Raw genomic sequence first — 43,004 nt, 5'->3', positions numbered from 1 at the left:
TCTCAACGCCCCAGCTCATCCCGCCAAATACCGAGAAGTACTCTATTGAGCGCTCTAAATCCTGTGGCTTGTTTTGAAAACAAAAAGAGCGAAACTGTTCTAGGAGTGAAGGGTATTTTGCCATAAAGAAGCCTTTGGTTGTTTTTTGGAATTATACTTGAATTAGTATCTGACCTTACGCACTTTTGTAAAAAAGTTCGTAAATACCTCTAATTTTCTCGAAAAGTACCCTTTTCGTAGCTTTTAGGTATGCTAACCAATGGCATACTCCATTATAAGGGGGTTGTAGGGATATTTGTCCCTGCCACTAGAACGGACGAGTTCGTTTTAGTGCGTAACATCAGTTATATAGTATAAAAAACGCATCGCATTTACCTATTGAGAGTTTTTAATGCTAAAATTTCACTCTTTCTTATCCCTCCTCATCGCTTAATTGGATAAAGCAGTCCCCTCCTAAGGGATAGCTCGAGGTTCGATTCCTCGTGGGGAGACCAATTTTTCAAAAAAATAACAAGAGATGTTACACTTTAAAAATCGAAATTTCTGAAGATTTAATGCAAGGATAAATAGATGAACCAAATAAAAAGAGCAGATATAAGAAGCGGAATGAGCGTAGCAATAGTCCTCAAAGAGGATCAGGCGAGTGGAAAACTTACCGATGGAATAGTCCGCGATATTTTGACAAAATCGCCTTTACATCCTCATGGGATTAAAGTTCGTCTAATGAGTCGAGAAGTCGGTAGAGTAAAGAAGATATACTAACGAATACAAGAGATTTTTCATATCTTCCGCATAACAAAGAAGTGTTTTATGAGGGAAGAGTATCAAGCTTTTTGTTTTTACTCGATAAATGATATACTTTAGCCATGATCAACACATCGCTAAATAAAGAGCTCAGCATCATTCTTCCAAACACTAACAGAGCGTTAGCGACTCTTCTAAAAGGTGCAACACCAAAAGAGATGGAGACAATCTTAAAAGATAAGGATTTGAAATCCGTTATGAACTCTCTGCTCAAAGAGAGCGGCGTAAGTTCAGACTCCGACAAGACTCTCTTAAATCTCGCAAAGAACAATCCCACGCTAAAAGATTTAGGCAATATTACAAGCACGGTAAAAGAGCTTCTTGGTACGCTGAAGAGTGAAAAAAATTCTCTGCCGATTGAGACAACTCTTAAAAAGTTTCTCCTAGATATCAAAGAGCTTAGCGAGCCTGTTTTAAAACAGAAGCTTGAAAATTCGGGTGTTTTTTTAGAATCCAGACTCAAAAATGTGCAAAACCCTCAAGTAGAGCTCAAAAATATATTGGTATCACTTGAAAAAAATATGCTAAAAAGCGAGATGTCAGGTGCGAAACTGCTTGCTCAAAACATAAAAGAGCTGCTTGCCTCACCGACGCTAAAAGAGGCGACAAACAGCGCCCTTTTACAGACCCCAAAAGATAGTAAGAGCGCCTTAGTGCAGTTGGCAAAAGGGGTAGAGAATATTGTTTCAAAACTCTCAGAGCAGTTAAAGAGTGCAGACATCATAACAACCAAAGGCTTTGAGAAACAGCTCTCAAAAGTAGAGCATTTGGTCTCTCAAAAGATGCTTAGTGCAGACAATTTCAAACCTATTTTGTTGCAAGAAGCTCTGCAGCAGCTAAATGCGCAGATGACGCAAAGCACAAAGCCAGAGGTCAAGGGTCTCTTTGATGCGCTTATAAAGATTGTAGAGTCGCTAAAGGTGGTTACGGCTGAAAATATGACGCCAAAAGCTGCACTCGATACTTTGCTGGAGAAAAAAATACCTCAGGAAATCCGCACCGTGGTTGATGTTTTAAAAGGTGCGGCTGAAAAGGTTGACCCTCTTTTTTCAAAAGAGAGCGCAGCTCTTGTTTCAAAACTGACTCAACTTACAACACCCCAAACATTGGCAACCGAGAATAATATTAAAGAGATTTTGTCACAAGATTTAAAGTCGGTTTTGCTAAAAGCGGGCGAGGAGATAGCAAAATCACCGCATCCAAATCAAACAGAGATTTTAAAGCATGTAGATAAACTGCTGCTGCAGATAGACTACTTTCAACTGCTCTCCCACCTCTCAAACTCATCGTCACTCTATCTTCCCTTCTCATGGGATAGCCTTGAAGAGGGAAATATTAACATTAAAAAAGATAAAAACAGCGTATTTTACTGCGATATTGATCTGAAGCTAAAAGAGTATGGAGAGCTCAAACTTAAACTTGCACTTTATGAGGAGAATCAGATAAATATTCACATCTATTCGGATAATTCTGAGTTTAAAGAGATTGTAAAAGAGAGTATCGCTTCTTTGCGTTCTGCTTTGATTGAATCACAAATTACGCCAAGAGAGATACGTATTTTTGATACCCCAAAAAAAAGCTCACCATACGAGACAGCGCCGCGAGAAATTGACATGGGGTTTGAGGTAAAAATATGAAAAAAGCAGCCGCTCTAAGGTACGACGCAACAAAAGAGAAAGCGCCGCGCGTATTTGCCAAGGGGCAAGGAAAGAGTGCCGAAAATATTATAAAAATAGCCGAACTTCACAATCTCCCCATCAAAAAAGATGAGGATCTCATCGAGCTGCTCTCAAAAGTGGAGCTTGACAAAGAGGTTCCAGAAGCTCTTTATAGAGCTGTTGCAGAGGTATTCAGTTTTATATACAGAGTGAGTAAAAAGAGTTAAAATTCTTTATACTCGGCAACTTGCGTCACATCTACGCCTTTTTCTTTGAGCTTGTTTCCAAGTTCTACAACCCTTTCGTTGTATTTCTCAGTCTCTAAAAATCCTTCATATGCGTCAAGCTTCCCCTCATACACTTTTGCAGCGATATCTTGAATTGACCCAAGGGCTTTTTTGAGCTCCTCATCCAAAAATTCAACAGTATCGCCTAAAATTTCCTCTTCTTTCATATTCTTCTCCTTTTTCATTTTTAAAGTGAATTATAACTTTTAATCTTCAATCTTGCCAGCTATATGTTCGGGCAGATTTTTGCTATTTGCCGCTCCGAGTTTTTGAAGCTTCTGAAACTGGCTTGTTATGCTCCCGCTTCCTGAGTGGAGTTTTGCAAAGGTCTCATCGTAGGTTTTTTGAACGGTAGTTATCTGATTTCCGAGTTTCTCGACACTCTCAATAAACCCAGCAAATTTGTCAAAAAGAAGCCCCGCACGTTTTGCTATCTCTTGTGCATTTCTCTGCTGTCTCTCATATTTCCAGCTGTTCTCTACTGCGCGCAGGGAGACCATAAGCGTCGTAGGACCTACTAAGATAACATTTCTTTTAAAAGCATGGTCAAATAGCGAGCCGTCATACTCCATCGCCATAAGCAGCGCACTCTCAATAGGCACGAACATAAAGATAAAATCGAGTGTTTTTATGCCCTTTAGATTTGTGTAATCCTTCTCGCTCAGCTCTTTGATATGCTTTTTCATGGAAAGCACATGCGCCATAACAAATTGCTCTTTTTGCTCCTCATCCTCAGCCGACGAATAGCGTTCGTAGGCAACCAGAGAGGTTTTGGCATCTATGATTATATCCCTGCTATCAGGAAGATGCACCACGACATCGGGGCGGTAACGGCTGCCGTCGCTCTCATGTGCTAAAGCGACCTCTCTCTCATACTCTTTTCCAAGCCTTAGACCGGAGTGTTCAAGCACGCTCTCTAGGACCATCTCGCCCCAAACTCCCTGTTTTTTGCTCTCGCCTTTGAGTGCTTTTGTGAGGTTTTTGGCATCTTTGCTCATCTGATGGTTTATCTCTTTGATGCTTCTTATCTCGGCTTGAAGCATGGAGCGGTCTTTTGCCTCTTTGATGTAGACATCATCAATCTGCTTTTTAAACTCTCTGAACTGCTCTCTCATGGGGTCTATCATCTTGGAGATATTTTCTTGATTTTGCAAAGAGAATTTTTGTGAGTTGTTTTCTAGAATTTTTTGAGCAAGTTCTTTAAACTCCAGTCTCATCTGCTCTCTGCTTTGCTCTAGCAGTTCAAACTTCTCTCTGTTTTTCTCATTTATGCCATCAATACGCTCCTCTAAGACAGCATTTTTGTTTAGCAGAATCGCCGATTTTTCACTCTCTTTAAGAAGGCTGTTTTTTAAACTGCTAACAATAGCAATCCAGACGCCAAGCGCGCCAAAGAGTACTCCTACTGCTACATAAAGGGCTTCAAACATTATGCATATTCTCCTAATTATTAGGGTATTGTAGCAAAAAGATAATATAATCTACTTTTGTAAAAAGTGAGGATTTTGTATGCAAAACTTATACTTCGCACACCAGCCGATTCTTAGTCGAGAGGCGAAGGTTGATTTTTATGAAGTGCTCTATACTCCGCAAAAATCGCAGGATGCGGAGAGTGGTTTTATATTTGAGAGTTCACTTGTTGATACTTTAGTCAAAATCGGTACCCAGTCGGTTTTAGGAAAGCGCAGAGCATTTATAAAAGTAGATGAAAGCCTGTTGCTTGGCAATAAAATCTATACGCTTCCACATGAGTTCTTTATTTTCTCATTAAGCGCAGATATAGAGCTAAGGGAAGAGGTTATAAAAAAAGTTTGCGATTTGAATGAAAAAGGGTATATTTTAGCGATTGACGACTTTGCGCCTAACGCCGCGTCAATGAGCAAATACTCAAAGATAATAGATGAGGTCTCATTTGTCAAAATAGACTTTAACAGAACCGTTTTAGTGAATGAAGATAGCAAAGAGATGGTTGCCAGAGTAAAAGAAAGGGGTGTGAGCGTTGTTGCGAGAAATGTATCCGACAAGCTTAGATATGAGTTTGCAAAGAGTCTGGGTTGCCTCTTTTTTCAAGGCTACTACTTCTCAAAAGCAAAGATGTTTGAAGAGGATCAGTGCAAGCCCTCAAGACTTAATATTTTAAAACTCTACTCTCTTCTTGCAAACAATGCAGATTTTGAAGTTATTGTGAGTGAGTTCAAAAAAAACAGCTCAATAACTGTTTTGCTCCTAAAGTATATAAATTCAGGCGCATTTCACTTTAAAAACAAGATCTCATCAATTCACCATATTTTGACATTGGTAGGAAGAGAACCTCTCTCAAAGTGGCTGATGATGTTGATTTATTCAATGGCAAATATTCCAAACCCAAAGACATCTCCGCTTATGTTGATGGTAAAAAACCGCACCGTCTTAATGGAGAGAATCCTCAAAGAGGCGGTGCCAGATGCCGGTAAAAGTATGTTAGATCAGGCATATTTTGTGGGAGTACTCTCTTTAATCGATGTTCTTTTTGAAGAGAAAATTGAGAAGATTTTAGATGAGATGAACGTGTATGATGTTGTACGAAATGCGCTGTTAAGCGATAGCGGTATTTTGGGCGAGATATATGCATTAGTTAGAGACATAGAGGAGTTTAACCAAAAAGCTATGATTGAATTTGAAAAGCAACACTCTCTTGAGAGTGGCACAATAGGAAAAATAACAATAGAATCGATGAAAGAGGTTGCGGTTTTTGAAGTCGCACTCTCCTCGATAGATGGGTAGAGAGATGGATAAAAAAGATTTCTCAAACCTTCCTCTTAGCAAAGAGATGCTTCATAACCTTGGTGAGATAGGCTATAAGGAGATGACGCCGATTCAGGAGCAGAGCCTGCCTTATATACTTGAGGGCAGAGACGTAATCGCCCAGGCAAAGACGGGAAGCGGTAAGACTGCCGCTTTTGGTATCGGGCTGCTTCACAAACTTCAAGTCAAAAAGTTTAGAGTCCAGTCTCTGGTGCTCTGTCCGACACGTGAGCTTGCAGATCAGGTGGCACGTGAGCTTAGAATGCTTGCGAGATTCGCTCACAATATAAAGATTCTGACGCTTTGCGGCGGCACTGCTTTTGGTCCACAGCTGGGCTCGCTTCGTCACGGCGCACACATCATCGTTGGAACTCCGGGGCGCATTTTAAAGCATCTCAAAAAAGAGACACTCTCTCTTGAAGATGTTGATATGTTGGTTTTGGATGAAGCGGACAGAATGCTCGATATGGGTTTTAGCGAGGAGATAAACGAGGTTTTAGAGTTTGTTTCAAAATCGAGCCAGACACTTCTCTTCTCTGCTACATATACTGATGAGATTATGGATATCAGCGCATTAATCCAAAATGATGCCATAAATATAAAGACTACCTCTACGGAAGTTGCCAACAAGATTACGGAGCGATTTTACGAGGTGCAAAACTCACAGAAGACAGAGGTGCTTATAAATATTTTGAGTAATTTCAAACCCGATAACGTTATTGTGTTTGCTAACACAAAGGCGGAGGTTCAGGAGATTGCCCAGACTTTGCAGAAAAACAGGATTGACGCGCTGGCTATTCACGGCGATTTGGAGCAGTATGAGAGAAATGACGTATTAGTGCAGTTTGCTAACAAAAGCTGTAGGGTGTTAGTGGCAACAGATGTCGCGGCACGCGGACTTGACATCAAAGAGCTCTCAATGGTTGTGAATTACGACTTGCCCCATAGCGAAGAGATATACACGCACCGCATAGGCAGAACGGCTCGCGCTGGAGAAGAGGGGCTGGCTTTTACCCTTTTTAGTGCTTATGAATCGGACAAGGCGGATGAGTATAGAAAGGAGAGCCGTCTTTTTGAATCTGCCGACACTTTAAAAGCAGTAAACGGCTTTGAGATGAAGCCGCAGAACATAACGCTTGTCATCGAGGGCGGCAAAAAAGATAAAGTACGCGCGGGAGATATTCTCGGTGCGCTTACGGGTGAAGCGGGACTTAGCGGTGTTTCTATAGGAAAGATAGATATCTACGATAGACAGAGTTATGTTGCCATAGAAGCTCTCAAGGTAGATGAAGCACACGAGAAGCTTAAAAATGGAAAAATCAAAGGGAAGAAATTTTCGGTTTGGATTCTTTAAAATATATAAACCACTACCCACAGACGACAAAAAAGCAGGTGTTGGAGCTTATAAAGCAAGAGAAGTTAGAGCAGCACCTTAAAAAAAAGTATCCAAGTGCGCACGCAATTAAAACTGACAAGGCACTTTTTGCCTATGTTAACGAGCTTAAAAATGCCAACATCAAAAATGCGCCGACACTAAGTAAGGTTATTTATGACGCCAAGATAAATGTTATTCACAATGCTCTTGGCACGCACCACTTTGTCTCAAGAGTTCAAGGTGCAAAACTAAAGAGCAAGAATGAGATTCGTATATCTTCCATCTTTAAGAGTGTTCCTTTGGAATTTTTACAGATGATAGTCGTGCATGAGCTTGCACACTTTAAAGCCAAAGAGCATAACAGGGCGTTTTACTCTTTGTGTGAGTACATGCAGCCATCTTACCATCAAGTGGAGTTTGATGTAAGGCTCTATCTTACGCAGGTGGAACTGTTTGGCAAGATAGATGAGTGGAATTAAAAAGATAAAAATTTAAAAACAGAGGTGAGCAACACATGAGAGAAGAGATAGGTTTAGCGATTATTCAGAGTATTATTGATTCGCAAAAAGATTTGATAGTAGTTTTTCAGGAGAGCACTCCGGTTCTTATAAACAAAGCATTTAAAAAGTTTTTTGCAGTTTCATCTTTAGATGATTACAAAGAGGAGTTCGGTCCGTTTGTAAATAATTTTGTTCCGCACCCATCCTATTTCCATGGGGAAAAAGTTGCAAAAGGGAGCAGTTGGGTTGATGCTATTTCAGAGCTTCCTGAGATGGATAGGATTGTCAGCATGATGACAGCCACATATGAGCCTCATGCTTTTTTAGTAAAGGTGCAGAATATAGAGGAGTATGTGATTGCAGTTTTTGAGGATATTACTCAGACGCTCATTAAACGTATTATGATCGAAAATAATGCAAGTATTGACAAGCAAAGCGGCGCTTACGCTAAAAACTACTTTTTGCAGATTGCGCAAAGTTATCAAGATGCAGCTACCTTCAATAAGAAAATAATCAGCGCCATACTTATAAAGAGTGAAGCAAAAGAGGCTTCTGAGCTGCCTGAGCTGGTGAAGCACTTTAAGAGCATTATACGACAGGACGATATGCTGATTCGCTGGGGAGAAGACTCTTTTTTGCTTATTTACCTTGTTGATAACTTGACAAATGCGCAAAAGATGATGGATAAAGTCTATACAAAAGGGTGCTTTTTTACTCTGATAACCCAAAAAGAGAAAGAGAGTATTAAAGAGTTTATAAAGAGAATTGAGATTTAATTCAATTCTCTTTGTTAAAGAAGCAGTATTTGTTTCTTCCGTTCTCTTTTGCCTTATACATCGCCGTATCTGCTTTTTTAAATAGCGTCTGCCGGTCAAGCCCGTCCTTAGGATAGATTGCAATGCCTATTGAGGCTGTTACATGCATTTCACTTCTGTTGAATTCACACGGTGTATCGCTTACTTTAAGAAGTTTTTCGGCTATATGTGAAGCGCCGGAAGGGGGCGTATTTGGCAGCAGAAATATAAACTCATCGCCGCCAACGCGTGAAACTGTGTCTACTTCGCGTAAAACAGCATTAAACCTTTTTGCAAGTTCAACTAGCAGAGCATCGCCGGCATCATGTCCGAGTGTATCATTTACCTCTTTGAAAAGATCAAGATCCAAAAAGAGAATGCTCAACTTCTCGCTGTTACGTTTTGCCATCCTTAAGGCGTAGTTGAGACGCTCCTCAAGCTGATATCTGTTTGGAAGCCCGGTAAGCGAGTCAAAGTTAGCAAGAAAGTGGATACGCTTTTCAGAGCGTTTTCTATCGGTAATATCCTCTTTTATTGCCATATAGTGAGAGATTGTTCCATCGGCTTTAAAAATAGGTGCCGCCTTTACCCCCTCAATGTACTCTATGCCGTTTTTGTTTTTGTTTACAAACTCCCCGTGCCATGTTTTCCCAAGTTTTATAGTCTTCCACATATCGTTATATGCATCGGCACCTGTTTTGCCGGATTGTAAAAAGCTGGGATTTTTTCCGATAGCCTCATCCTTTGTATAGCCTGTAATTTCTGTAAAAGCTCTGTTTATATACTCTATTTTTCCGTCAAGATTTGTAATTATGATGCTGCTTGGACTCTGCTCAACCGCTTGGTAGAGCTTTGTCAGCTCTTGGGCTTGGATTTTGAGCATATATCTGCTTTTAAAGAGCATTAAGATAATAAAAAGCAGCGAAAATTGGATTATTAATCCAGCAGTTGTCATCAAGAGAGGATAGATTACATCTGCAGAGTTGTCAAACTCCTTTGTGCTTGAGAAGCGTATGTGCCATGTTGCATTATTTAGCTCAACGATTTTTTCGGTATTGAATTTTGATCTGTATGAGTTTGGTTTGAATGACCTATAGAGCAGATGTTCTTCGGAGATATCCTCACCGTCATATATTTCAAAGTTTAAAATTGATGATTTTAAAACGATTTTTTCCATAAGGTCGTTCATACGAAAAGGGCTGTAAACAAATCCTATTATAGCTTTGCGTCGCTCTTCAACGCTCTGGATATTTACGCCTTTTTCATATAGCGGCAGATACATTAAAATACCGAGCTGCACATCTTCGTCAATCTCTTGCATAAGAGTGACTTTTCCAGAGATAGAAGCCTCTGCGCTCTCTATTGCTCTTTGCATTGCAGCTCTGCGCACCGGTTCTGAAAACATATCATAACCGATTGCTGCCATGTTTCTTTTGTCCATCGGCTCAAGATATAAGATAGAGCTGTATATCTTACGCTCTCCTGCGGGTTTAATGGAGAATGATTCAAATCCGTTATTTCTCATACTCTCTTCTATTTGCGCTACCTCTGAGGGGTTAATCATCTTTGAAAAACCGATGCCTTGAATGCCTGGGTAGTTCTCCTTAATATCGATAGCTTTTATGAAGTCATGCCACTCTTCGCGTTTTACATGTCCGCTTCCATGGAAAAAGCCTATTCCGCTTTGGAGGACATTTTCATACTTTTGCATACGCTGTTCAATCATATCTATGTTCTCGTGTACAGTGTCTTCAAACCTGTGAGAAGCAAGAGATTGGTAAAAGTTTTGAGCAGTAAACCAGATAGCTACACCAACAAGAACCGAAAAGAGAACTACAAGAAAAACCGTTGCTCTGTTATAGACAAAACCATTCCTTAATGGCATTGAGGAATGATTGCAGTTTGTCAAGCCATTAACCTTTTTGTTTAAAATATATCTTATATGTTTGCATAAATCAAAAAACTTTCTATTGCAATTGCTCAACTTCTGCTATTTTTTTATCATAGTCGTTTGTAATCTCATCAAATTCATTTTGTAAAATCTCTAAGAGTTCAAACATCTTCTCAACCTCTTTTTGCTCCAAAGAGACAAGTTTTGAAAACTCTATGATTTTAAAACTATCTCCTTTGCTTGAAGCATCAAGAAGCTTTTTTTGATGAGAAGCTAAAGTCTCTTCGCTCTTTATGATAGAGGCTTCAAGTTTGTCAATCTTTTTTCTCATCGGCGAGATTAGTTTATTTTTGTCTCTGATTAGGTCGGCTTTTGCTTTTTTGCTGTTTTTAAAGTTTGTTTTGGGCTTTTGTTTGCCCTTCTCTTCATTCTCTTCCTCTTCCCAGCCCATTTTTTCTAAGAACAGGTCATACCCTCCGTCAAAATACTCTGCACCGTTTTTTGTAAATATGATAAGCCTGTCACATGTACGGCGTAACAACTCTTCGGAGTGGGTTACGACGATTACGGAGCCTTTGAAGTTTTGGATTGCTACCGTCAGTGCTTCTATGGAGTCCATGTCTAGGTGGTTTGTAGGCTCATCCAAAAAGAGGAGGTTTACATCACGAGCTAAAATTTGTCCTAGCATGACACGGCTTTTTTCGCCGCCTGAGAGAAGAGAGACTTTTTTATCTGCACTATCTCCGCTAAACATCATAGAACCCGCAATAGAGCGAATATTTTGCGCGGAGAGTTTCGTGTTGGCGGAGTGAATCTCGTCCAAGACGCTACTGTTTGGATGCAGTCTTGCGATATTTGTCTGCCCGAAGTGCGCAAATGCTGTGCTTGTGTGCATATGAACCTCACCGCTAAGCGGCTTTAACTCCCCTGCAATTGTATTTAGGAGGGTTGATTTACCTTTACCGTTTTTTCCGATAATCCCAAGACGCTCGCCCTTCTCAAGCACGAAAGAGATATTTTTAAAAAGAATGTTCTCAAGCGTATATCCGAAACTTAGGTTTTTAACATCAAGAAGAACCTTTGCGGGCGTATCTTTGTAGTTAAAATCAAATTCCAAAGATGAGTCGTAACCTAAATCTTCAAGCAGATCCATCTTCTCAAGCTGTTTTACCTTTGACTGCGCAAGAGCGGCGGTTGAGGCACGAGCCTTGTTTTTGGCAATAAAATTCTCAAGCTCTTTCACTTTTTTATCTTGTGCTATCTTTTGTTTCTCATGCAGCTCATCATTGGCTTGGAGTTGCTCGTAGTATTTGTGCGTATCTCCGGCAATAACCCTTAGATTTCTGCGTACAATCCCCATTGTATGCGTAGTGACGGCGTCCATAAAACCTCTGTCGTGAGTGATTAAAATAACTTCGCCCTCAAAAGCTTTTAGAAAATTTTTCAGCCATCTAAGAGAGAGGATGTCGAGGTAGTTTGTCGGCTCATCCAGAAGCAGCAGATTTGGTTCGGTTACTAGAAGCTTTGCAAGGTTGATACGGATCTGAAAACCGCCGGAGAAGGAGAGAGGGTCTTTTTCTAAATCTTCTTGCGTAAAACCCAAACCAAATAAAATCTTCTCTACTCGGTAGATATCATACTTCATATCCTCTTCAAGCGCTAGAGCAGCCTCTTCTCTAAGAGTGCTTTCGCTAAATTCTAGATACTGCTTAAGCGCGCCTATTTTATACCCTCTTGGGATGATTACTTCCCCTGTGTCTGGAGTGTCTTCACCTAAAATAAGTTTAAAAAGTGTAGATTTTCCGCTTCCGTTGCGTCCGACCAGACCCATTTTGTTGCCCGGGTTGAGCTTAAAGCTGAGGTTGCTAAAAAGCTCCTGTTTGCCAAAACTTTTTGAAATGTTTATAAGTTGTATCATGCTTCTCTTTTTTATTTAATTTATAACGCCAAAGGAAGTAATTCCTTTGGCTACGCTAGCCGCTATGGCACTGAAGCTTGCCTCATTCGAGGCAGAATGTTGTTGTTAGTGTTAATTTATAACGCCATAGGAAGTAATTCCATTAATGTGAGATATTTTTTATCTCTTCTAGCATCCAGCGCCATTCGCCGTAACCGCTGTCTCTATTTATATGCCCCGAATTTTCTAAAACTTTCATCTCTATACCGAGTGTCTTTTGAAGTTCTATAGCTTCATCTTGCGACATGTAAGGGTCGTTCGTCGAGGTAATAAGCATCTGCTTTTTTGCATAAAGTTTTTTAGGAACACTGCATGGAAAAAAGCTCTCAAGCTCCTCTATGTCGCACTCCAAACTTGGAGGAGCAACAAGAAAAAGGTTTTCTATCTCCTCTATTTTGCACTCATTGCAGAGATGAAACCAGAGTGTATTTGCCAGTGAGTGACAAACTACGATATCTGGTTTAAAATCGTCCAGTTCTTTGGTTAACTCAACTAACCACTCATTTTTGTTTGGAAAGTCAACATTGCTAAAGTTTAAAAAACTGACACAACCGTAATCTTTTGCAATCTCAGATGCCAGCCAACTCTGCCAGTGCGGGAAATCGCTCCCGCCCCAGCCGTGAAGGATTAAAACTCTTTTCATTTTTTATGAGTGCTTGGCAATAGCGTTTGCGATACGCAGCATCGTCTCGTCTCTGCCGATTATCGCCATAACGCTATCAAGTCCCGGACCGCTCATTTTGCCCAAAAGTGCCACGCGCAAAGGCTGACCGATTTTTCCAAAGCCTATCCCCATCTCATCAACGACCTCTTGCATAAGATGGTGATAGTCGCTTGGAAGATGAAGCTCTTTTGCGGCAGATACTTTTGCGCCAAAAACATTTAAAATCTCCAGCGCATTGCCCTTTAGCGCTTTTTCTACGGCTGTTTGCTCATAATAAGTCGGAGTACTAATAATCTCATACACAAGGGATGCCATCTCTTTGAGAGTCTTTGCGCGCTCTTTTATGGCATCTAGCAAGATCTCTTTTTTGTCATGGGAGGCAAGCAGCAGACCATACTGCTCAAGAAGCTTTGCAAGATCGCTGTTTGGAGTGTTTTTGATATAGTGGGAGTTTAGCCAGTCAAGTTTTTCGGTGTTGTAGATAGATGCCGACTTGTTGATGTTTTTAGGGTCAAAAAGCTCTCTCATCTCATCCATAGAAAAAATCTCTTGATCCCCATGACTCCATCCAAGACGTACTAAAAAGTTCAAAAGTGCTTCTGGGGTATATCCCATCTCTTTGTACACCATAACGTCTGTCGCGCCGTCACGTTTGGAGAGTTTTTTCCCCTCTGAATTGTGAATCATCGGAACATGGTGAAAATTCGGCATGTCAAATCCGAGTGCTTCATAGATAAGAATCTGTTTCGGCGTGTTTGAGAGATGGTCGTCTCCACGGATAACCTCGGTAACTCCCATAAGATGGTCATCAACCGCCACGACAAAGTTGTATGTCGGCGAGCCGTCGGCTCTTGCAATTACAAAATCATCTAAAATATCTTCGGCTCTAAAAACAATGTCGCCCTTAACGCCGTCACGAACCACAATCTCCCCGTTAAGAGGTGCTTTTATGCGGATTGCAGGCGCAACTCCCTCGGGAGGAATACCTTTAAAATCACGATATTTGCCGTCATACTTTGTGCGTTCTTTGTTTGCGCTCTGCGTCTCTCTAAGCTCTGAGAGCTCATCTTTTGACATGTAGCATCTGTAGGCTTTGCCCTCCTCTAAAAGCTGATTGATATATTTTGCGTATATCTCATCTCTTTGAGATTGGTAGAGTATCTCGCCATCATGCTCCAAGCCAAGCCAATGAAACGCATTTACAATCGCCTCTGCCGCTTCCTGTGAATTTCTTGCTTTATCGGTATCTTCAATGCGAAGAAGAAACTTCCCGTTATGTCTTCTCGCCCAAAGATAGGAAAAAAGAGCCGTTCTTAAACCGCCGATATGTAAATAGCCCGTAGGACTTGGAGCAAAACGAGTAACAACCATAAAAAGCCTTTGGTAAATAGTTATGGAATTTTAGGCTATCATTTGTTAAAAGCGGGTAAAATACCCCTTTTAATTTATAGGATGATATATGTATAAGATATTTTTATCTCTTTTTTTTAGTGTGATGTTAAGCGCAGAGCTGATTAACGGCGTGAGCGTTGTCGTAAAAGGGGAGCCGATTACTCTCTATGACGTGAAAGAGGAGATGCGGATATCAAGAGTTGATGCTGATACCGCGACAAATAATCTTATAAGAAAAAAACTAGAAGAGGCAGAGATTTCTGAGAGAAAAATAAGCGTGAGCAGCTCTGAGGTTTATGACGATATTAAAAAAACCGCCTCCGCAAACAAGATGAGCATAGATGAGCTTTACGAAGCCGTTAGAAACTCAAATGGACTCACATCTTCGGAGTTTAAAGAGAGAACAAAAGAGAAGATTCTCTCGCAAAAACTCTACTCTGCAATTGCTTACTCTTCCATTGACACGCCGAGTGATGATGAGCTAAGGGAGTATTATGAGCTGCACAAAGAGGAGTTTTTACGCCCAAGCGCTTTTGATGTGACGATATACAGCTCAAAAAATAAAAATGCACTTGAAAAAAAGATAACCATTCCTATGTTTTACTCTGATGAGATAAAGGCGGATGAGCAGCTTTTGGAGTATGAGAGAATCTCTCCGGAGCTAGCAAGGCTTCTAGAGAATACTAAGAGCAACACCTTTACTCCGGTCGTCTCCGAGCCAAACGGCTCTTATGTAAGTTTTTACTTAAAAGAGGTAAAGGCTCCAAGCAGTGTAGAGTTCGAGAGTGTTAAAAATCAGATAGCAAACATGATTGCATCTCAAAAAAGAGAGCAGGTGCTGAGTGATTATTTTGCGAGACTTAGAAATAGCGCGGATATAAAAATCATTAGAGAGCTTTAGCAGATGTTGAGTGATGTAAATTTTATAAATATAGCACAGGAGCTTGCAACTGCTTCAAAGTGCGTCTCCAAGCAAGTTGGCGCGGTAATCGTCAAAGATGGAAGAATACTAAGCACGGGCTACAACGGAACTCCTGCCGGGTATGTAAACTGCCGTGATCACTGGGAGGGAGAGTACACCTCTGAGCATCACGAGTGGTCAAAGACTTACGAGATACATGCGGAGATGAACGCCATCATCTGGGCTGCAAGAAAGGGCATCTGCATAGAAGATGCGACTATCTATGTTACGCTTGAACCATGCAGTGAGTGCAGTAAAAACATCATAGCAAGCGGAATCAGCCGTATTGTATATCTAAAATCTTATGAACACAACCACTCTGAAATTATCTCAAAATTTATAAAAGATAATGGAGTGTGCATAGAGAAGATAGGAGTCAAAATGACTCCTTCTTGCCGCAAGGCAAAGCTTTAGTGAGTGAATATAATTTGGACTTTGTTCAAATTATATGAGATTTAATAGTAGGAGTCAAAAATGGCTGAAGATAAAGAGCTGCAGGCAGAGATAGGCAAGCACCTTATGCAACCTGAAAACTACGGGAAGATTGAAGATGCTGATTGCGTAGGTGTTGGGATTGACCATGCAACGAAGAGTTATGTCATTATCTATATTAAAAGAGATGAAGAGTCAATTCTTGACGTAAAGTTCGGCACAAACGGAAATCAAGACACTACTACGCTGGGTTCGATATTTACGGAGATGATAAAGGGCGATAGTATTGAGAGCGCGCTTGAGACGACAGCAAACCTGGAAAAAGATCTTCAAGAGAGCTACGCAGCCATTCCTGCTCCAAAAGTAGACACCAGCAAGCCAGAGGGCGAGCAGGTTGAGCATATATCAACCGAGCATCAAGACAGTGCTAATATGGTGCTTACAGCGTTTCGTGCCGCAATGCGCCATTATGATAGAAAGCTGGGCGGCATAGATGAGGAGCAGTTTGAGATGAGCATAGTTAAAACCTGCCCATACTCGACAAAAGAGTGCAACCTAGTTGCAAAAGATAAGAAAAAATCTTAAGAGTCTAAAAACTCCGCGATCCTCTCTGACGGTCTTCCTATAATCGCTCTCTTGCCCTTTATGATAATCGGGCGCTCTATTAGTTTTGGATGTTTTGCCATCGCTTCTATTAGAGCCTCGTCATCTGTCTCATCTTTTAAATTTAACTCTTTGTATATATCCTCTTTCGTTCTCATTAACTCTCTTGGTGCAATGTCAAGCATCTTTAATATACTCTTAATCTTAGCTTTATCTGGAGACTCTTCTAAGTACTTCACAACCTCGGCATCACATTTTTTCTCTTTTAATATCTCCATCGCCTCGCGTGACTTTGAACATTTTGGATTGTGCCATATTTTTATTTCTTGCATTTTGACCTCTTTTTTGTTGGCATTTTACACTATAATCTAAAAATTAAAAATTTAGTAAGGGATGTTTTATGGTAGATGTAGTGCTTTATATTCACATATTGGGGGCGACTGCTTGGATCGGGGGATCACTTTTGCTGTTTGCACTCGGCATACTGCTAAAGGGGAAAGAGGCTCAGGAGCAGACATACGAATATCTGGGACCTCTTTATGGCTATTTTGAGACTTTTTGGCTTGTCGTGCTGCTTAGTACAGGGACATTTCTCTTTTTCAACTTTAATCTGATCGATGTATTGACGCTTGATATTGACGAATCTAAGCTGGGGTATATGATGAGCAACAAACTATTTTATGTGGGCGCGATAACTCTCTTTACCATTGTTCATATGAGAATAGCTCTAAAGACGCACAAAAATGAGCGTACAATGGTTCAAAAGATCGTATCGCGTGCAAGCTCGATGATGATATTTTTCTTAAATCTTATAGTTCTTTGGTATGCGATGCAGTTAAGACACATCCTCTCTTAAAAGAGAGAGGTTTAAAAAAAAAGTTTTGTCAATTTCTTTAAAAGTTTATACATCTGGCACCCTATGCAGTAGTTAAATGTAAGCTCTAAAAATGCGCAGACCAGAAGCAGGGCAATGACCAAAACCGCAGCCATCGATTCTCCCAGAATAAACATTATAAAAGAGATTAGTACAAATACAACCCCTATTTTAAGAGCAAACTCTTTTGGTCCCGCATCAATCTCAATTTTTTTAAGTCTTAGCATCTTTGCGATTATTTTTGCAATATGAAAAAGAGGGCTTGCTTTTTTATAGTCCAAAGAGCGCACCAAAAAATCATATAGCAGAAGTGTTAAAAGCCAGAGCTGCGGAGATACTATAAATATAACCGCTATTGCAGAGACCAAACCTGCCATCACTCTGATTACGTTTTGGTCGACTTTTTTAAATATTACAGGACAAGATCCCATCCATTTTCCCCTTATATGGTGTAGTTTAAAAATTTGTTTTGATAGCTTGAGAGCTCCATAATGCTAATATCAAAAATATCTTTTATGCTCTCTCTAGACTCTTCAAAAAACATATTCAATAGAGGATGATTGATTTTTGCATCAACAATTTTCAGGTCATCCTCAAGAGCGATTAGAATATCCAAAACTTTTATCTCTTTTGGATCGCGTGCGAGTTTATAGCCGCCCTTTGCGCCCCTTATGCTCTCTACGATTCCTGCACGCCTAAGTTTTCCAAGAAGCTGTTCAAGATAATTTTGTGGAATATCGGCGTTAGCAGCTATCTCTTTTATCTGCATGACGGAGTTGCCTTCATGCTTGCTTAGTTCGCAAATAGCGGCAAGACCGTAACTCCCTTTTGTTGATATTAACGGCATTGTTACTCCATATCTTTTATATCAGCGGAAGTATACACTTTTTTTTAAACAATGTAAAGTAATTTACTCGTATATAAACATAAATTTTTTATTTAGTTTTTATCCCTATATTTAGGGCTATCTCTATAATACATACTAAATTAGTATAGTATAACACAACAAAATCACTTGACATTACTTTTAAAACTGATTATACTTTCGTCAAATAATTAGAAATAGGAGAAAGTAAGATGTCACAGAGTAAACATGAAATAAAAAATCTTTTTTGCAAGAGTCAGGCTCGCATGCATGCCGGACTCTTGGTTATGCTGATGTGTACTTATCTCTTTAGCGCAAATGTAGCTATTTTATATGTTTTGGTTTATGACTTTTTAATGAGAATATATATGGCACCGCACATGAGCCCTATATATTCAATCTCTACTTTTTTAGTCAAGATTACAGGAGCGAATAAGCAATATGCGGATGAGAATGCAAAAGAGTTTGCTTCGCATGTCGGTTTGACACTTCTCTTTGCGGCCCTTGGCGCAGAGCTTTTAAATGAGATAACAGCGGCTTATCTGCTGGTTGGATTTTTGAGCGTGTGGAAAATTGCAGAAGCGACAAATGGTGTCTGCTTTGCATGTAAGTTTTATGAACTGCTAAAGAGCAGAAATATTGAGCTGGAGTCACTATGAGTTATGTGAACGATATAGTTTCTGGCACTAGTGCAGGGAGCAAAGATGCAGGAAAAAGCGTATAGGTCGGTTATTAAAACCATCTCGTGGAGAACAGTTGGGACAATCGATACCATGGTTATATCATATATTATAACCGGTAGCTTGGTTATGGCGGCATCCATTGGTTCCATAGAGGTTGTGACGAAGATGATTTTGTACTACTATCACGAGAGAGCGTGGAACAAGATAAAAATAGGCAGACATAAAGAGACAGCAAATGATTTTCATATATAGAAAGAGGATACTATGAGAGAGAAGATAGAGAAACTAAACGCAGAGTTTAAACATCTGGATGCAAAAAGCTCTTTAGAGCATTTTTTAAAAGTCTATAGAGGCAAAATAGCTCTGTCATCAAGTTTTGGAGCAGAAGATCAGGTTTTGAGTGACATGATTTTAAAGATAGACTCAGATGCCCGGATATTCACGCTCGACACGGGAAGATTGCCGCAACAGACTTATGATGTAATGGATAGAACAAATTTAAAATATAAAACAAAAATAAGGGCCTATTTTCCAGAGAGCAGAGATATAGAAAAGCTCTACTATAAGCAGGGTGCCAACGGATTTTACGACTCCCTAGAGAATAGAAAAGAGTGCTGCTATGTGAGAAAGATAGCACCTCTTAAAAGAGCTTTAAACGGGGTTGAAGTTTGGATTACGGGTCTTAGAGCCGAGCAGAGCCAGACGCGCGAAGAGATGCAGATGTTGGAGTGGGATGAGAGCAACGGCGTAATCAAACTAAATCCGCTTATTTTGTGGAAAGAGAGTGATGTCTGGAGTTACATAAGAGAAAACGGTGTGCCATATAATGCCTTGCATGATGAAGGATACCCAAGTATCGGGTGTGAGCCTTGTACAAGAGCCACAGATGTGGGCGCAGATATACGAAGCGGCAGGTGGTGGTGGGAAAACCCCGAACATAAAGAGTGCGGATTGCACATAAAGGAGACAAATTGATAGATACAAAGAGATTGACGCATTTAAAACAGCTAGAAGCCGAATCGATCCATATACTAAGAGAGGTGGTCGCAGAGTTTGACAACCCCGTGATGATGTACTCAGTCGGTAAAGATTCCGCCGTGATGCTCCATCTTGCACTCAAGGCTTTTTTTCCCGCAAAATTGCCATTTCCGCTTCTGCATGTAGATACCGGGTGGAAGTTTAAAGAGATGATTGAGTTTAGAGACAAAAGAGCAAAAGAGGAGGCATTTGAGCTCCTTGTTTATACCAATCCCGAGGGAGTAGAGAGAGATATCAATCCGTTTGTCCACGGCTCGGCAGTGTACACCGACATAATGAAGACGCAGGGGCTGAAGCAGGCACTAAACAAATATAAGTTTGACGCGGTGTTCGGCGGGGCAAGGAGAGATGAGGAGAAATCCAGAGCAAAAGAGAGAATCTACTCTTTTAGAGATAAAAACCATCGCTGGGATCCGAAAAACCAGAGACCGGAGCTATGGAATATCTATAACGCAAGGGTCCACAAAGGCGAATCCATAAGAGTTTTTCCGCTTAGTAACTGGACGGAGCTCGATATTTGGCAATATATTTACTTAGAGCAGATTCCTATAGTTCCGCTCTATTTTGCTAAAAAAAGACCCATTGTAGAAAAAGATGGGATCAAGATAATGGTTGATGATGAGAGAATGCCTATTGAAGAGGGCGAAGAGTTAAAAGAGGAGATGGTGCGCTTTAGAACTCTTGGCTGTTACCCTCTAACGGGTGCGGTTGAGTCGAGCGCGACAACATTGCCGGAGATTATACAAGAGATGCTTCTGACAAAAACGAGCGAGAGACAAGGTCGTGTTATTGATAATGACTCGGCAGGTTCGATGGAGAAGAAAAAAATGGAGGGGTATTTTTAAGATGTCAATATTAGAGAAAAAAATAGCAACGGATATCGAGAGTTATTTAAAAGAGCATGAGAATAAGCAACTGCTCAGGTTCATTACATGCGGAAGCGTGGATGATGGCAAAAGTACGCTTATCGGGAGGCTTTTGCACGACTCAAAGATGATTTTTGAGGATCAGCTTGCAGCCATAAAAAAAGATAGCAAAAAAAGCGGTACGACAGAGGGCGAGTTTGATTTGTCACTTCTGGTTGACGGTCTGCAGAGTGAGAGGGAGCAGGGGATTACAATCGATGTTGCCTACAGATACTTTACGACAGACAAGAGAAAATTTATCATCGCAGACACACCGGGGCATGAGCAGTACACGAGAAATATGGCAACAGGTGCGAGTACGGCGGATTTGGCAATAATCCTTATCGATGCAAGGCATGGAATTCAGACACAGACAAAGAGACACTCTTTTATAGCAAAACTGCTTGGAATCAAGCATGTAGTAGTTGCTATTAACAAGATGGATCTAGTCGGTTTTAACCAAAGCATTTTTGAAGATATTTCAAGAGATTATCTGGCGTTTGCAAAAGATATAGGGCTTAGCCAAGATATTACGCTTATTCCGTTATCTGCACTAAACGGGGACAATGTGGTAGATACAAGCCAAAAAACTCCATGGTACAAAGGCGAGACGCTTCTGCATTGTCTGGAGAATATAGAGATTGAGAGTGATAGGGATTTGGTTCACTTTAGACTTCCGGTACAGTATGTAAACAGACCTAATTTGGACTTTAGGGGATACTGCGGGACAATCTCTTCGGGTGTTATAAAGGCAGGAGAGAGCATAACCGTTTTACCATCAGGGAAGTGTTCAACGGTCAAAGAGATTGTGACTTATGATGGCAATTTGGAGTATGCCTATGCGCAACAAGCCGTTACGCTGACTCTTGAAGATGAGATAGACATCAGCCGCGGAGATATTATCGTAAAGAGTGATGAACAGCCCGACAGTGCTGATGCCTTTGATGTAAATATAGTATGGATGAGCGAAGAGCCGCTGCTTAAACATAAGCAGTACTTTATAAAAAGAGCTTCATCGCTGGTTTTGGGAAGTATTGAGAGTTTCTACTATAAAACGGATGTAAATACGCAGGAGCATCAGAGTGCAAATCTGCTAAACCTAAATGAGATAGGGCATGCAAAACTCTCTCTTGAGAGCCATTTGGCGTATGACCCCTACATCAAAAACAAGGCTATGGGAAGCTTTATAATCATAGACAGAGTTACAAACAACACGGTCGGAGCGGGGATGATTACTCAAAAATCGCAAACCGATTTAAAAACAAAAGCTCACGAGTATGGAGAGTTTGAGATAGAGCTGAATGCGCTTGTACGGAAACATTTTCCACATTGGCAAAGCAGAGAGATATTTTAGGAAAACAGTATGTCAAGAGAAACAAAAGCACAAAGAGTAGAGCGGATAAAAAGAGAAAAAGACGGTTTGGATGTTTTGGAAGATATTTACCGCTATGCAAAGAGTGGTGAAGATATTGACCCAGAAGATATAGAGAGATTTAAATGGTACGGGCTATATACACAAAACACAAATCTTCAAGATGAAAATGATAATACGCTCTACTTTATGTTAAGGGTTAAGCTAGAGGGCGGCAGGATGGATTTAAATCAGCTTGAGGCGGCTCTAGAGGTCTCAAAAAGATACGCTAGGGGCACGGCGGACTTTACGACAAGACAGGATCTGCAGTTTCACTTTATCAAAGTAGAGAATCTGCCTGCAATTTTTACGCGTTTAGGCGAGGCTGGGCTAACTACTGTTTTTGCGGCGGGAGACGTTGCCAGAAATGTAGTTACATGCCCGGTAAGCGATGTAGACCAAGAGCGCATTTACGATGTAGAAATGATAACAAAAGAGGTTAACGACTACTTTGACGCAAACAGAGAGATATCGAACTTGCCGCGAAAATATAAGGTTGGGATTAGCGGTTGCCCTAAGCATTGTTCGTCTCATGAGATACAGGATCTGAGTTTCAATGCAAAAAAAGACGAAGATGGCAGAGTGCTATTTGATGTAAGCGCGGGCGGAGGCTTGGCGTCAAATAAACGAATAGCTTCTCATATAGGCTATATAGAGCCGTATCAGGTGTTAGCGGTTGCCAAAGCGGTTACGGAGATATACAGAGAGTACGGAAACAGAGAGAACAGAAACAAGGCAAGATTGGGGCATCTGCTGGACTCTCTGGGGGTTGAACAATTTATAGAGATATTGCACTCAAAAGTAGATTTCAGACTTCAACTGGATGATTTGCAAAAATATACTCCTTATGTAAATAGAGAACATTTCGGCATACACAAGAGCATAAATGTGGGCAGAAGCTATATCGGCTGTGCCATAAATGGCGGAAAAATCGGAGTCGAGGGATTGAGTGGGCTTATAAAGATAGCTAAAAAATATGATATTACTGCCATCAGAGCGACAACGGCGCAGAATTTTGTCATTACAGATCTGCCGAGCGAAAATGCCGTCTCTGTTGTAGAAGAGCTTCACGAGATTGGAATAGATGCAAAGCCGTCACCTTTTAAAGCAAAAACGCTCTCTTGCACGGGGATAAATTTTTGTAAATACGCCGTCTCTGAGACAAAGGATCTCTCTGTAAAACTGGTTGAACATCTAGAGAGAAAATTTCCGCATTTTGAAGAGAGACTCTCTTTTAGCGTCAACGGATGTCCAAATTCATGCGCTCATCCGCATATAGTTGATATTGGGCTTTTAGGTTGCAAAGTGAAGAGGGACGGCGAGAGTGTCTCAGGATTTGAGCTTATCTTGGGGGGAAATTTAGAGGGAGATAAGAGTAGTTTTGGGAGAAAAACGGGGATAAAATTTGCGGCAGATGATACATTTATGGTTGTTGAGAGCATAATCGAGAGTTATCAGGGGAGCCACTATAAAAATTTTTATGATTATGCTTACGGAATAATTTATGAGTAAAGATATATTCAGACCGCTTCTCTTAAGCAATGAAAAAAAGCAAAAAGAGGAGATAAAGAAGAATATTATAGGCGTTCATAAAAAATACTATTTTGATTATACGGCTTCGGGGTTGGCATATAAAGCTATAGAGTCTCGTATGGCGGATGTGCTAAGGACTTACGCAAATACGCACTCAAAAGAGGCATCTATGGCTGCAAAAACGGATCTTTTGTACAGAGAAGCGCGCAGACATCTAAAGAGCTCTCTAAAACTTGAGCCGGATTTTGCAATTTTACCTTCTGGTTGCGGGGCAACAGCAGCTATTAAGAGGTTTCAGGAGATTTTAGGGATATATATCCCGCCTGCAACACGCAAAAGATTCAAGATTGAAAGTTGCAGCGAATCACGCCCGTTGGTAATAGTCGGACCCTATGAGCACCACTCAAACGAGGTAAGCTATCGCGAAGCGTTGTGCGACATTGTCCGTATAGGAATTAACGACAAAGGGGTGGTTGATTTAGAAGAGCTTGAGGATGTTTTAAAAAAAAACAGAGATAGAGAAAAAATAGGGGCATTTTGTATAGCTTCAAACGTAACGGGCATTATCACACCTTATGAAAAGATATCTCTGCTCCTTCGCAAATATGGTGCAATAGTCTGCTTTGACGGTGCCGCATCATCTCCATATATGAATGTACCCTCCTCTTTTTATGACGTAATGTTTCTATCTCCGCATAAACTTATAGGAGGACCCGGTTCATGCGGACTTTTGGCTATAAGAAAATCTCTTATCGATGAGAGCATATCTCCATCTTTTGCGGGCGGAGGGACAGTTGAGTATGTTGACCGCACTTCTCATAAGTTTATTGATGAAAAGGAGTCTAGAGAGGATGCGGGGACATCTCCCATCTTGCAGCTGATACGCGCGGCACTTGCTTATCAGCTTCGCAATGAGATTGGGTTTACATGGATAAAAAAGGAGAAAAATAGGCTCCTAAAACATCTAATAGAGGGCTTGTTGAAAATTCCTGGATGTACTATTTATGGGAATATAGATGAGGAGAATATAGGGATAGTCTCTTTTAATATAGAGGGAGTAGACCCATATAGTCTATGCTCAAACATGTCGAGCAAAAATGGTCTGCAGACCCGTGCAGGCTGCTCTTGCGCAGGACCTTACGGGCATGACCTTTTGGGGTTGGAGGATGAACATGCCATAGAGGAGAAACCGGGATGGCTCCGCATAAGTATCCATTTTTCTCAAGAGATAAGCGATATTGATTATCTTCTTGCGGCGCTTAATAAAACCATCTGTGAGATTAAGAGTTATTGAATATTTGCAATAGTACAATCTAGTAAAATAAGTCTAAAAGCTTATATCAAGGGCGCAAAATGGTTTATGAATTGTCAAACCCCGTTACAAAAACGTTAATTATGCATCTAAGAGACCAGAGCAGCGATGCACTTCGCTTTAGACATACTGTCGGAGAGCTTACTAAGCAGTTGATGTATGAGGCGCTAAAAGAGCCTGTTTTTACTCAAAAGAGCATAACGACATGGCGCGCAAAAGAGAGCTACAACGTTATAGATGAGGACAACATAGTCGTTGCAACGGTTTTGCGTGCGGGTATGCCGATGCTTGATAGTGCCGTGGACCTTCTGCCGGGGGTCTCTGCAGGGTTTTTGGCAATGAAGAGGGATGAGACTACGCACAAAAGCGTTCTTTATTATGACAGACTGCCTGATTGCAAGGGAAAAACCGTTATCTTGGTTGACCCAATGGTAGCTACGGGAGGATCCATGATGGATGCGCTAGAGCTTATCAAAGGCAGAGAGCCGCTAAAGATAATCACGCTAAATATCATAGGCTCGCCTGAGGGTTTAGAGAAAGTAAGCAAGGCGTATCCTGAAGTAGATATCTACATCGCGCAGATAGATGAGCGCTTAAACAGTGACAAGTTCATCATCCCTGGGCTTGGGGATGCGGGTGACCGCTCTTACAACACACTCAAACAGTAGATGATTCTAGACTGGCGGAGGAAAAGCTCAAACGAGATACTGGAGTGCTTTGAAGCTCTGGATATAGAGGGCGCTGAGATAGTTGAAGCGGAGGTTTTAGAGGCTGATATAGAGAGTATTAGCTACAAGGCTTTTGTCGATTTGGCACAGCTCTATTTTATGAGGATTCTTACCCCGATACAAAAAGATGAAACCACAACCCTTTTAAGATTTCAAAAGCTACATGTAAAAAGCTCTTTTCATAACGATAAAAACAACGGCAGAGAAAAGTATGGCGTAGAGAGCGACTTTTTTGCGATTGACAAAACAAAGCAGTTCAGTTTTTTGTACCACTATAAAAAAGCATTGGAATTTATAGATGTTAAGAGTAAAAAGAGAGTTTTAAACCTCGGAGTAAACCGCGGTAACGAGTTTAGAGTGATACAAGAGATGCTTACGTGCGAAGAGTTTAGCACTGTTGAGTTTGTCGGCATTGATTACTCCGCTTCGGCAATTGAGTTTGCAAAAAAAGAGTTTTCGCAATATGAAAATGTCGAGTTTTTCTGCCACGATATAAACAGACTTGAGGAGTTGGAGCTAGGGAAATTTGACCTCATTATCTCCATCGGTACATTACAGAGTTCAAACATAGAGTTTAACGCCGCGTTTATGTCCATATACCAAAACTACTTGGCAGAGGGCGGCGCAATGCTGCTTGGTTTTCCAAACTGCAGATGGATAGATGGAGAGATGATCTACGGCGCAAAAGCCCCCAATTACTCATTTAGCGAACTTAGTTTGGTTCTAAAAGATATACACTTCTGCAAAAAGTATCTCCAGCAAAAAAAGTACAGAGCAGTGGTAACGGGGAAAGATTATCTCTTTTTAACAGCGAGAAAAATCATACAAAAGTAATATTTATGCAAATATTTGAATATGCTTCAAGGCAAAATCTCAATTTTCTATCTTTAGATATAATTTTGTCTTAAAGAGAAAAGGTTTTGTAATGACTCACGACAATATTATTCAGGGTAACGAGCTATTTCGTAAAAGTTATTTCAAGGCTCATGAGAAGGAGTTTCTGGAGCTTGCTACAAAGGGACAGACGCCAAAAGCGCTCTATATAGGGTGTTCTGACTCAAGAGTCGTGCCAGACTTGATGACAAACAGCGCACCGGGTGATCTTTTTGTTGTGAGAAACATAGGCAATTTTGTCGCACCCTATAAACCGGATGAGAATTTTCACTCAACTGCATCGGCTATTGAGTACGCCGTGAGTGTGCTAAAAGTAAAAAATATTATAGTCTGCGGTCATACAAAGTGCGGTGCAATAGAGGTCTTGCACACTAAGAGCTGCAGCGATGATCCCGAGCTTGTCCATACAAAAACATGGCTCACTCTTGGAGAGAGTGCAAAATCACAGGCTATTTTGGCGCTTGGGCTCAACGCAGATAAAACAGAGCTTCTACGTCTGACGGAAAAACTCTCTGTTATCTCTCAGCTTGAAAATCTTTTGACATACCCCTCCGTTAAAAAGAGAATCGACAGCGATGAAATTGCAATTCACGGCTGGGTTTATGATATTGAGAGTGGAGAGATAGAGTACTACGACCCTGAGATTTCCATGTTTTTGCCGCTTAGCGCTCTTAAAAAAGAAAACTAAGCTATAACAGATACTTTTTTATCCAGACACTTAAAATATAAAGCCCCCAAACATGCTGCTTAAAAGCGCCTCTTGAAGCCTTTTGAATATACTCCTCAATTGCATCTTTTTTAAAAATCCCGCTTTTGTCGTTTACCTCTCTGATAAGCTCTATCTTTTTGCTCTCTAGTAAATACTCCATATAGGGGTTAGAAAATCCTTTTTTTCTGCGAGAGATAATTTTTTCGCCCAGATATGGCTTTGCGATTGATTTGAGAAGCGATTTGGTGATGCCATCCTCGTAACGGAGCTTTGGGTCAATCGAGAAGAGAGCGGATGCAAACTTATGGTCTAAAAAAGGGGTACGCGATTCTATGGAGTGCGCCATGCTGATGCGGTCAAGTTTACTCAAAAAATGTTCGGCTTGAAAAAGATTCAAATCAATGTAGCTATACCAGATGCTCTCATCATGATGTTGTGAACTCTCAAATCTGTCACGGTAGCTCTTTATATATTTGAGCGACTCATTATCTCTGACATTTCTTCTCATAAGCATATTTTTTTGCAAATCACTAAAACTCTCGCCCGTGGTGCGAAACAGCAGCGTGTTATCAAACACTCTTTTGTATCTCTCCCACTCTCTGTTCATCGAGAAGTTGGAGTGAAAATAGTTGCTTAGCCAGTTTTTGTTTTTGAGTTTTGTTAATGACTGCACATCTAAAAATTCAAAATATTGTCTATACCCCAAAAAGAGTTCATCGCTTCCCTCTCCGCTTAAAACAACTTTGAAACCGTCCTGTTTAATGCGCTCAAAAAGGAGATAAAGAGGAACTGCGGCAGGGTCATTTAGCGGCTCATCGAGCGCATCAAGAGTTTTATCAAGCGCATCGATAAAGTCGTTTTGCGAAATCTCGACTTCTTGGTTTGAGACTCCTAAAAACTCCGCACTCTCCTTTGCATTTTGCCTCTCATCATATTTTGCAAAATCTTTGTAGCCCAGCGTATAGGTCTGCAGTTTTACGCCGTTTTTTAGAGCAAAGGCGTTTATTAGAGCACTGTCGATTCCGCCTGAGAGAAGCGATGCCATGGGAACATCCACACTTAGTCTCATGTTTATGGACTCTTGCAGAATATTTTCTAGCGTGAACACGGCTTCATCTCTGTCTGTGATGAGGTTTGGTTTGGTATCAAGCAGGTCAAAGTAGCGTTTGAGTTCAACTTTGCCATCTTTAAAAGTAAGATACTCTCCCGCGGCTAGCTTTTTGATATTTTTAAAAAATGTAAAGGGAGGAGTGGGAGCCAAAAAGGAGAGGTAGCTAAGAAGCGCATCCTCATCCATCTCAACTTTTTGTAAAAAGGGCAGAAGCGCTTTTATCTCAGAAGCAAATATAAAAGATTTGTTATGGAGGTAAAAGAGCGGTTTTTTGCCCAGTCTATCGCGAAAAAGGTAAAGCGTCTCATCGTCTAAAAGTGCGATTACAAACATGCCTCGCAGATGAGTTACAAATTGCACTCCCCACTTTAGATATGCCGCAATGATAACCTCGCCCTCACTCTGCGATTTAAAATCAAACTCATTTTTCAGCTCATCTCTAAGTTCTTTGAAGTTGTAGATCTCTCCGTTAAATGAGAGCAGTATCTTCTCAAAGAAGAGCGGCTGGTTTGAGCGTGAGTGAGTGTCGATTATGCCGAGACGCTGATGCGCAAAAAAGAGATTTTTTCTCTCTACGACACCGCAAAAGTCCGGTCCTCTGTGGGTAAGTTTGCCAAGAGCAGCTCTTGCAACGCTCGCATCATACTCTCCTAAAATCCCAAAGACGCCACACACTAGATATTATCTTTCAAAAAAGCGACGGTTATATCGTCTTGCATGTAATCATCTCTCAGCATGACCTTTTTAACGCCCAAATGCGCCGCCATCTGCTCTATCTGCGGGGTCGTAAGGTAGTTGTATGTTTCGCTATTTTTCTCTCCATGAAGCACGTTAAAGAGAAATCCGACTTTAGAAGCGTTAAAGCAGTTTTGCACAAAAAGGTGCGTCTCAAACTCCTCTAAAACATTCATAGCGCCGCTACAGACGTAAAAATCAGCAGGAGGGAGTATCTCTTTGCAGATGTCTGCTATGAGTATCTCACACCCTGTCCTCTCGCTTGCAATGGAGTACATGTCAGGAAGTGAGTCTATGCCGATGTACTCCCTTGGAGCTCTTTTTTTCTTTTGCATATAGAGATAGAGATCGCCAAATCCGCAGCCTGCATCCGCAATGCTGTAGGGGCTTAAATCACCTGGGAGCATCTCCAAAAGAATATCAAAGCGCAGTTTTTGAGACTCTTTTGAGTGCCAGTTCACACCTTTTGCGCTTATGCCGTATTTGTCTATGGCTGAGGAGTAGAATTTTTGGCTATCAACGCGAGGCATGATTATAGAGTTTAATGTTAATATTTTTTGATTTCATTTGCAAATTATAGTATAAAATAGGTCTAATTGTTTCAAAGGATTTATTATGAGTCATATCTATAACCTAGCTATCATAGGTGCCGGTCCGGCAGGAATTGCAACGGCTGTTGAGAGTTATCTGCAGGGTATCAGAGATATCATTTTGCTTGAAAAGGATGAGAATCACAACTCAACTATACGCAAATATTACAAAGATAATAAAAGAGTAGATAAGGATTGGAAAGGTCAAAAAGTTGAGCTTGACGGCAGAATCTACTTTGTGGATGGAACAAAAGAGAGCACTTTGGACTTTTTTGACGAGATCTTGGCAAATCACTCGGTAGAGCTTAAAACGCACACAGAGGTGCAAAAGATAGAGAAAAGAGAAACGAATGTTGGAGAGTCATATTTTGAGGTTTTTATGGCGGGCGGCAGTATTATGGCAAAGTATGTTGTCGTAACGATAGGGAGAATGGGAAAACCGAATAAACCTGACTATAAGATACCGCTAGAGATTAAAAAGAGGGTAGGGTTCACGCTCGATGGGTGCATTGGCGACGAGAATATTTTAGTTGTAGGCGGCGGAGACAGCGCAATTGAGTATGCTGTTGATTTGAGCGCGAAAAATGAGGTCACCATCTGCTACAGAAGAGAGACTTTTAGACGCGCTAATCCGACCAATCAAAGAGATATATCAAATGCTATTATGCATAAAGAAATAGAGCCGATTTTGGGCGTTGATATCGTCTCACTAGAGAGTGATGACGAGAGAGTAAAAGTTAACTTTGACACAATTGAGTTCCGTGTTTTTGATAGAGTCGTTTATGCCATCGGAGGCACGACCCCGAGCGCATTTTTGGCAAGTTCGGGCATAAAAGAGGAGGATGGCAAACCTGTTCATGACGAGAATTATGAGACAAATGTCAAAGGACTTTTTGTAGCGGGGGATATCACGCAAGAGAGCGGCGGAAGCATAGCTCTTGGGCTGAACCACGGATATGCGATTGCATGTCATATACAGGGGCAAGAGGGGTAGAGAGTTACTCTAACTCTAGCTCTTCAAAGAGCTCTAAAAACTCTGCCTTACCCATAAAACCAATTCTCTCATAGTCTGACTTCTCATCTTTTGGGTCTATAATATAGGTTGTAGGCACTATGGGAGTGTTGAGGTAGGGCGGAAATTCTCCCTCTTTTTTGTTTATAATTAGAGGGATATACTTTCCCTTTATAAGTTCATCTATAGTTTTGTCCGAGAGTGTCGTTTTCTCAAACCTTATGCACCAAGGGCAGTTGTTCGTGATTATAACTACCATAAGCCCTTTGTTCTCATCTTTTGCTTTTTTGAGTGCCGTATTGTAGTTTGTCTCATACCCCATATCTTTGGCAAACTCTTTGTAGCTTTGCGCAGAGGCTATTAAGACGGTAAGTAAAAATGCTAGCAGAGCCTTCATAGGCTATCCCCTTTCTGTCGGGTTGGCAAAATTCTCAAGCAGACTCTACACCTTTTTTATTTTATAGTTGTTTACTAGCTTAATAACAATCATTATAGCGATTGCCTGGAAAAGTGAAGCTAAAATGAGTGCGTAGTAGTGAAGTTCGTCAATACTGTTTGCGTTATAGGCAAGGGTCGCCATAGCGATAAGAAGTGTCAGCGGCATAGAGTGGGATAGCCCCATAAGTATGGCATCTACAAAACCGAGATTCTTGATAAATACTAAAGAAGCCACTAGTCTCATAAGCGTCATGGCAAGCGTGATGAAGAGCGCTTTTGTTATAAGTCCCTCCATAAAGAGCATCTCTAGGTTAAACGAGCTTCCTATGTGGATGAAAAATATAGGCACCAAAAATCCAAAGCCGAAGGAGGCGAGTTTTTCGGGTAGTTCATGTTTATGTTCAAAGAAAGTGGGAATAAACATTCCCGCCAAAAAAGCACCAAAGGCAAGCTCTAAATCCAAATAGAGCATCGCGCCGACAAGAAGGAAGAATATGCCCATAGAGAGTCTAATATCCTGCTCTTTGTTGTCATCATGCGGCATAAGAGATGTGGAGACCTGCGGAAACCACCAAAATAGAAGCTCCATGGCGCGAAAGAGTAAAAACATAAAGAGTAAAAAGAGTGCAAGTGCAAATATTGTCTTAACAAGCCCCACTCCTAGACCCGACTGGAGTGCCGCTGATGTGAGAGTTAAAAAACCTATGCTTACTATCTCGCCTATAGCCCCTGCCGTCATCGAGAGCGAGAGCCACGGAGTTTTTCCGTACTCTTTGGAGAGCGTCGCAATGAGCCCCACGGAGATGAGCGGCATAAGCACCATAAATATTTTTCCAAGATCAAGATATAGAGAAAGAGCGATGGAAGATGCGTACAGGATTACAAGATAGATGACGATTTTTTTCATCAACGATTTTGGTGTTTTTAGAGTGTTTTTTAGATTGATTTCTGTTCCGGCGATAAACATCAGGTACAAAAATCCAAGTTCGGCAACTATTGCAAAAAGGTGCTCCTCATGCAAAAAGCCGACATAGGCAAAAATAGCTCCAAATATAATCTCAATCGGAGTGGTCGGAAGCTTTAAAAGCTTTGCAAAAAACGGCGAAAATATAATGATAAGAGAGATGGTTACTACAAGTAAGACATTTTCATGCATGGTTTTATTGTACCGCTTTTGCTATGTTTAGACCCAATGATTTGAGCATTTGTAAATCTTTGCTCATCTCACGTCCGCTGGTTGTAAGGTAGTTTCCTATGACTATGGAGTTTGCTCCATGCGAAAAAATCTCGTTTTGTCTCTCGCCAAACATAAGCTCCCTGCCTCCGGCGACCATAATCCGCTCGGCATTTGGAAGCATCTCCCGTGTGAGTTCTACCAAAGAGAGCGCTTCATCCATACTTAGCGGATTTGGTTTAAGCTCCAACGCCTCATTATGGTGGTAGAAGTTTATAGGAACAGATGTGGGATTTAGAGAGTTTATAGACTCAAGCATTGAGACTCTATCTTCATGCGTCTCTCCAAGCCCGAAAATTCCTCCGCTTATTAGCACTAAACCAGCTCTGTTTACATTTTGGCAAGTCTCATATCTCTCATCCCAAGGGTGGGTTGTGCAGATTTTTGGGTAGAACTCTTTTGAGGTCTCAAGATTGTGGTTGTAGGCTTTTATGCCCGCTTTTTTTAGTGTTAGGAGCTGCTCAAGAGTTGCCGTGCCGTTGCATGCAATTAATCTAAGTTGCGGCACCTCTTTTGTTAAAATCTCCGCGATAGAGCAGACAAAAGAGAGCGCTTTTTCATTAAGCCCTTTATCGGCAGTTACAAGACAAAAGCCCAAAGCACCGTTTGCATGAGCTGTTTTTGCCTCTTGTAAAATAAGCTCCATATCTTTTTGCTTGTAGCGCTCTATGTCCGCTTTGTAACGCACGCTTTGGGAGCAAAACTTACAATCTTCATTGCATGTACCGCTGTTTATGTTGCATATTGCGCATAAAAATATCTCTTTATTCACGGTTTTGCCTTATAAATTTAAACTCTTCTTTTTTTATCTCATCACTCTTGTTTGCTCTTGTATATCTCGTTACCACAAACTCATTTTCTTGTATCTCTAACATTGCCCACTCAGAGAGCGGCTTATTTCTGGCGCAAACCTCCCCGGAATTTAAGAAGAGGGTATTTCCTGTAAACTCCAGTGAAAATTCATGTGTATGTGCAAATATAACAACATCTGCATCGGGAGCCATATAAAAAGGGAGATGCATAAGTTTAAACTTTGTATCTGCAAGTTTGAAGTAGTATGGCTCTTGGACGAGATTGAACCGGTTGTGAAACTGCGCCAGATGCGCGTCATTGTTTCCATAAACCGCTTCATATCTCAAGCCGCTCTCATGCAGGAGATGAAGAACTTCGACATCAACTATATCGCCCGCATGCAGAAGAAACTCAGCGCCGTCAGCTATCAGGGTATCAATCGCTCTTTTGGCTTTTTTCACCTTAGTATGAGTGTCTGCGATGATACCTATTTTCATAATTTTCCTCGTCATTCCAAACTTGATTTGGAATCTACTTTATATCTTCAACCGACGTTCTGGTTTTACACTTTATACACTCGTAAACCTCTTTGCCTCTGTATGTTCTTCTCGCCAAAGCGCCACCGCACCCTTTTTCTTTACACTTGATGGTTGTGGGTTCAAATTTGGAGATGAAAGTACATTTAGGGTAGTTTTCACATCCCCAGAACGGACCGCGTCTTGAGTTTTTAAGGCTTATTTTGCCGCCGCAATCAGGACATGGAGTCTCGCTTATTTTCTCCTCTACGTTTATGCTCTTTGTGTTTTTACACTCAGGATATCCGCTGCATGCTAAAAACTGACCGTTTCTGCCGCTCTTAATAACCATCTCTTTGCCGCATTTGTCGCATATTTCGTCGCTCGTCTGTACGTTTGATTTCTCTTCGCCCTCTTTTGCTTCACCCTCAACCTGTTCTGTATATTTACACTTTGGAAAGCCGCTGCATGCAATGAACTCTCCAAATCTTCCGGAGCGAAGAAGCAGCTCTTCGCCGCATTTAGGACAAGGGCGACCAAGAGGCGTTGCAATTTTGAGCGAAACTATCTTCTCTTTGCCCTCCTTTACCTTCTCGTCAAACTCAAAGTAGAAATCACTAAGCAGTCTCTGCCAGTCGTTTTGCCCATCTGCGACTTCATCCAGTTTCTCTTCCATATTCGCCGTAAAAGAGACATCAACAATGTTTGGGAAGTGTTTTTCCAGTATTTCGGTAACCGTAAAAGCTATCTCTGTCGGGATAATCTGCTTTTTCTCGATAGTCACATACGTTCTGTTGCTAAGAGTCGCAATAGTCGGAGCGTAAGTTGAAGGACGTCCGATTCCCTCGCTCTCAAGCTTTTTGATGAGCGCCGCTTCGGAGTAGCGAGCAGGTGGCTCTGTAAAGTGCTGCTCCTGTTTTACTTTTTGTATCTCAGCACCCTCTCCCTCTTTAAGTGCAGGTAGGAGCTTGTCTTTGTCTTCGGCTCCCGTGAGTGCGTAAAAACCCTCAAAGAGGAGCTTTCTTCCGCTTGCTCTATACTCGTTCTCTTTTCCGCTAAATATTATACTCTGCTGCTCAAAAAGTGCATCGTTCATCTGGCATGCCATAAAGCGCTCATATATCAGGCGGTAGAGTTTTATCTCATCAGGCTTTAGAAACGATGCTGCGACTTCGGGAGTAAACGCAAGCGTGGTTGGGCGGATTGCTTCGTGAGCCTCTTGCGCTCCTTTTGTCTTTTTTGTATAGACCTTAGGTTCATCAGGAAGATATTTTTTTCCAAATCTGCTCTCAATTACGCCGCGAACAGCACTTACAGCCTCTTGTGCAAGGTTTAGTGAATCTGTTCTCATGTAGGTAATAACACCGCTTGTTCCGCTTGGAGTTTTAACACCCTCATAGAGTGCTTGTGCTACCATCATCGTTTTTTTAGGGGTAAATCCTAGTTTGCTTGAAGCGGTCTGTTGTAGCGTTGAAGTCATAAAAGGCGGAGGAGTCGCACTTTTTCTCTCTTTTGTCTCAATCTTTGAGATAACAAACGAGTCGGCTTTTACGCTCTCTACGATAGCATCAGCTTCTTCTTTGTTTTTTATAGAGAGCTTTGAGAGTTTGGCTTGTTTATGCGCTATAAGTGTCGCTTCAATATCTTTTTTAAAAAGCGTATTTATTGTCCAGAACTCCTCAGGCACAAACGCTTTTATCTCTCTCTCACGGTCTACTACAAGCTTGAGTGTTGAGGATTGAACACGACCTGCCGAGAGTCCTTTTTGGATCTTTGAACTAAGCAGAGGGGAGAGTTTATACCCCACGACACGGTCAAGTATACGGCGTGCCTGCTGCGCGTTTACCATGTCCATATCTATTTTGCGGGCGTTTAAGAGGGCGTTATTTATCGCGGTTTTTGTTATCTCATGAAAGACTATTCTAGGGAGTGTTTCAGGGTCTCTTTTAATAGCATGGGCAATATGCCACCCAATAGCTTCACCCTCGCGGTCCTCATCGGTCGCGATGTATATCGTGTCACTCTTTTTTGCCAAAGCGTTTATCTCTTTTACAATCGCGGCGTTCTCTTTCGCGACACTATAAGCGGGAACAAGATGGTTCTCCTCATCTATAGTGATTCCAAAACGGGATTTCGGAAGGTCCCGTATATGACCTTTTGAAGCGATGACCTCATAATCTTTGCCGAGAAAGTTTTTAATGGTCTTGGCTTTAGCGGGTGATTCGACGATAATTAAGTTCAAATAGTTTTCCTATTGCGCTATACATTATATATAGTGAAGTGATTTTTAAGTTTGGAAGTGTAGCAAAAAAAGTATAAATAGTAAAAACTTACCGTTAAACTAAAACCATCTGTTTACACGCTTCTAAAATAAAATATGCTACACTTTTGTATCTTTGCTAAAAAAGGATGCAACATGCAAGCAGCGTTTAGTTTAAACTCTAACGAACTCAACATAAATTTTGTAAACTCCATAAAAGAGATGTTCCAAGGTAAAAATATTGAGATTGTTATAACAGACGGGGTTGATGAAAAGTATGAAAGAGAAAAATCTATACTTGATGCGACTTTAAATGACTATTTACAAAATGGCAGTAAAAATTTTACCGTTATGAGTGATGAGTTTTGGGAAGACACAGAGAAAAGACTTATTCAAAGACATAGAGTTTCTTAATGCAGATTATATTCAAAGATTCGTTTAGCGCAAGGCTAGATGAAATACTTGACTATATAAGTGAAGATAGCGTGAAAGAGGCGTTATCTTTTAATAGTCAACTGTATAAAAAGATCAAAGATATACCTCTTATGCCATATAAATGTAGAAAATCAACTCATTACAATAATGACAACATTAGAGATTTGATTTTTAAAGGGTATACCATAGCCTATTTAGTGGGACATGAGCATATTGTTATTTTAGGTATCTTAAAATATAGACAAACTTTTTAACTTCCCCATAAAATTTCTCCAAAAAAATTAAAGTTATTTTTTTTGCTGTCGATTTACTAACATCAAGGCAAGGAAGCCGAGATAAAAATTAACTCGAGAGCTGAGGCTCTACCCGAAAAGGATTTATTATGGGATTTAGAATTAACACAAACGTAGGTGCGATGAATGCGCACATGTATGCTACAAAAAACAATATTGGACTTGACAAAAGCTTAACGGCTCTCTCTTCAGGTTTAAGAATTAATAAAGCGGCTGATGATGCGGCGGGTCTTGCAATTGCAAATCAACTCTCTGCTCAATCAAGTGGACTTGGTCAAGCGATTAGAAACTCTAATGACGGTATCGGTCTTATTCAGACTGCGGATGGTGCTTTGGAGGAGACAGGGAACATACTAAAAAGAGTTAGAACTCTTTCTGTTCAAGCAGCCAATGATACTCAAACTACAGATACAAGAGCTTATATCCAAGATGAAGTTACTGCTTTAATAGAGCAACTTGATGATATAGCTAGCAGAACTTCATTTAACGGTCAAAATCTTCTTGATGCGACAGGTGGAACTACAGGTACGTTTACATTTCATACAGGTGCATATACTGCTGAAACAACATCAGTAACTATTACTAAGGCTGATTCTACAACTCTGGGCGTGAATGCTCTTAATGTAACTACTCAAGCTGGTGCAGAAACTGCTATAGCTTCAGCTGATGCTGGTATTGTACTTGTTGATACGCTTAGATCTACGCTTGGTGCGGCTCAAAATAAACTAGAGTCAAACGTTAGAAACATCTCTGTTACACAGGTGAATGTTAGTGCGGCTGAGTCTCAAATTCGTGATGTTGACTTTGCGGCTGAGTCTGCTACATTTGCAAAACACAATATCTTGGCTCAATCTGGTTCATATGCTATGAGTCAGGCTAACGCAGTTCAGCAGAATGTTTTAAGACTACTTCAGTAGTTTAGAGCATTTTTTAAAAAAACACTTCCGCCCTTTTATATTAGACAAAGGGCGGTTTTGCTTCTTCTGCAAAGGGTTTTACACCCTTTGCTTTTCTTCTAAAATTTTCTAACTTTTTCTTCTTCTAATTAAACTAAATATCTTTATTGCCGATTTACTATTCAATAAAGGCAAACTAGTTTATGCTAACTATTTTCGATTAAAGGATTTATGATGAGTATCAGTTCACTAGGTGTTGGATCGGGGATTTTAACGCAGGATGTTTTAGATCAGTTACGCAAGGCGGATGAGGCACAGTTCATCAGACCGGTAGATTTGAAACTTGCTAATGAAAAGGATAAAATAGACGCGTTTGATCTCTTAGATGCAAATATGACAAACTTGATAGACAGCATCGATGCTCTTAAGACGCCTCTTTTATATGATGAGCGGACCACTTCAGTTGTGGGAACGTCTGTAGCAGTAACGGCTGCTGCAAACAGTGATATTCAGGACTTTACGCTTGATGTTGTAAACTTGGCAACAAAGCAGATAGAGCAGTCTGGTGCTTTTGCAACAAGTGATGAGTTAATCGCAAACGCTGCGGGAGTTATGAATCTCAATATTGATGGTCAGGATTTTCAGATAGCTTATGATGAGACTACTACGCTTACGGATTTAAAAAATTCAATCAACGACATCGCAGGCGATAAAGTAGATGCCACAATAGTGCAGATAAGTAGTGGTGAATTTCGTCTATTTGTAAGCTCGGCGGATACCGGTACAACACAGAATATTACGATTACAGACAATGCTGATGGACTTGGAGCAAACCTTAAAGACGGCCGCTTGACAACAGATTTTGATTTGGCTGCGGTTCAAGCCGGAGTTGATGCAAATTTTACTTTTAATGGACAAGCGATAACTCGCTCAAGTAACAATATAACAGACTTGATTGTGGGTCTTGATATTACACTAAAAGAGGTTGGTTCTTCTGCAGTTAGTGTTGCGCAAGACCGCGAAGGTATTATGACAAAAATAGATAGTTTTGTAGAGAAGTACAATGCGGCTATAACCGAGTTAGATAAAATGACAAAATCTAGTATTGAGAGTGATGAGAGAGGTATTTTTTCTAACGAGAGCACGATTAAAAGCATGAAAAGAGAGTTGGAAAGTATGTTTTCAACTGTTGGTGGCGGAGTCGGATTTATGTCTGATTTTGGTTTTGACGTAGATAGAGATGGAAAGATGAGTGTAGACAAAGATATTTTAAATGCCAAAATGGATGAAGACCCAACTAATGTAGAAGCATTTTTTTCCGGTGGTACATATACTAATACGGATGGAACAACAACTGAAGTCTTGGGTATATTTAATGAGATGTCAACAACAACCAGTGTTTATACAAAGTATAACGGAACACTTGACCAGTATAAAAATTATGTCAACGATACAATAGATTCCTTAGAAGATAGAAAAACATCAGCGACAGAGAGACTTGATGCAAAGTATGAGATTTTGGCAAAACAGTATGCAGCATATGACGCGATGATAGCAAAGTTCAACAATGCTTCTTCTATGTTTACTGAGATGGCAAATACTTCAAATAACTATAGTAACTGATTTTTCTTAAAAAGATTAAACAAAGTCTCTTAAATGTCGATGTTTCATGGATGAAGAGGACGACAAAAATAGTAAAAAAGGATTTGAAATGTATGGTAATGTAGCCCATAATATTTATGCACAAAACAATGTAGGGATAGAGTCTCCGGCAAAGCTTATTGAGATGCTCTATGAAGGGGTTCTTCGTTTTAACGCGCAGGCAAAGAAGGCTATGAAAGATGGTAACATAGAAAAGAGAGTTTACTGGATAAATCGCTCTGTTGCTGTGATAACTGAGCTTATTTCCGTTTTAGATATAAAAGGTGGACGTGTAGCGAACTATTTAGAGGGTCTTTACAACTATGAAATCCAACTTTTAAACTTGGCAAATATTCAAAAAGATGAGTCAAAACTTGATGAGGTCAGCAATGTCTTCAAGGGGTTGCTAGAAGCTTGGAGAGAGACCACAAATGTGGCTGAATAGGCTTAAGATAGCTGTTGTTGAGAAGAATCCAAATGCTTTAGATAAACTTTTGGATGATATTCCACAGCTTCAAAATCCAAAAGAGATTGAAGAAGCCATTTATCTTTTAAGAGAAGCAACTTCTTTGATGAACAATCTTAAAGACCAAACAAAAGCTTCCATGAAACAGATAAAGAAAAACCTTGATTTTCTGCGCTCTACCGATATCCCGACATCTAAAAAACTTGACATAAAGTCATAACCGCAACAACTTACCAGATTTTTGAAAAATCAAACTCTACTTTCTCATGGCACTCTTTGATGCTAAAATCCACTTTTTCATGGCTCGCGTCCATGAGTTTGATATATCTGCCCTCTTTGAGATGGTAGACTTTTGCGACTTTATCATCAGGATTTACGATGATGTAGTACTCCACACCCTCTCTCTCATAAATCTCAAATTTGATACCGGTATCTTTTCTAGCAGTTGATTTTGAGAGCACTTCAAAGATGATTTTCGGCGCTTTGGTTATGTATGCGTCATTTTGAGGCTCATGACATATAACGCTGTTGTCGGGTTGTACTATCGTGTCTTCGTTTATCTTCCAGTCAATAGGCAAAAGTGCTTGACAAACTTTGCATCCCTCAAATGCTTCATCCAAATAACGACCGATTTTATTGCTAATGCTTTGATGTTTTATCATCGGGGCTGGACTCATGGCGTACGGTACACCGTTTATAAGCTCCCATTGTCCCTCCCAGAGCTTGTAGTCATCATAGGTATAGTGTGGAATATCTTCTAGTTTTATCGCACCCATCACACACTCCTTTTTGCATTATTATATCTAATTTATCTCTTTTTAACTATCCCAAAATTGAGGCTTCTAACGGTGTATTCGCTTACAACGGCACCTTTTCTCATGCTAAGAATATGCTCAACTGCGTCTGCAATATCTGAAGCCAGAAGCTTCTCATCTTCATGCTGGCTTGTTTCAAATCTTAGCTCACTGTAAAAATTGCTCTGCGTCATGTCCGGATTTATGTTTGTTACACTTAGAGCGCTCTTTCTTGTCTCTTCAAACAAAGAGTCCCCAAAGGCTTTAAGTCCCGCTTTAGTAGCGCCGTAAACTCCTGCAAACTTACTTGTTCTAAGCGCTTCTATGGAGTTTATGTTTATAAGATAGCCGCTATTTTTTTTCAAATCTCTCAGCAGGGCGTTTGTCAGAAGCATGGGCGCTGTAAGATTTAAAAAAACCATACTTGTAATAGTCTTTGCACTTAGCTCTTCATGCGGTTCAAACCTGCCAAATCCCGCACAGTTAATCAACATGTAGATATCTTCGCTTGAGAGTTTTTTGCAAGCTGCAAGGGTTGATGTCTCATTTGTAAGGTCCGCTTGAAGAGGAGTAAAGTTTTGAGAGTCAAAATCCTCTTTTTTAACGCTTCTGCTAACACCTATGACTTCATAATCCAGAAGCAGCAATCTTCTAACAATCTCTTTGCCTATGCCGCTACTTGCCCCTGTAACTACAACTTTTCTCATCTTCTAACCTCTCTCATCATTGCATCTATTGCGCTAAATATCAATTTTTTCGTTGCATCTTTTGTCACACTTTCCGGTTCAAAATGATCACTTACAACCTTAAAGATGTGATAGTTTTGCATCTCTTTTAGAGCTTCATAAAAGCCAAACGACTCCATATCCGCAAGTATGTAAAAATCTTGAGAAATCTCTTCATCAACGCATGTAATGGTATGCGGTTCTGTGCTTACTTTATAGTTTTTGCCTCTGTAGATAATTGAGCCTATGGCAAGAAGAGTGCCTATGTTGTGCTCTCTATTTGCTCCGCAGATACCTACGTTTATAAATGTGTCATCGTCACTTACGGCAAAATTTTCTAAAAGAAAAGAAGAGGCTTTTTTTACAGACTCCACACCCACGCCGCTTACAATAACTCTAAGCTCTTTACCTTCAAAAACAGTGTATCCGCTATAGTTTGTTTTGGTAAGTCTATATTTCTCAACAAACGCCTGAGATTCCGATTTTAGAGCTGTTACAATATATAGCATTGCGTATTGTATCAAAAATGCAATTTTTTACGGTAGAATTATCACTGTAGGCTTTTAACTGATGTTACGCACTAAAACGAACTCGTCCGTTCTAGTGGCAGGGACAGATGTCCCTACAACCCCCTAAAGCTACGAAAAAGTATCTTTTTCGAGAATTATAAGGTATTTTACAAACTTTTTTACAAAAGTGCGTAAGGTCAGCTTTTAACATAAAAGAGCAAAAGGATTTGATTATGCTTGCTTTAAATGTTGATTATTCAGATTTGGACTACGACAATCTAGCACTCTCAATCGGGATAAAAAACAGATATATTCCTATGATTATTGAGAGTTTTTTAAAAGAGATGGATTCAATTTTAGAGGCTCTTGAAGAGTCAATCAAGAGTAAAGATTATGACAAAATCAGATTAAATGCACATGCTATAAAAGGGAGTGCAGGAAATATAAAACTTAATGAGATTTATGAGATGGCGACGGAGATGGAGTCAGAAGCTGCTCAAAAAAACAGCGAGTTTGATTATAAACTCTACTTTGATGCCATAAAAAATGCCGTAGGCACAATCTCTCTCTGAGGCTTTGCTTCATTTAACTTTTTTGGCTATAATTGCGTCGCTTCTCTTTAGACCTGTGCAATAGTGCTTTGAGATACTGTGTCAGGGTAGGAATACAGCAGCACACCTTGGAGTGTTATGTGCCGCAGGTATCTGGAGGGAAGTCTCTCGATAGATAATTTTATCCAACTTCTTCGTTAAAATTTGGTTGAATTTCGTCATTTACCACAAGTAAACTCCTCAATTAAACAAAATTTTGCCTCGAATTTGAATAAAATTATCTATCGATTATTTTTGAAAAAATATCAATCTTTTCTATGTTTGGAAATTCCACATGCCTGATTTGGTTTTGGCGGGTTATTTTTCAAGTAAGTTAAATCCTCAAGTGCCTGAGCAAGAACCCTTTTTTGCTGCAAAAGCGGAAGCATACGATTGTCTTTCTCGTTCATAGGCAAGCTCATATCTACAAGAATTGCCTCTACCTCTTTATCTAAATCATTAAGTGCGTTTTGTATATGTTGTATAGATTTCATGGCGTGAGTATAGCAAAAATTAAAAAAATTTGGGTATAATTGCGGCTTCAGGGCACCTCTAAAAACCCTATAAGTTCTCAACAATAGAGCAAATATGCTAATGTGAGGCGAAATTACGCAGGAGCTACTAGTAGCTTCAAGTGATTTCAACGAAGCAGTAGCGTGTTTGCTCTATTGCCCTTTGGGAGCCTAAAAAAGGAGCAATCTTGCACAAAATTTTTTATCGCCATAGCTACGGCTATGACTCAAAAAAAGTTTTGCACAATCTCACTCCTTTTTTAGGCTTTGAGATTTTATAGGATTTTTAGAGGTGCCCTTTAATTTACAAAGGAGTTTCGATGCCAAAGATGAAATCGGTTAAAGGCGCTGTCAAGCGTTTTAAAGTTAAGAAAAACGGCACTGTTAAGCGCGGTACAGCGT

Annotated in this window: 50 protein-coding genes, 1 tRNA gene and 1 other RNA gene; 32 read left to right on the top strand and 20 right to left on the bottom strand. The window is 40.5% G+C overall.

Annotation, left to right across the window (positions count from 1 at the left end; translation table 11 throughout):
* The first annotated feature begins 418 nt into the window (after positions 1 to 418).
* The 4 genes from IBX42_RS03430 (at position 419) to IBX42_RS03415 (ending at position 2,689) form a co-directional block, all read left to right on the top strand.
* Positions 419 to 494: transfer RNA gene (locus IBX42_RS03430), tRNA-Arg, on the top strand.
* Positions 495 to 570: 76 nt separating this feature from the next.
* Positions 571 to 762, top strand: a complete 192-nt coding sequence (locus IBX42_RS03425) for a YwbE family protein (protein ID WP_294928832.1) — start codon at positions 571 to 573, stop codon at positions 760 to 762.
* A gap of 104 nt (positions 763 to 866) precedes the next feature.
* A complete protein-coding gene (locus IBX42_RS03420) occupies positions 867 to 2,441 on the top strand; it encodes a flagellar hook-length control protein FliK (RefSeq protein WP_294928830.1) in 1,575 nt (524 codons plus the stop codon).
* Positions 2,438 to 2,689, top strand: a complete 252-nt coding sequence (locus IBX42_RS03415; RefSeq protein WP_294928828.1) for an EscU/YscU/HrcU family type III secretion system export apparatus switch protein — start codon at positions 2,438 to 2,440, stop codon at positions 2,687 to 2,689. Before IBX42_RS03420 ends, IBX42_RS03415 begins: the two co-directional genes overlap by 4 nt.
* On the opposite strand, the gene IBX42_RS03410 is transcribed toward IBX42_RS03415, so the two are convergent.
* Together IBX42_RS03410 and IBX42_RS03405 are read right to left on the bottom strand one after the other, a co-directional pair.
* Positions 2,686 to 2,916: a hypothetical protein gene (locus IBX42_RS03410; protein WP_294928826.1), complete on the bottom strand. Its 231-nt coding sequence runs from the start codon at positions 2,914 to 2,916 to the stop codon at positions 2,686 to 2,688. The two genes, IBX42_RS03415 and IBX42_RS03410, sit on opposite strands and share 4 nt — an antisense overlap.
* 39 nt (positions 2,917 to 2,955) lie before the next feature.
* On the bottom strand, positions 2,956 to 4,179 hold the full coding sequence (locus tag IBX42_RS03405; protein WP_294928822.1) for a DNA recombination protein RmuC: 1,224 nt from the start codon (positions 4,177 to 4,179) through the stop codon (positions 2,956 to 2,958).
* 79 nt (positions 4,180 to 4,258) lie between these two features.
* Here IBX42_RS03405 and IBX42_RS03400 point away from each other — a divergent pair, with 79 nt between their 5' ends.
* Genes IBX42_RS03400 through IBX42_RS03385 form a run of 4 tightly spaced genes read left to right on the top strand, consistent with a single transcriptional unit; the run spans position 4,259 to position 8,184 of the window.
* Positions 4,259 to 5,512, top strand: a complete 1,254-nt coding sequence (locus tag IBX42_RS03400) for an EAL domain-containing protein (RefSeq protein ID WP_294928819.1) — start codon at positions 4,259 to 4,261, stop codon at positions 5,510 to 5,512.
* A gap of 4 nt (positions 5,513 to 5,516) precedes the next feature.
* Positions 5,517 to 6,887 carry an ATP-dependent RNA helicase DbpA gene (gene dbpA, locus IBX42_RS03395; RefSeq protein ID WP_294928816.1) on the top strand — a complete coding sequence of 457 codons (1,371 nt, stop codon included), beginning with the start codon at positions 5,517 to 5,519 and terminating at the stop codon, positions 6,885 to 6,887.
* Positions 6,875 to 7,387, top strand: a complete 513-nt coding sequence (locus IBX42_RS03390; RefSeq protein WP_294928813.1) for a YgjP-like metallopeptidase domain-containing protein — start codon at positions 6,875 to 6,877, stop codon at positions 7,385 to 7,387. The genes dbpA and IBX42_RS03390 overlap by 13 nt, the downstream gene beginning before the upstream one ends.
* A gap of 35 nt (positions 7,388 to 7,422) precedes the next feature.
* Positions 7,423 to 8,184, top strand: a complete 762-nt coding sequence (locus tag IBX42_RS03385) for a hypothetical protein (RefSeq protein WP_294928810.1) — start codon at positions 7,423 to 7,425, stop codon at positions 8,182 to 8,184.
* A 1-nt stretch (position 8,185) separates the two neighbouring features.
* Here IBX42_RS03385 and IBX42_RS03380 read toward each other — a convergent pair whose 3' ends face one another.
* The 4 genes from IBX42_RS03380 to gltX all read right to left on the bottom strand — a co-directional run bounded on the left by IBX42_RS03380 (position 8,186) and on the right by gltX (position 14,085).
* Positions 8,186 to 10,111 (bottom strand): CHASE domain-containing protein, encoded by a 1,926-nt coding sequence (locus IBX42_RS03380; RefSeq protein WP_294928806.1) that lies wholly within the window; start codon positions 10,109 to 10,111, stop codon positions 8,186 to 8,188.
* A 58-nt stretch (positions 10,112 to 10,169) separates the two neighbouring features.
* Positions 10,170 to 12,011: an ATP-binding cassette domain-containing protein gene (locus IBX42_RS03375; protein WP_294928803.1), complete on the bottom strand. Its 1,842-nt coding sequence runs from the start codon at positions 12,009 to 12,011 to the stop codon at positions 10,170 to 10,172.
* Between the two features lie 142 nt (positions 12,012 to 12,153).
* Positions 12,154 to 12,693: an alpha/beta hydrolase gene (locus tag IBX42_RS03370; protein WP_294928801.1), complete on the bottom strand. Its 540-nt coding sequence runs from the start codon at positions 12,691 to 12,693 to the stop codon at positions 12,154 to 12,156.
* A 3-nt stretch (positions 12,694 to 12,696) separates the two neighbouring features.
* Complete coding sequence (gltX, locus tag IBX42_RS03365; protein WP_294928798.1) at positions 12,697 to 14,085, bottom strand: glutamate--tRNA ligase; 1,389 nt, start codon at positions 14,083 to 14,085, stop codon at positions 12,697 to 12,699.
* 88 nt (positions 14,086 to 14,173) lie between these two features.
* Between gltX and IBX42_RS03360 the strand changes: the two genes are divergently transcribed.
* The 3 genes from IBX42_RS03360 to IBX42_RS03350 are packed head-to-tail and all read left to right on the top strand — an operon-like array spanning position 14,174 to position 16,084.
* On the top strand, positions 14,174 to 15,007 hold the full coding sequence (locus tag IBX42_RS03360; RefSeq protein WP_294928795.1) for a peptidylprolyl isomerase: 834 nt from the start codon (positions 14,174 to 14,176) through the stop codon (positions 15,005 to 15,007).
* Between the two features lie 3 nt (positions 15,008 to 15,010).
* The gene (locus tag IBX42_RS03355) at positions 15,011 to 15,481 is read left to right on the top strand and encodes a deaminase (protein ID WP_294928792.1); all 471 of its coding nucleotides are present in this window, start codon (positions 15,011 to 15,013) and stop codon (positions 15,479 to 15,481) included.
* A gap of 60 nt (positions 15,482 to 15,541) precedes the next feature.
* A complete protein-coding gene (locus IBX42_RS03350) occupies positions 15,542 to 16,084 on the top strand; it encodes an iron-sulfur cluster assembly scaffold protein (protein ID WP_294928789.1) in 543 nt (180 codons plus the stop codon).
* On the opposite strand, the gene arsC is transcribed toward IBX42_RS03350, so the two are convergent.
* On the bottom strand, positions 16,081 to 16,434 hold the full coding sequence (gene arsC, locus IBX42_RS03345; RefSeq protein WP_294928786.1) for an arsenate reductase (glutaredoxin): 354 nt from the start codon (positions 16,432 to 16,434) through the stop codon (positions 16,081 to 16,083). The two genes, IBX42_RS03350 and arsC, sit on opposite strands and share 4 nt — an antisense overlap.
* 68 nt (positions 16,435 to 16,502) lie before the next feature.
* Between arsC and IBX42_RS03340 the strand changes: the two genes are divergently transcribed.
* On the top strand, positions 16,503 to 16,958 hold the full coding sequence (locus tag IBX42_RS03340; protein WP_294928783.1) for a hypothetical protein: 456 nt from the start codon (positions 16,503 to 16,505) through the stop codon (positions 16,956 to 16,958).
* 11 nt (positions 16,959 to 16,969) lie between these two features.
* Here IBX42_RS03340 and IBX42_RS03335 read toward each other — a convergent pair whose 3' ends face one another.
* Positions 16,970 to 17,407 (bottom strand): DUF4395 domain-containing protein, encoded by a 438-nt coding sequence (locus tag IBX42_RS03335; RefSeq protein ID WP_294928780.1) that lies wholly within the window; start codon positions 17,405 to 17,407, stop codon positions 16,970 to 16,972.
* An 11-nt stretch (positions 17,408 to 17,418) separates the two neighbouring features.
* Positions 17,419 to 17,823: an Rrf2 family transcriptional regulator gene (locus IBX42_RS03330; protein WP_294928777.1), complete on the bottom strand. Its 405-nt coding sequence runs from the start codon at positions 17,821 to 17,823 to the stop codon at positions 17,419 to 17,421.
* Positions 17,824 to 18,053: 230 nt separating this feature from the next.
* On the opposite strand from IBX42_RS03330, the gene IBX42_RS03325 reads away from it, so the two are divergent.
* From IBX42_RS03325 to IBX42_RS03280, 10 genes are all read left to right on the top strand, one after another.
* Positions 18,054 to 18,500, top strand: coding sequence for a DUF4395 domain-containing protein (locus tag IBX42_RS03325; protein WP_294928774.1), 447 nt, complete (start codon positions 18,054 to 18,056; stop codon positions 18,498 to 18,500).
* A gap of 45 nt (positions 18,501 to 18,545) precedes the next feature.
* Complete coding sequence (locus IBX42_RS03320; protein WP_294928771.1) at positions 18,546 to 18,776, top strand: DUF2061 domain-containing protein; 231 nt, start codon at positions 18,546 to 18,548, stop codon at positions 18,774 to 18,776.
* A 12-nt stretch (positions 18,777 to 18,788) separates the two neighbouring features.
* On the top strand, positions 18,789 to 19,499 hold the full coding sequence (locus IBX42_RS03315; protein WP_294928768.1) for a phosphoadenylyl-sulfate reductase: 711 nt from the start codon (positions 18,789 to 18,791) through the stop codon (positions 19,497 to 19,499).
* A complete protein-coding gene (gene cysD / locus IBX42_RS03310) occupies positions 19,496 to 20,407 on the top strand; it encodes a sulfate adenylyltransferase subunit CysD (RefSeq protein ID WP_294928765.1) in 912 nt (303 codons plus the stop codon). Before IBX42_RS03315 ends, cysD begins: the two co-directional genes overlap by 4 nt.
* 1 nt (position 20,408) lies before the next feature.
* Positions 20,409 to 21,821 (top strand): sulfate adenylyltransferase subunit CysN, encoded by a 1,413-nt coding sequence (gene cysN / locus IBX42_RS03305; RefSeq protein ID WP_294928762.1) that lies wholly within the window; start codon positions 20,409 to 20,411, stop codon positions 21,819 to 21,821.
* A 9-nt stretch (positions 21,822 to 21,830) separates the two neighbouring features.
* On the top strand, positions 21,831 to 23,390 hold the full coding sequence (locus tag IBX42_RS03300) for a nitrite/sulfite reductase (RefSeq protein WP_294928759.1): 1,560 nt from the start codon (positions 21,831 to 21,833) through the stop codon (positions 23,388 to 23,390).
* A complete protein-coding gene (locus tag IBX42_RS03295) occupies positions 23,383 to 24,705 on the top strand; it encodes an aminotransferase class V-fold PLP-dependent enzyme (RefSeq protein ID WP_294928756.1) in 1,323 nt (440 codons plus the stop codon). Before IBX42_RS03300 ends, IBX42_RS03295 begins: the two co-directional genes overlap by 8 nt.
* A gap of 59 nt (positions 24,706 to 24,764) precedes the next feature.
* Entirely contained in the window at positions 24,765 to 25,391 is a 627-nt protein-coding gene (gene upp, locus IBX42_RS03290) for a uracil phosphoribosyltransferase (protein WP_294928753.1), read from the top strand.
* On the top strand, positions 25,392 to 26,285 hold the full coding sequence (locus IBX42_RS03285) for a methyltransferase domain-containing protein (protein WP_294928750.1): 894 nt from the start codon (positions 25,392 to 25,394) through the stop codon (positions 26,283 to 26,285). It abuts the gene before it with no gap.
* Positions 26,286 to 26,376: 91 nt separating this feature from the next.
* Positions 26,377 to 27,033 (top strand): carbonic anhydrase, encoded by a 657-nt coding sequence (locus IBX42_RS03280; protein ID WP_294928747.1) that lies wholly within the window; start codon positions 26,377 to 26,379, stop codon positions 27,031 to 27,033.
* A gap of 1 nt (position 27,034) precedes the next feature.
* Here the strand turns inward: IBX42_RS03280 and asnB are convergent, their stop codons facing one another.
* On the bottom strand, positions 27,035 to 28,840 hold the full coding sequence (asnB, locus tag IBX42_RS03275; protein WP_294928744.1) for an asparagine synthase (glutamine-hydrolyzing): 1,806 nt from the start codon (positions 28,838 to 28,840) through the stop codon (positions 27,035 to 27,037).
* Entirely contained in the window at positions 28,840 to 29,430 is a 591-nt protein-coding gene (locus IBX42_RS03270) for a class I SAM-dependent methyltransferase (protein ID WP_294928741.1), read from the bottom strand. The genes asnB and IBX42_RS03270 overlap by 1 nt, the downstream gene beginning before the upstream one ends.
* Before the next feature lie 85 nt (positions 29,431 to 29,515).
* On the opposite strand from IBX42_RS03270, the gene IBX42_RS03265 reads away from it, so the two are divergent.
* Entirely contained in the window at positions 29,516 to 30,484 is a 969-nt protein-coding gene (locus IBX42_RS03265; RefSeq protein ID WP_294928738.1) for an NAD(P)-binding domain-containing protein, read from the top strand.
* A gap of 4 nt (positions 30,485 to 30,488) precedes the next feature.
* On the opposite strand, the gene IBX42_RS03260 is transcribed toward IBX42_RS03265, so the two are convergent.
* Genes IBX42_RS03260 through topA form a run of 5 tightly spaced genes read right to left on the bottom strand, consistent with a single transcriptional unit; the run spans position 30,489 to position 35,723 of the window.
* Positions 30,489 to 30,899: a thioredoxin family protein gene (locus tag IBX42_RS03260; RefSeq protein WP_294928735.1), complete on the bottom strand. Its 411-nt coding sequence runs from the start codon at positions 30,897 to 30,899 to the stop codon at positions 30,489 to 30,491.
* Between the two features lie 45 nt (positions 30,900 to 30,944).
* A complete protein-coding gene (locus tag IBX42_RS03255; protein WP_294928732.1) occupies positions 30,945 to 32,096 on the bottom strand; it encodes a cation:proton antiporter in 1,152 nt (383 codons plus the stop codon).
* Between the two features lie 4 nt (positions 32,097 to 32,100).
* Positions 32,101 to 32,946, bottom strand: coding sequence for a biotin synthase (locus IBX42_RS03250; RefSeq protein ID WP_294928729.1), 846 nt, complete (start codon positions 32,944 to 32,946; stop codon positions 32,101 to 32,103).
* On the bottom strand, positions 32,939 to 33,463 hold the full coding sequence (locus IBX42_RS03245) for a YfcE family phosphodiesterase (RefSeq protein ID WP_294928726.1): 525 nt from the start codon (positions 33,461 to 33,463) through the stop codon (positions 32,939 to 32,941). Before IBX42_RS03245 ends, IBX42_RS03250 begins: the two co-directional genes overlap by 8 nt.
* Positions 33,464 to 33,497: 34 nt before the next feature.
* Entirely contained in the window at positions 33,498 to 35,723 is a 2,226-nt protein-coding gene (gene topA / locus IBX42_RS03240) for a type I DNA topoisomerase (RefSeq protein ID WP_294928723.1), read from the bottom strand.
* 174 nt (positions 35,724 to 35,897) lie between these two features.
* Between topA and IBX42_RS03235 the strand changes: the two genes are divergently transcribed.
* From IBX42_RS03235 to IBX42_RS03210, 6 genes are all read left to right on the top strand, one after another.
* Entirely contained in the window at positions 35,898 to 36,155 is a 258-nt protein-coding gene (locus IBX42_RS03235; protein WP_294928720.1) for a hypothetical protein, read from the top strand.
* Positions 36,155 to 36,430, top strand: a complete 276-nt coding sequence (locus IBX42_RS03230) for a type II toxin-antitoxin system RelE/ParE family toxin (protein ID WP_294928717.1) — start codon at positions 36,155 to 36,157, stop codon at positions 36,428 to 36,430. The genes IBX42_RS03235 and IBX42_RS03230 overlap by 1 nt, the downstream gene beginning before the upstream one ends.
* A gap of 128 nt (positions 36,431 to 36,558) precedes the next feature.
* Positions 36,559 to 37,386, top strand: coding sequence for a flagellin (locus tag IBX42_RS03225; RefSeq protein ID WP_294928714.1), 828 nt, complete (start codon positions 36,559 to 36,561; stop codon positions 37,384 to 37,386).
* 213 nt (positions 37,387 to 37,599) lie between these two features.
* Positions 37,600 to 38,988 (top strand): flagellar filament capping protein FliD, encoded by a 1,389-nt coding sequence (gene fliD / locus IBX42_RS03220; RefSeq protein ID WP_294928711.1) that lies wholly within the window; start codon positions 37,600 to 37,602, stop codon positions 38,986 to 38,988.
* Positions 38,989 to 39,076: 88 nt separating this feature from the next.
* Entirely contained in the window at positions 39,077 to 39,451 is a 375-nt protein-coding gene (fliS, locus tag IBX42_RS03215; RefSeq protein WP_294928708.1) for a flagellar export chaperone FliS, read from the top strand.
* A complete protein-coding gene (locus tag IBX42_RS03210) occupies positions 39,438 to 39,692 on the top strand; it encodes a hypothetical protein (protein WP_294928705.1) in 255 nt (84 codons plus the stop codon). Before fliS ends, IBX42_RS03210 begins: the two co-directional genes overlap by 14 nt.
* Positions 39,693 to 39,702: 10 nt before the next feature.
* Here the strand turns inward: IBX42_RS03210 and IBX42_RS03205 are convergent, their stop codons facing one another.
* Genes IBX42_RS03205 through IBX42_RS03195 form a run of 3 tightly spaced genes read right to left on the bottom strand, consistent with a single transcriptional unit; the run spans position 39,703 to position 41,515 of the window.
* The gene (locus IBX42_RS03205; protein ID WP_294928702.1) at positions 39,703 to 40,248 is read right to left on the bottom strand and encodes a Uma2 family endonuclease; all 546 of its coding nucleotides are present in this window, start codon (positions 40,246 to 40,248) and stop codon (positions 39,703 to 39,705) included.
* A gap of 32 nt (positions 40,249 to 40,280) precedes the next feature.
* The gene (locus IBX42_RS03200; protein ID WP_294928699.1) at positions 40,281 to 40,973 is read right to left on the bottom strand and encodes an SDR family NAD(P)-dependent oxidoreductase; all 693 of its coding nucleotides are present in this window, start codon (positions 40,971 to 40,973) and stop codon (positions 40,281 to 40,283) included.
* A complete protein-coding gene (locus tag IBX42_RS03195) occupies positions 40,970 to 41,515 on the bottom strand; it encodes a hypothetical protein (protein ID WP_294928695.1) in 546 nt (181 codons plus the stop codon). The genes IBX42_RS03200 and IBX42_RS03195 overlap by 4 nt, the downstream gene beginning before the upstream one ends.
* A 218-nt stretch (positions 41,516 to 41,733) precedes the next feature.
* Between IBX42_RS03195 and IBX42_RS03190 the strand changes: the two genes are divergently transcribed.
* Entirely contained in the window at positions 41,734 to 42,072 is a 339-nt protein-coding gene (locus tag IBX42_RS03190) for an Hpt domain-containing protein (RefSeq protein WP_294928692.1), read from the top strand.
* Positions 42,073 to 42,116: 44 nt separating this feature from the next.
* An RNA gene (gene ffs / locus IBX42_RS03185) (signal recognition particle sRNA small type) lies at positions 42,117 to 42,214 on the top strand.
* Between the two features lie 142 nt (positions 42,215 to 42,356).
* Here ffs and IBX42_RS03180 read toward each other — a convergent pair.
* Positions 42,357 to 42,584 (bottom strand): hypothetical protein, encoded by a 228-nt coding sequence (locus IBX42_RS03180; RefSeq protein ID WP_294928689.1) that lies wholly within the window; start codon positions 42,582 to 42,584, stop codon positions 42,357 to 42,359.
* 338 nt (positions 42,585 to 42,922) lie between these two features.
* On the opposite strand from IBX42_RS03180, the gene IBX42_RS03175 reads away from it, so the two are divergent.
* On the top strand, positions 42,923 to 43,004 hold an 82-nt coding region (locus IBX42_RS03175), incomplete at its 3' end, for a 50S ribosomal protein L35 (protein ID WP_294928834.1).

The organism is Sulfurimonas sp., assembly GCF_014859695.1.
GTDB lineage: Bacteria > Campylobacterota > Campylobacteria > Campylobacterales > Sulfurimonadaceae > Sulfurimonas.
The sequence above is the reverse complement of the archived record's forward strand: the minus strand, read 5'-3'. Positions and strand labels throughout refer to the sequence as shown.

Excerpts from the sequence above, each read along its gene's own strand:
- IBX42_RS03225 (WP_294928714.1), top strand. The coding sequence starts at position 36,559 with ATGGGATTTAGAATTAACACAAACGTAGGTGCGATGAATGCGCACATG.
- IBX42_RS03210 (WP_294928705.1), top strand. The coding sequence starts at position 39,438 with ATGTGGCTGAATAGGCTTAAGATAGCTGTTGTTGAGAAGAATCCAAAT.
- dbpA (WP_294928816.1), top strand. The coding sequence starts at position 5,517 with ATGGATAAAAAAGATTTCTCAAACCTTCCTCTTAGCAAAGAGATGCTT.
- IBX42_RS03415 (WP_294928828.1), top strand. The coding sequence starts at position 2,438 with ATGAAAAAAGCAGCCGCTCTAAGGTACGACGCAACAAAAGAGAAAGCG.
- IBX42_RS03285 (WP_294928750.1), top strand. The coding sequence starts at position 25,392 with ATGATTCTAGACTGGCGGAGGAAAAGCTCAAACGAGATACTGGAGTGC.
- IBX42_RS03270 (WP_294928741.1), bottom strand. The coding sequence starts at position 29,430 with ATGCCTCGCGTTGATAGCCAAAAATTCTACTCCTCAGCCATAGACAAA.
- IBX42_RS03300 (WP_294928759.1), top strand. The coding sequence starts at position 21,831 with ATGTCAAGAGAAACAAAAGCACAAAGAGTAGAGCGGATAAAAAGAGAA.
- IBX42_RS03315 (WP_294928768.1), top strand. The coding sequence starts at position 18,789 with ATGAGAGAGAAGATAGAGAAACTAAACGCAGAGTTTAAACATCTGGAT.
- IBX42_RS03320 (WP_294928771.1), top strand. The coding sequence starts at position 18,546 with ATGCAGGAAAAAGCGTATAGGTCGGTTATTAAAACCATCTCGTGGAGA.
- fliD (WP_294928711.1), top strand. The coding sequence starts at position 37,600 with ATGAGTATCAGTTCACTAGGTGTTGGATCGGGGATTTTAACGCAGGAT.
- IBX42_RS03180 (WP_294928689.1), bottom strand. The coding sequence starts at position 42,584 with ATGAAATCTATACAACATATACAAAACGCACTTAATGATTTAGATAAA.
- IBX42_RS03325 (WP_294928774.1), top strand. The coding sequence starts at position 18,054 with ATGTCACAGAGTAAACATGAAATAAAAAATCTTTTTTGCAAGAGTCAG.
- IBX42_RS03260 (WP_294928735.1), bottom strand. The coding sequence starts at position 30,899 with ATGAAGGCTCTGCTAGCATTTTTACTTACCGTCTTAATAGCCTCTGCG.
- IBX42_RS03245 (WP_294928726.1), bottom strand. The coding sequence starts at position 33,463 with ATGAAAATAGGTATCATCGCAGACACTCATACTAAGGTGAAAAAAGCC.
- IBX42_RS03205 (WP_294928702.1), bottom strand. The coding sequence starts at position 40,248 with ATGGGTGCGATAAAACTAGAAGATATTCCACACTATACCTATGATGAC.
- arsC (WP_294928786.1), bottom strand. The coding sequence starts at position 16,434 with ATGCAAGAAATAAAAATATGGCACAATCCAAAATGTTCAAAGTCACGC.
- IBX42_RS03200 (WP_294928699.1), bottom strand. The coding sequence starts at position 40,973 with ATGAGAAAAGTTGTAGTTACAGGGGCAAGTAGCGGCATAGGCAAAGAG.
- IBX42_RS03340 (WP_294928783.1), top strand. The coding sequence starts at position 16,503 with ATGGTAGATGTAGTGCTTTATATTCACATATTGGGGGCGACTGCTTGG.
- IBX42_RS03190 (WP_294928692.1), top strand. The coding sequence starts at position 41,734 with ATGCTTGCTTTAAATGTTGATTATTCAGATTTGGACTACGACAATCTA.
- upp (WP_294928753.1), top strand. The coding sequence starts at position 24,765 with ATGGTTTATGAATTGTCAAACCCCGTTACAAAAACGTTAATTATGCAT.
- IBX42_RS03330 (WP_294928777.1), bottom strand. The coding sequence starts at position 17,823 with ATGCCGTTAATATCAACAAAAGGGAGTTACGGTCTTGCCGCTATTTGC.
- IBX42_RS03375 (WP_294928803.1), bottom strand. The coding sequence starts at position 12,011 with ATGATACAACTTATAAACATTTCAAAAAGTTTTGGCAAACAGGAGCTT.
- fliS (WP_294928708.1), top strand. The coding sequence starts at position 39,077 with ATGTATGGTAATGTAGCCCATAATATTTATGCACAAAACAATGTAGGG.
- IBX42_RS03295 (WP_294928756.1), top strand. The coding sequence starts at position 23,383 with ATGAGTAAAGATATATTCAGACCGCTTCTCTTAAGCAATGAAAAAAAG.
- cysN (WP_294928762.1), top strand. The coding sequence starts at position 20,409 with ATGTCAATATTAGAGAAAAAAATAGCAACGGATATCGAGAGTTATTTA.
- IBX42_RS03255 (WP_294928732.1), bottom strand. The coding sequence starts at position 32,096 with ATGCATGAAAATGTCTTACTTGTAGTAACCATCTCTCTTATCATTATA.
- gltX (WP_294928798.1), bottom strand. The coding sequence starts at position 14,085 with ATGGTTGTTACTCGTTTTGCTCCAAGTCCTACGGGCTATTTACATATC.
- IBX42_RS03230 (WP_294928717.1), top strand. The coding sequence starts at position 36,155 with ATGCAGATTATATTCAAAGATTCGTTTAGCGCAAGGCTAGATGAAATA.
- IBX42_RS03370 (WP_294928801.1), bottom strand. The coding sequence starts at position 12,693 with ATGAAAAGAGTTTTAATCCTTCACGGCTGGGGCGGGAGCGATTTCCCG.
- IBX42_RS03350 (WP_294928789.1), top strand. The coding sequence starts at position 15,542 with ATGGCTGAAGATAAAGAGCTGCAGGCAGAGATAGGCAAGCACCTTATG.
- IBX42_RS03235 (WP_294928720.1), top strand. The coding sequence starts at position 35,898 with ATGCAAGCAGCGTTTAGTTTAAACTCTAACGAACTCAACATAAATTTT.
- IBX42_RS03385 (WP_294928810.1), top strand. The coding sequence starts at position 7,423 with ATGAGAGAAGAGATAGGTTTAGCGATTATTCAGAGTATTATTGATTCG.
- IBX42_RS03420 (WP_294928830.1), top strand. The coding sequence starts at position 867 with ATGATCAACACATCGCTAAATAAAGAGCTCAGCATCATTCTTCCAAAC.
- IBX42_RS03410 (WP_294928826.1), bottom strand. The coding sequence starts at position 2,916 with ATGAAAGAAGAGGAAATTTTAGGCGATACTGTTGAATTTTTGGATGAG.
- IBX42_RS03265 (WP_294928738.1), top strand. The coding sequence starts at position 29,516 with ATGAGTCATATCTATAACCTAGCTATCATAGGTGCCGGTCCGGCAGGA.
- IBX42_RS03400 (WP_294928819.1), top strand. The coding sequence starts at position 4,259 with ATGCAAAACTTATACTTCGCACACCAGCCGATTCTTAGTCGAGAGGCG.
- IBX42_RS03425 (WP_294928832.1), top strand. The coding sequence starts at position 571 with ATGAACCAAATAAAAAGAGCAGATATAAGAAGCGGAATGAGCGTAGCA.
- IBX42_RS03280 (WP_294928747.1), top strand. The coding sequence starts at position 26,377 with ATGACTCACGACAATATTATTCAGGGTAACGAGCTATTTCGTAAAAGT.
- IBX42_RS03355 (WP_294928792.1), top strand. The coding sequence starts at position 15,011 with ATGTTGAGTGATGTAAATTTTATAAATATAGCACAGGAGCTTGCAACT.
- IBX42_RS03335 (WP_294928780.1), bottom strand. The coding sequence starts at position 17,407 with ATGGGATCTTGTCCTGTAATATTTAAAAAAGTCGACCAAAACGTAATC.
- IBX42_RS03360 (WP_294928795.1), top strand. The coding sequence starts at position 14,174 with ATGTATAAGATATTTTTATCTCTTTTTTTTAGTGTGATGTTAAGCGCA.
- IBX42_RS03405 (WP_294928822.1), bottom strand. The coding sequence starts at position 4,179 with ATGTTTGAAGCCCTTTATGTAGCAGTAGGAGTACTCTTTGGCGCGCTT.